This window comes from Sandaracinaceae bacterium, from assembly GCA_016706685.1.
Taxonomy (GTDB): domain Bacteria; phylum Myxococcota_A; class Polyangia; order Polyangiales; family Houyiibacteriaceae; genus JADJJE01.
Map to the genome: position 1 here is coordinate 223039 of JADJJE010000008.1, position 57047 is coordinate 280085.

The 57047-nt window shown below is 71.3% G+C and carries 54 protein-coding genes and 2 pseudogenes (2 of these 56 only partly in view); 15 read left to right on the top strand and 41 right to left on the bottom strand.

The window, feature by feature from the left end; genetic code table 11:
• Positions 1–354, bottom strand: the 5' portion of a protein-coding gene (locus IPI43_12515; GenBank protein ID MBK7774936.1) for an NAD(P)H-dependent oxidoreductase. The gene continues 279 nt to the left of window position 1, outside the view; only the first 354 of its 633 coding nucleotides appear in the window; the start codon lies at positions 352–354; its stop codon lies beyond the left edge, outside the window.
• Positions 355–451: 97 nt separating this feature from the next.
• On the opposite strand from IPI43_12515, the gene IPI43_12520 reads away from it, so the two are divergent.
• The 3 genes from IPI43_12520 (at position 452) to IPI43_12530 (ending at position 2324) form a co-directional block, all read left to right on the top strand.
• Positions 452–1330, top strand: a complete 879-nt coding sequence (locus IPI43_12520) for a LysR family transcriptional regulator (protein ID MBK7774937.1) — start codon at positions 452–454, stop codon at positions 1328–1330.
• Between the two features lie 346 nt (positions 1331–1676).
• Complete coding sequence (locus IPI43_12525) at positions 1677–1871, top strand: hypothetical protein (GenBank protein MBK7774938.1); 195 nt, start codon at positions 1677–1679, stop codon at positions 1869–1871.
• A gap of 30 nt (positions 1872–1901) precedes the next feature.
• Positions 1902–2324: a nuclear transport factor 2 family protein gene (locus tag IPI43_12530; protein ID MBK7774939.1), complete on the top strand. Its 423-nt coding sequence runs from the start codon at positions 1902–1904 to the stop codon at positions 2322–2324.
• Between the two features lie 10 nt (positions 2325–2334).
• On the opposite strand, the gene IPI43_12535 is transcribed toward IPI43_12530, so the two are convergent.
• Positions 2335–3501, bottom strand: coding sequence for a phosphodiester glycosidase family protein (locus IPI43_12535; GenBank protein MBK7774940.1), 1167 nt, complete (start codon positions 3499–3501; stop codon positions 2335–2337).
• 221 nt (positions 3502–3722) lie between these two features.
• On the opposite strand from IPI43_12535, the gene IPI43_12540 reads away from it, so the two are divergent.
• Positions 3723–4256, top strand: coding sequence for an AhpC/TSA family protein (locus tag IPI43_12540; GenBank protein MBK7774941.1), 534 nt, complete (start codon positions 3723–3725; stop codon positions 4254–4256).
• Positions 4257–4262: 6 nt separating this feature from the next.
• Here IPI43_12540 and IPI43_12545 read toward each other — a convergent pair whose 3' ends face one another.
• A complete protein-coding gene (locus IPI43_12545) occupies positions 4263–4856 on the bottom strand; it encodes a hypothetical protein (GenBank protein MBK7774942.1) in 594 nt (197 codons plus the stop codon).
• A 235-nt stretch (positions 4857–5091) separates the two neighbouring features.
• On the opposite strand from IPI43_12545, the gene IPI43_12550 reads away from it, so the two are divergent.
• Both IPI43_12550 and aguB read left to right on the top strand, forming a co-directional pair.
• Complete coding sequence (locus IPI43_12550; protein MBK7774943.1) at positions 5092–6114, top strand: agmatine deiminase family protein; 1023 nt, start codon at positions 5092–5094, stop codon at positions 6112–6114.
• A pseudogene (aguB, locus tag IPI43_12555) lies at positions 6111–6981 on the top strand (N-carbamoylputrescine amidase). Before IPI43_12550 ends, aguB begins: the two are co-directional and overlap by 4 nt.
• A gap of 31 nt (positions 6982–7012) precedes the next feature.
• On the opposite strand, the gene IPI43_12560 reads toward aguB, so the two are convergent.
• Together IPI43_12560 and dnaN are read right to left on the bottom strand one after the other, a co-directional pair.
• On the bottom strand, positions 7013–8791 hold the full coding sequence (locus tag IPI43_12560; protein MBK7774944.1) for a DUF2079 domain-containing protein: 1779 nt from the start codon (positions 8789–8791) through the stop codon (positions 7013–7015).
• A gap of 47 nt (positions 8792–8838) precedes the next feature.
• A complete protein-coding gene (gene dnaN, locus IPI43_12565; GenBank protein ID MBK7774945.1) occupies positions 8839–9966 on the bottom strand; it encodes a DNA polymerase III subunit beta in 1128 nt (375 codons plus the stop codon).
• Between the two features lie 332 nt (positions 9967–10298).
• On the opposite strand from dnaN, the gene IPI43_12570 reads away from it, so the two are divergent.
• The 3 genes from IPI43_12570 (at position 10299) to IPI43_12580 (ending at position 13547) form a co-directional block, all read left to right on the top strand.
• On the top strand, positions 10299–11087 hold the full coding sequence (locus tag IPI43_12570) for an SDR family NAD(P)-dependent oxidoreductase (GenBank protein MBK7774946.1): 789 nt from the start codon (positions 10299–10301) through the stop codon (positions 11085–11087).
• A gap of 194 nt (positions 11088–11281) precedes the next feature.
• Positions 11282–12601, top strand: coding sequence for a hypothetical protein (locus IPI43_12575; protein ID MBK7774947.1), 1320 nt, complete (start codon positions 11282–11284; stop codon positions 12599–12601).
• A 118-nt stretch (positions 12602–12719) separates the two neighbouring features.
• Complete coding sequence (locus tag IPI43_12580; protein ID MBK7774948.1) at positions 12720–13547, top strand: helix-turn-helix transcriptional regulator; 828 nt, start codon at positions 12720–12722, stop codon at positions 13545–13547.
• Between the two features lie 11 nt (positions 13548–13558).
• Here the strand turns inward: IPI43_12580 and IPI43_12585 are convergent, their stop codons facing one another.
• The 18 genes from IPI43_12585 to IPI43_12670 form a co-directional block, all read right to left on the bottom strand.
• A complete protein-coding gene (locus IPI43_12585; protein ID MBK7774949.1) occupies positions 13559–14518 on the bottom strand; it encodes an alpha/beta hydrolase in 960 nt (319 codons plus the stop codon).
• Between the two features lie 109 nt (positions 14519–14627).
• On the bottom strand, positions 14628–15458 hold the full coding sequence (locus IPI43_12590; GenBank protein MBK7774950.1) for a zf-HC2 domain-containing protein: 831 nt from the start codon (positions 15456–15458) through the stop codon (positions 14628–14630).
• Positions 15451–15939 (bottom strand): sigma-70 family RNA polymerase sigma factor, encoded by a 489-nt coding sequence (locus IPI43_12595; GenBank protein ID MBK7774951.1) that lies wholly within the window; start codon positions 15937–15939, stop codon positions 15451–15453. The genes IPI43_12590 and IPI43_12595 overlap by 8 nt, the downstream gene beginning before the upstream one ends.
• A 19-nt stretch (positions 15940–15958) precedes the next feature.
• Complete coding sequence (locus IPI43_12600; protein MBK7774952.1) at positions 15959–16765, bottom strand: hypothetical protein; 807 nt, start codon at positions 16763–16765, stop codon at positions 15959–15961.
• A 12-nt stretch (positions 16766–16777) separates the two neighbouring features.
• The gene (locus IPI43_12605) at positions 16778–17428 is read right to left on the bottom strand and encodes a hypothetical protein (protein ID MBK7774953.1); all 651 of its coding nucleotides are present in this window, start codon (positions 17426–17428) and stop codon (positions 16778–16780) included.
• A complete protein-coding gene (locus IPI43_12610; GenBank protein ID MBK7774954.1) occupies positions 17367–18494 on the bottom strand; it encodes a caspase family protein in 1128 nt (375 codons plus the stop codon). Before IPI43_12610 ends, IPI43_12605 begins: the two co-directional genes overlap by 62 nt.
• Positions 18495–18563: 69 nt before the next feature.
• The gene (locus tag IPI43_12615; GenBank protein MBK7774955.1) at positions 18564–20039 is read right to left on the bottom strand and encodes an AAA family ATPase; all 1476 of its coding nucleotides are present in this window, start codon (positions 20037–20039) and stop codon (positions 18564–18566) included.
• Positions 20039–21811, bottom strand: coding sequence for a type II/IV secretion system protein (locus IPI43_12620; GenBank protein MBK7774956.1), 1773 nt, complete (start codon positions 21809–21811; stop codon positions 20039–20041). The genes IPI43_12615 and IPI43_12620 overlap by 1 nt, the downstream gene beginning before the upstream one ends.
• Before the next feature lie 89 nt (positions 21812–21900).
• Entirely contained in the window at positions 21901–22950 is a 1050-nt protein-coding gene (locus IPI43_12625) for a PilT/PilU family type 4a pilus ATPase (protein MBK7774957.1), read from the bottom strand.
• Between the two features lie 151 nt (positions 22951–23101).
• A complete protein-coding gene (locus IPI43_12630) occupies positions 23102–24091 on the bottom strand; it encodes a hypothetical protein (GenBank protein MBK7774958.1) in 990 nt (329 codons plus the stop codon).
• Positions 24091–24891, bottom strand: a complete 801-nt coding sequence (locus tag IPI43_12635) for a tetratricopeptide repeat protein (GenBank protein ID MBK7774959.1) — start codon at positions 24889–24891, stop codon at positions 24091–24093. Before IPI43_12635 ends, IPI43_12630 begins: the two co-directional genes overlap by 1 nt.
• A gap of 31 nt (positions 24892–24922) precedes the next feature.
• Complete coding sequence (locus tag IPI43_12640) at positions 24923–26137, bottom strand: hypothetical protein (GenBank protein ID MBK7774960.1); 1215 nt, start codon at positions 26135–26137, stop codon at positions 24923–24925.
• A 112-nt stretch (positions 26138–26249) separates the two neighbouring features.
• Complete coding sequence (locus tag IPI43_12645; protein MBK7774961.1) at positions 26250–28646, bottom strand: hypothetical protein; 2397 nt, start codon at positions 28644–28646, stop codon at positions 26250–26252.
• An 84-nt stretch (positions 28647–28730) separates the two neighbouring features.
• Positions 28731–29918 carry a hypothetical protein gene (locus tag IPI43_12650; protein ID MBK7774962.1) on the bottom strand — a complete coding sequence of 396 codons (1188 nt, stop codon included), beginning with the start codon at positions 29916–29918 and terminating at the stop codon, positions 28731–28733.
• The gene (locus tag IPI43_12655; GenBank protein MBK7774963.1) at positions 29915–30817 is read right to left on the bottom strand and encodes a hypothetical protein; all 903 of its coding nucleotides are present in this window, start codon (positions 30815–30817) and stop codon (positions 29915–29917) included. Before IPI43_12655 ends, IPI43_12650 begins: the two co-directional genes overlap by 4 nt.
• Positions 30814–31374, bottom strand: coding sequence for a sigma-70 family RNA polymerase sigma factor (locus IPI43_12660; protein MBK7774964.1), 561 nt, complete (start codon positions 31372–31374; stop codon positions 30814–30816). The genes IPI43_12655 and IPI43_12660 overlap by 4 nt, the downstream gene beginning before the upstream one ends.
• A gap of 15 nt (positions 31375–31389) precedes the next feature.
• Positions 31390–32376: a hypothetical protein gene (locus tag IPI43_12665; protein MBK7774965.1), complete on the bottom strand. Its 987-nt coding sequence runs from the start codon at positions 32374–32376 to the stop codon at positions 31390–31392.
• Positions 32377–32446: 70 nt separating this feature from the next.
• Positions 32447–32944, bottom strand: coding sequence for a cupin domain-containing protein (locus tag IPI43_12670; protein ID MBK7774966.1), 498 nt, complete (start codon positions 32942–32944; stop codon positions 32447–32449).
• 70 nt (positions 32945–33014) lie between these two features.
• On the opposite strand from IPI43_12670, the gene IPI43_12675 reads away from it, so the two are divergent.
• Genes IPI43_12675 through IPI43_12685 form a run of 3 tightly spaced genes read left to right on the top strand, consistent with a single transcriptional unit; the run spans position 33015 to position 34424 of the window.
• Entirely contained in the window at positions 33015–33263 is a 249-nt protein-coding gene (locus IPI43_12675; protein MBK7774967.1) for an antitoxin, read from the top strand.
• Positions 33260–33676, top strand: a complete 417-nt coding sequence (locus IPI43_12680) for a PIN domain-containing protein (protein ID MBK7774968.1) — start codon at positions 33260–33262, stop codon at positions 33674–33676. The genes IPI43_12675 and IPI43_12680 overlap by 4 nt, the downstream gene beginning before the upstream one ends.
• A 49-nt stretch (positions 33677–33725) precedes the next feature.
• Entirely contained in the window at positions 33726–34424 is a 699-nt protein-coding gene (locus tag IPI43_12685) for a YebC/PmpR family DNA-binding transcriptional regulator (protein ID MBK7774969.1), read from the top strand.
• Between the two features lie 591 nt (positions 34425–35015).
• Here IPI43_12685 and tatC read toward each other — a convergent pair.
• The 6 genes from tatC to IPI43_12715 all read right to left on the bottom strand — a co-directional run bounded on the left by tatC (position 35016) and on the right by IPI43_12715 (position 39569).
• On the bottom strand, positions 35016–35873 hold the full coding sequence (gene tatC / locus IPI43_12690) for a twin-arginine translocase subunit TatC (protein ID MBK7774970.1): 858 nt from the start codon (positions 35871–35873) through the stop codon (positions 35016–35018).
• Positions 35870–36337 (bottom strand): twin-arginine translocase TatA/TatE family subunit, encoded by a 468-nt coding sequence (locus IPI43_12695; protein MBK7774971.1) that lies wholly within the window; start codon positions 36335–36337, stop codon positions 35870–35872. Before IPI43_12695 ends, tatC begins: the two co-directional genes overlap by 4 nt.
• A gap of 62 nt (positions 36338–36399) precedes the next feature.
• A complete protein-coding gene (locus tag IPI43_12700) occupies positions 36400–37170 on the bottom strand; it encodes a helix-turn-helix transcriptional regulator (GenBank protein MBK7774972.1) in 771 nt (256 codons plus the stop codon).
• A gap of 42 nt (positions 37171–37212) precedes the next feature.
• Complete coding sequence (locus IPI43_12705; protein MBK7774973.1) at positions 37213–38040, bottom strand: alpha/beta hydrolase; 828 nt, start codon at positions 38038–38040, stop codon at positions 37213–37215.
• A 102-nt stretch (positions 38041–38142) separates the two neighbouring features.
• Entirely contained in the window at positions 38143–38577 is a 435-nt protein-coding gene (locus IPI43_12710; GenBank protein ID MBK7774974.1) for a hypothetical protein, read from the bottom strand.
• Positions 38574–39569 (bottom strand): NAD(P)-dependent alcohol dehydrogenase, encoded by a 996-nt coding sequence (locus IPI43_12715; GenBank protein MBK7774975.1) that lies wholly within the window; start codon positions 39567–39569, stop codon positions 38574–38576. Before IPI43_12715 ends, IPI43_12710 begins: the two co-directional genes overlap by 4 nt.
• Before the next feature lie 111 nt (positions 39570–39680).
• On the opposite strand from IPI43_12715, the gene IPI43_12720 reads away from it, so the two are divergent.
• Positions 39681–39935: a type II toxin-antitoxin system RelE/ParE family toxin gene (locus IPI43_12720; GenBank protein ID MBK7774976.1), complete on the top strand. Its 255-nt coding sequence runs from the start codon at positions 39681–39683 to the stop codon at positions 39933–39935.
• Between the two features lie 51 nt (positions 39936–39986).
• On the opposite strand, the gene IPI43_12725 is transcribed toward IPI43_12720, so the two are convergent.
• The 11 genes from IPI43_12725 to IPI43_12775 all read right to left on the bottom strand — a co-directional run bounded on the left by IPI43_12725 (position 39987) and on the right by IPI43_12775 (position 51339).
• Positions 39987–41921: a chemotaxis protein gene (locus IPI43_12725; GenBank protein ID MBK7774977.1), complete on the bottom strand. Its 1935-nt coding sequence runs from the start codon at positions 41919–41921 to the stop codon at positions 39987–39989.
• 105 nt (positions 41922–42026) lie between these two features.
• Positions 42027–42911 carry a tetratricopeptide repeat protein gene (locus IPI43_12730; protein ID MBK7774978.1) on the bottom strand — a complete coding sequence of 295 codons (885 nt, stop codon included), beginning with the start codon at positions 42909–42911 and terminating at the stop codon, positions 42027–42029.
• A 73-nt stretch (positions 42912–42984) separates the two neighbouring features.
• Entirely contained in the window at positions 42985–43479 is a 495-nt protein-coding gene (locus tag IPI43_12735; GenBank protein ID MBK7774979.1) for a hypothetical protein, read from the bottom strand.
• Between the two features lie 97 nt (positions 43480–43576).
• Positions 43577–44161, bottom strand: a complete 585-nt coding sequence (locus tag IPI43_12740; protein MBK7774980.1) for a hypothetical protein — start codon at positions 44159–44161, stop codon at positions 43577–43579.
• On the bottom strand, positions 44158–44772 hold the full coding sequence (thiE, locus tag IPI43_12745) for a thiamine phosphate synthase (GenBank protein ID MBK7774981.1): 615 nt from the start codon (positions 44770–44772) through the stop codon (positions 44158–44160). Before thiE ends, IPI43_12740 begins: the two co-directional genes overlap by 4 nt.
• A gap of 3 nt (positions 44773–44775) precedes the next feature.
• A complete protein-coding gene (locus IPI43_12750; protein MBK7774982.1) occupies positions 44776–45534 on the bottom strand; it encodes a Fic family protein in 759 nt (252 codons plus the stop codon).
• Positions 45535–45647: 113 nt separating this feature from the next.
• The gene (locus IPI43_12755; protein ID MBK7774983.1) at positions 45648–46187 is read right to left on the bottom strand and encodes a TlpA family protein disulfide reductase; all 540 of its coding nucleotides are present in this window, start codon (positions 46185–46187) and stop codon (positions 45648–45650) included.
• Positions 46184–47758: a HAMP domain-containing protein gene (locus IPI43_12760; GenBank protein ID MBK7774984.1), complete on the bottom strand. Its 1575-nt coding sequence runs from the start codon at positions 47756–47758 to the stop codon at positions 46184–46186. Before IPI43_12760 ends, IPI43_12755 begins: the two co-directional genes overlap by 4 nt.
• Positions 47755–48351, bottom strand: coding sequence for a hypothetical protein (locus IPI43_12765; protein MBK7774985.1), 597 nt, complete (start codon positions 48349–48351; stop codon positions 47755–47757). The genes IPI43_12760 and IPI43_12765 overlap by 4 nt, the downstream gene beginning before the upstream one ends.
• 26 nt (positions 48352–48377) lie before the next feature.
• Positions 48378–49997, bottom strand: a complete 1620-nt coding sequence (locus IPI43_12770; protein ID MBK7774986.1) for a BamA/TamA family outer membrane protein — start codon at positions 49995–49997, stop codon at positions 48378–48380.
• Between the two features lie 10 nt (positions 49998–50007).
• On the bottom strand, positions 50008–51339 hold the full coding sequence (locus IPI43_12775) for a DUF4388 domain-containing protein (GenBank protein ID MBK7774987.1): 1332 nt from the start codon (positions 51337–51339) through the stop codon (positions 50008–50010).
• Between the two features lie 112 nt (positions 51340–51451).
• Between IPI43_12775 and IPI43_12780 the strand changes: the two genes are divergently transcribed.
• Together IPI43_12780 and IPI43_12785 are read left to right on the top strand one after the other, a co-directional pair.
• The gene (locus IPI43_12780; protein ID MBK7774988.1) at positions 51452–52573 is read left to right on the top strand and encodes an efflux RND transporter periplasmic adaptor subunit; all 1122 of its coding nucleotides are present in this window, start codon (positions 51452–51454) and stop codon (positions 52571–52573) included.
• A gap of 97 nt (positions 52574–52670) precedes the next feature.
• Positions 52671–55713, top strand: a pseudogene (locus IPI43_12785) (efflux RND transporter permease subunit).
• Between the two features lie 24 nt (positions 55714–55737).
• Here IPI43_12785 and IPI43_12790 read toward each other — a convergent pair.
• Positions 55738–57047, bottom strand: partial view of a type I restriction endonuclease subunit R gene (locus tag IPI43_12790; GenBank protein ID MBK7774989.1) — the end only. It continues 1792 nt past the right edge of the window; the window shows 1310 of its 3102 coding nt (coding positions 1793–3102); the start codon falls outside the window, past its right edge — the gene reads right to left on this strand; it ends in the stop codon at positions 55738–55740.

A 57047-nucleotide genomic window follows, 5' to 3' on the forward strand; every position in this document is an offset into this window, starting at 1 on the left:
CAGGAGCCCCTCGGGGTAGCCGCCTCCCGGCGGGTAGCGGAAGGCGAAGCCGGGGAGGAACACGCGGTCCACGAAGCCCTTCACGAGCGCGGGCGGGGCCACCCACCACATGGGGAAGAAGAACACCACGTGGGCGGCCTCCACCAGCTCGCGCTGCGCGCGCACCAGGTCGGGCTCGAGGGGTTGGTCGGCGTCGTGGCCGTGGCGCAGGTTCGGGTCGAAGGTGAGCTGGGCCAGGTCCAGCACACGCACGTGCGCGCCCGTCGCGAGCGCGCCGCGCTGGTAGTGCTCCGCGAGGGCGTGCAGGAAGCGGTTGGGAGCCGGGTGGCCGAGGACGAGCAGGATGTGGTTCATGCCCATGTTCATGCCGCACGCCGCGCAGCCGTGGCATCCGCGAATGCGCATGTGACCCATGCGTTCCTGCATGGCTCGGGTGTGGCACACTCGGCGCATGGACGAGCCTCGCTGGGACGACCTCCGTGTGTTTCTGGCCGTGTTCCGCGCCGAGTCGTTCAGCGCGGGGGCGAAGGCGCTGGGCGTGGAGCAGTCCACCGTGAGCCGGCGCGTGGCGGCGCTCGAGGAGCTGCTCGGGGGTGCCCTCTTCGATCGCACGGCGCGTGGCCCCACGCCCACCACTCTCGGGCGGGTGCTCGCGGAGCGCGCCGCCGACGTGGAGCGCGCCGCGTTTGCGTGCTGGGACGCGGTGCGTGCGCAGGGCAGCCACGTGACCGGGCGCGTGCGCCTGGCCACCACCGAGTCGTTCGCGGTGCACATCCTCATCCCGCGGCTGCTGGTGCCGCTGCGCGAGCGCCACCCGGGCCTCGAGATCGACCTGGTGCTGGGCGAGCAGGCCGCCGACCTCGGCCGGCGCGAGGCCGACCTGGCCGTGCGCTTCTTCCGCACGGCGGACGGCGACCTGGTGGAGAAGCGCATCGCGCGCCTGCCCACCGCCATCCTCGGGCCGCGCGGCATGGCCAAGCGACCGCTCGCGCTGCACGACCTCCGCTTCATCGCGCTCGAGCTCGCGGGCGGGGTGTCGCCCGACGCGGCGTACCTGCGCAAGCTGGGCATCGAGCCCGCGCTGCGCATCTCGAGCCACCTCGCGCAGATCGAGTCCGTGCGCGCTGGGCTCGGCGTGGCGGTGCTCACGCGGGCGCTCTGCGCGCTCTTCCCGGACCTCGCGCCGCTCCCGGTGGAGGCGCCGGCGTCACCTCCGGTGGACCTCTACCTCGTGGCGCCGCGCACGCTCCGCAAGGTGCCCGCGGTGGACGCCGTGTGGCGCGCGCTCGAGGCGCTGGCGAGGGAGCTCGAGCACGATCTCGCGGTGTGAGGGCACCCTCGACAGGTCATCACGGGCTGGCTAGCGTCGGTGGTGAACACACTTCATCGAGGGGTTGGCGGCGTCTTCGTCGCATTGGTCGCATTGGTCCTGGCGTCCACGCTCGGAGGGTGCGCCTCCGCGCGGCAGCGGCGCATCGTGAGCATCCGCTTCCAGGCGCTGCACTCGTGCGAGGCCGAGACGGTGCAGTCGTCGGAGAGCGGCTACGTGATCACGGGCTGCGGCATCGAAGCGCACTACGCGTGCCTCGATGCCGACCCCTTCCCGCTGCTGACGGGAAGCCGCGTGCACGGGCGACCTGTGGATCGACGGGGAGCGCGTCACCCCACACGAGAGCGTGATCGACCCCGTTCCCGGCGGCGCCCTCTACTCCATGCTGGTGGACCTCGGTGCGCTCGACCGCATGGGCACAGCCCAACGCATCGCCGCCCGCGTGTGCGGCGTGGACGAGGTCCTCGCGGGGCCCGCCGGGCGGCTCGCCCGTGACCTGGCCATCCGGGCCCACGAAGAGAGCAGCGCTTCGCAGCCCTGAGCGCGCGCGCAGAGTGGTACACCTGCGCCCATGACCGAGACCACCCACCCGGCCGTGCTGGCCAGCATCCACTCCGCCACGTTCGCCTCGGCGGGCGACAAGCAGTCCTGGCTGAGCCTCTTCGCCGACGACGCGTTCCTGTCCGACCCGGTCGGCCCCTCACCGCTCGATCCCACGGGCCAGGGGCACCGCGGCAAGGCCGCCATCGAGGGCTTCTGGGACAAGGTGATCGGGCGCGCCAAGATGAACATCGTCGCGTCGCAGCGCATCCCGTGCGCCAACACCTGCGCGGCCGTGCTCCAAGTCACCAACAACCTCGGCGGCGGCAAGCAGACCGTGGTGGACATGGTGGGCATCTACGAGGTGAACGACGCGGGCAAGCTCGTCTCGCTCAAGGTGCACTGGAGCTGGGACCAGCTGGTGGGTCAGCTCAAAGAGCTGGGGATGATGTAGCCGTTCGAGGTCAGCCCACCTGGCGCCGCAGCAGCCCCGTCCCACGTCGCTTGCGCCGGACCGCCCACACGGTGAAGCCGAACAAGACCGCGCTGAGCGGCAGCGCCCAGCGCAGGTTCTCCCGCAGGCGCCCAAAGCGAAACTGCGACTGGCGCGGCGGCAAGATGACCACGGCGCCCGCGGCCACCGGCACGTCCAGCACGCTGTGGCTGTCGTTGGCGATCGGTGGGGGCTCGGGGGCCACCACGCCCAGGTGGTTCATCACCTCGCGCTCCACGCCGCGCACGTAGACGCGGCGCTCGCCGTCGCTGTTGCGCTCGGCCACCTCCACTTCGTCGGCGCCGAAGCCCGCGCGGGCCTCCCAGCGGCCGCCGCTCGGCGCGTTGATCACGCCGCCCGCGCGCCGCAAGAACATGGCGCTCGAGCCGCCGCCGTCGAGGTTGATGGCGTCGTGCGCGCCGATGTCGGCCAGGAAGTCGGCCAGCTCGTAGAGGTTGAGGCCCCGGCTGCCGCCGCGCCGTCCGTCCACCACCACCAGGAACACGGTGCGCCCGTCGCGCGAGACGCCCACGGCCGTGCGCGGGTGCCGGCCCAGGGCCGCGCCGATGCGGTCGATCTCGCCGTTGGCCACGCTGCCCGCGCGCACCAGCGTGGGGATGCCGCTCACCGCCGCGCGGTAGTGGTTGTTGGGGTGGCTGCCGCCGATGCGGTGCGTGATGCGCGCGCGCCCGTCCGCGCGGATGGCGAAGAGGCTGCTCTCGCCGTCGTCCTCCATGCTGGGCCAGGCCTCGCCGCCGCCCACTTGGAGGCCGTATGGGTCGGCGAAGCTGGACCAGAAGCCGCCGTTGATGGCCGCCACGTAGCCGGGCCCCGTGTTGGCGAACTCGCTCACGGTGGACCAGCGGTCGTCGTGGCGGGTGGCCTCCACGCGCACGCCGGGTGTGCTCAGGTCCACCACCACGGCGTGGATCACCGCAGGGCGCGTGGTGGTGCGCCGCAGGTAACGCACACCCGGGTTGGGCTGGCTCCACTCGTCGGTGAAGGTCACGGGCCGGCCGCGGCGCGGGTCGGGCTCGCTGGGGTCGCTGGGCTCACCGTCAGCGCCGGCCTGGCTGGGCGTGGCGCCGTGAACGAGGGCGCCGGCCAGCACGAGGCCAGCCCACAGGGCGAAGGACATGGAGCGGAGGAGCATCGGGCAGGTGGCAGTGCAAGCCCGGATCCAACGGGGTCCGGCCGCGAGCGCCGCGAATTGAGGCGATTTCGTGGCGGCGCGCAACCCGGCCGCGGCCGCGGTGCCGCAGCGTCGTGGCTCACCGGCCACGCTCCCCCGGGCGCAGCCACGCCCAGCTCGGTCCGCGCACGACGAAACGCCCGCGCCCCTCACGCGTACGGAGCCCCATGCGCCTCGCCATCGGTCAGCCCGCCCCCGTGTTCCGCGCCACCACCTGGGACGGCAAGTCCGTCTCGCTCGCCGACTACCAGGGCCAGAAGCTCTGGCTCGCCTTCTTCCGTTACGCCTCCTGCCCGCTCTGCAACGTGCGCGTGCGGGCCATCTACCGCCGCGTGGACGTGCTCTCGAAGAGCGGCGTGGCCGTGGTGGCGGTGTTCCAGTCGCCTGGCCACAAGGTGCGCGAATACGTGCTCGAGGGCGACGAGCCGCCTCTGCCCATCCTCGCCGACCCCGAGATGAAGCTCTACGAGCAGTACGCCCTCGAGCGCTCGGTGCTGGGCTTCCTGCAGCCCCGCAACCTGAGCGGCATGCTGGATGCGGCCAAGCTCAAGGTGGGCGGCATGTCCCCGGACGGCCCCATGGACCGCATCCCGGGCGACTTCCTCATCGGCCCGGACGGCACGCTGGTGGACGTGTTCTACGGCTCGGCCATCTCGGACCACATCCCGTTCGAGCGCGTGGACGCGTTCGCGGCGCGGTGATGGCGGTCATCCCTTGCGCTCATCGCGCACCTCGCGGGTGACGGGTCGCAAGAGCTCATAGGCCAGGTGCCGGGCGAGTTGATCCATGCCCTCAGGGAGCGGAGCGTCGGGCGCGGAGTTCCTGCGGAACAGCACGTGGGTCGCCTGGCTGTTGAGGCGCACCGAGACGATCCACTCTGCCCAGTCAGTGGAGTCGTCCTTGAAGAGACGCTGGGTCACCAGGACATCTGCGATGTCCTCGCGCTTCGCCCGCCACGCCCAGACAGAGGAGAAAGGCCTCACTTCGCACTCCAGGTGCGAAGGGCTCACCACCAGCGTGAACTTGCTCCGGCCCCAGCGAAGCATCTCGTAGGCCATCGAGACGCCCGCGTACAAGTGGCCGGCGAGGAACAGCGCCAGCCAAGGACTGAGCGTCAAGAAGAACGCCGTCACACCGTTCCAGAAGAGGCAGCACGACCACCCCACCAGGTGCGTCCAGCGCCAGGGCTCGTCGTAGGCGATGACGGAGTGCTCTTCCTCGTACCGGACGACCCGTGCGGCCGACTCGCGGTAGGAGGCTGGATGCTCGTCAGCGGTGTCGTGGCCGCCCGCCGCGGTCACCTTTTGACGACCGCCCGTGGAAGCGCTCGACGCGCAGCCCAGGGACCAGGGTGAGCGAAGGGGGAGTGGATTCGATGTCGTCGTGTGAAGTGGGTTCGTTCATTGGGCGCCACTCTCGGTACGGATCGCGGCGAGCACGCAACGCCGGGGTGACGGATCCGCAACAGTGGCGGTCGATGTGCCGGAAGCGCCACGGGCATTGATGGCGCGGCCCGTCCATGGGATGCCTCGCCCCATGACCACCCCGACCATGCCCGCCGAGTGGGCTCCGCACGACGCCTGCTGGCTCGCCTTCCCGCACATCGCCGACGAGTGGCAGGGGCACCTCGAGAACGCGCAGAGTGACATCGCGGCCTTCGCGCGCGCGCTGGTGGCCGCCGGTGAGCGGGTGGAGCTGCTGGTGCGCAACGAGGCCGTGCAGCAGCGAGCGCAGGCGCTGATCGGCGAGCTGCCGGGCGTGCGCTACCACCAGGGGCCCTACGGCGACTGCTGGGTGCGCGACACGGGCTGCATCTTCGTGGAGGAGGCCACCGGCACCTTCGGGGCGCGCTCGTTCATCTTCGACAGCTGGGGCGGGAAGTTCGACATGCCCGGCGACCCGGGCGTGTCGCTGCGCATGGCTTCGCTCGCCGGGGTCCCCGCGCAGCGCGCCGAGTTCGTGCTCGAGGGCGGCGGCATCGAGACCGACGGCCAGGGCACGTTCCTGGTGACCGAGTGCGTGGTGGCGCGCAACGCCGGCTGGACGCGCGAGACCGCGGCCGAGGCGCTGAAGCAGCAGCTGGGCGCACAGGTGGTGCACTTCGCCGAGGGCCTCCTCCTGAACGACCACACCGACGGGCACATCGACACGCTGGCACGCTTCATCGCCCCCGGGAAGGTGGTGTGCATGGCCCCGCGCGACGCCGACGACCCGAACCGCGAGGGGCTGCAAGCGGTGATCGACTCGCTCACGGGCAAGCGTGATGCGCGCGGTGAGGTGCTCGAGGTGATCACGATCCCGTCGCCTGGCCCCGTGGTGATCGACGACTTCCTGACCCCCGCCAGCTACTGCAACTTCTACATCGCGAACCGCGCGGTGCTGCTGCCGGCCTACGGCGTGCCCGGCGACGAGCTGGCGCGCGCGGCCCTCGCGCCCCACTTCCCCGGCCGCGAGGTGGTGCTGGTGCCCACGCGGGGATTGATCGTGGGGGGCGGAGGGCTGCACTGTGCATCTCAGCAACAACCCACGCCTGCCGGCGCACTCGGAGCGAAGCCATGAGCACACAGACCCCCGGCTCCAACAGCCTCTTGCGCATTGGCGTGGTGCAGTGCGCGCTCGGTCGCGCCAGCCGCAGCGAGAACGTGGACGAGGTGGCGCGTTTGATCCGCCTGGCCGCCGAGCTGGGCGCGCAGATCATCCTGCCGCCCGAGCTGTTCGAGGGCCCGTACTTCTGCCAGCAGGAGCTGCCCGAGCACTTCGACCTGGCGCACCCGATGGACGCGCACCCCACGGTGGAGCGCATGCAGGCGCTGGCGGCGGAGCTGGGCGTGGTCATCCCCGTGAGTGTCTTCGAGCAGGACAAGCAGAGCTACTACAACACCGTGGCCATGGTGGACGCCGACGGCCGCGTGCTGGGCACGTACCGCAAGAGCCACATCCCCGACGGCCCGGGCTACGAGGAGAAGTTCTTCTTCCGGCCGGGCAACACGGGCATGAAGGTGTGGGACACGCGGCACGGGCGCGTGGGCGTGGGCATCTGCTGGGACCAGTGGTTCCCGGAGTGCGCGCGCGTCATGGCGCTCGCCGGGCGCCGAGCTCTTGCTGTACCCCACGGCCATCGGCAGCGAGCCGGAGGAGCCCGAGCTCGACAGCCGCGACCCGTGGCGGCGCGTGATGATCGGCCACGCCGTGGCCAACGCCATGCCCGTGGCGGCCGCCAACCGCGTGGGGCTCGAGGGGCAGCAACGCTTCTTCGGGTCGTCGTTCATCTGTGACCAGCGCGGCGAGCTGCACGCCGACATGGACCGCGACCAGGTGGGGGTGGCCATGGCCAGCTTCGACCGCGACGAGCTGCGCCGCTACCGGGCCAACTGGGGCTTCTTCCGCGACCGGCGGCCGGAGCTGTACGGCGCACTCGTCGAGTAGGCGCCGCCGTGAGCGGGACCCCCGCGATCGGCTACTGAGCGAGCACGGGGACCATCACGGACGTGGGATCGCCGGGATCGGGTCGTGCGCCGCTCGAACGCAGCGCACCCACGTGGAGGACGCCACCGCCCACTTCGCGATCCACCAACACAGCCTCGTAGTCCGTGAAAACCTGGTCCCCCGCGCGCAGGTGCACGGGCGACACGGCGCCTCCGAACAGCAGCTCCACGCGCCTCGGCCGCGGCTGGGTGCCCACGCGCAGCGCGAGGTCGGCCGGGCATGGGCCCGTGGCACGCAAGTGGAGCCGCACGGCGCCCGCCGGGAGCGCGGTCGCGTGCGTGATCGCGAGGCACGCCGTGAGCGCCACCGCGGGGTGCTCGCCAGCATCGGTGGTGTCTTCGAACGCCGCGAGCGCGGCGCGGGGATCACGCCCACGCTCGAGCACCACGAAGGGCGGTCGGTACAGCAGCACCCCGCGGTCGCTGCGCGCCATGAAGTCCCGCACGCGCGGCTCCTCCGAGGTGCGCAGGAGCGTGCCTTGCCCCGCGTAGCGATCGCGATGCGACACGTCCAGCACCCAGAAGTCCACGCGCCGCTCGGGAGGGGCTGCACGGTGCACCGTCTGCCGCTCGGCGAGGTGCGGCAAGAGCACGTCGGGCGCCTGCACGCTGGCGTCCGGCGGAATGACCGCGAGCACCGCGCGCCCGGCCTCGGTGCGCGCATCCTCGCGGTAGTAGGGTGCGAAGAAGCGCAGCGAGAGCGGCCCCACGCCCGCCAGCACGAAGGTCACGAGCGTCGCGCCGAGTACCACCACGCCCACCTGCCGCTGCCAGTGCGGCTTCACCTGTGCGAAGCCGTGCACGGCGGCCCACACCAGCGCGGGCACCGCCGGCGTGAGGTAGTGCGAGCGCAGCTGCGTGGTGGTCTCGAACTGGCTCAGCATGAGCATGCCCAGCACGGGCAGCGCGGGCAGCAGGAAGCGCGGCGCCAGCAGCGGCAGGAACAAGAGCGGCGCGAGCACCCGCGGCAGGTACGAGAGCTTGTCGGGCTGCGTGAGGTGCGCCAGCACGGCCGCAGGCTGCGTGAATACGGCTGCGAGCGCGGACCCGAAGCTGCCGCCCAGGTGACCGAAGTGCGCGTCGAGCGAGCCTCCCGCCGCGGGCGCAAAGCGCGGCGCGACCATGCCCACGAAGACCACCAGCCAGAGCAGCGACCCCATGAAGACGCCACGCCCCGCGGCGCGCATGGCTGGCGAGCGGGGCTGCAGCAACGCCACCAGCCCCGTCAGCGCCGTGATGGCCGCCAGGTCTTCTCGGCAGGCGAGCACACCCAGCGTGGCCCACACGAAGGCACGCGCGTCCCCACGGTCGAGCGCGAGCAGCGACCCCACCAGCGGCGCGAGCGCGAGCGTCCCCGGGTGGAACTCGTAGCTGAGCACGTGCCCCACGTTGGGGTGCAGCGCGAACACCAGCCCCGTGAGCGCCCCCCACGGACCGAGCCGCTGTGCCCCCAGCCGCGCCAGCCCTTGGGCCGCCAGCCCCGCGCTGAGCGTCTGCGCCAGCAGCAGCACCGGCACCTGCCCGAACAGCAGTCCGAGCAGCCCGAGCGGGAGCAGGATGGGCGAGAGATGCAGCCCCAGCACGTGCGCGCCCACGATCGGGTCGTACAGGTCGCCACGCGCCATCCCGTGCGCCATGCGCGCGTAGAACGCGAGGTCGAACGTCTGGTTGTGCAGCGTGCTGAAGCGCAGCGCGCCGAGGCTCCCGAAGATCAGCACGGGGATCCAGCCAGCCCACTCGAGGCGACGCATCCGGTCGGGCGTCGCACTCGCGCTCGAGCGACTTTTCACACCCTCTCTCAGATGCGCATGGGCATGACCACGCCCACGAAGTCGGCGCCGTCACCCACGGGCTTGAGCACGCCGGGGTCGACCTCGCCGTTCAGCTCGAGCGCCACTTCATCGTGCGAAAGGGCGTTGAGCGCCTCCAGCAGGTACTTGGCGTTGAAGCCGATGGAGAGCGGCTCGCCCGCGTAGTCCACCTCGAGCTCCTCCATGCCCTCGCCCACGTCCGGGTTCTGGCTCTGCACGCGCAGGAGGCCCGGGGTGAGGTGCAGCTGCACGCCGCCGCTCTTGTCGTTGGCCACCAGGTTGATGCGCCGCAGCGACTCCACCAGGCGGGCCCGCGAGGCCACCACGCGCTTGCTCTGCTGCTTGGGGATGACCTTGTTGTAGGGCGGGAACTGCTCGTCCGCGAGCTTCACGCTGAGGCTCAGGCCCTCGCGCACGAAGAACGCGTGTCCCTTGGTCTTGGCGACCGCCACGGTGGCCACGGCGTCGCCGCTCTTGATGTCCGAGCGCGCCTCTTCGATCATGCGCTTGAGCTCGGTGACGCCCTTGTGGGGCACCAGCATGGTGAATTCGATGGTGACGCCGGTGGCGTGCTCGGCCTTGGACAAGCGGTGGCCGTCGGTGGTGACCAGGCGCAGCTTGCCGCCGTCGATCTCGAGCAGGGTGCCCGACAGGTGCGGGCGCGTGTCGTCGTGCGACATGCTGTACTGCGTGAGGCCGATGAGCTCACCCAGGCGCGCGGCGTCGAGCTCCGCGAACGTGGCGTTCTCGGGCACGGGCAGCGGCGGGAAGTCATCGTCCGCCATGCCGGGGATCTTGTAGCGCACCTTGCCGCAGCGGATCTCGCAGGCGTGGTTGGGGCCCACGCTGAAGCTCACCTCGCCCTCGGGCAGGTTCTTCACGATCTCGAACAGCGTGCGCGCCGAGATGGCCACGCTGCCCGCGCGCTTGACGTCCGCGACGGAGAGCGAGGTGACCCCGAGGTAGAGGTCCGTGGCCGAGAGCCGAACGCGGTCCGTGCCCTCGGTCGCGAGCAGGATGTTCGACAGGATGGGCATCGAGCTCTTCCGGTCGGCCACCGCGTGTGTGCGGGCCAGACAGCGGAGGAAATCGCGTTTGCTGATGCTGAACTCCATGGGAGACGCTCTCTACTACGAAACGGGCCCGGCGGGAAAGGACTCGCGTGGGAACGCGAGCGAGGGGGTTGGGGCCTGAGTAGAGGAGATCATGAAAGGTAATTTAAAGATCTCGTCGTCTTAACAGGGCCTGTGGATAGTGCGATCAGTGGCGCAACTGCATGTAATAAAAAGACAAAACAAGGAAATGTGGCTGTGGACGGTTTCGGGGATGGACTGTGGAGTACGTCGTCCACCGGATACCCACAGGGGTTGTCCCTCGCAGCTCACAGGGGTTGTCCACAGGTTTTGGGGGCCGTTTTTTTTCGTCTCGGGCTGGTATACCTGCCGCCATGGCGAAGCGCTTTCAGGACAACGTCGTTTGGATCACGGGTGGCGGCACGGGCATCGGCAAGGCCCTGGCAGTCGAGTTTGCGGCCGAGGGGGCCAAGCTGGCTCTCTCCGGGCGCCGGCGTGACCGGCTGGACGAGGCCGCCGCCGAGCTGCGCGCGGGCGGTGCCGAGGTGCTGGTGGTGCCCTGCGACGTGACCGACGAGAACAGCATCGACGAGGCGGTGAGCGCCGTGGTCGGTCACTTCGGGAAGCTGGACGTGTGTGTGGCGAACGCGGGCTTCTCGGTGGCGGGGCGCATCAAGAAGCTGCGCGCGGCCGACTGGCGCCGGCAGTTCGACGTGAACGTGATCGGGCTCGCTTCCACGTGCCGCGCGGTGCTGCCGCACCTCGAGAAGACCAAGGGGCGCATCGCGCTGATCGGCAGCGTGTCGGCGCTGTTCCCGGCGCCGGGGCTCGCGCCCTACTCGGCCAGCAAGGCCGCGGTGCGGGTCATCGGGGCCTCGCTCAGCGCGGAGCTGCACGGCTCGGGGGTCAGCTGCACCACCATCCATCCAGGCTTCGTCGAGAGCGAGATCGCGCAGGTGGACAACCAGGGTCACTTCGACGCCGAGCGCGAAGACCGCCGCCCGGCGAAGCTCATGTGGCCGGCCGACAAGGCGGCGCGCGTGATGGTGCGGGGCATCTACAAGCGCAAGCGCGAGTTCGTATTCACGGGGCACGGCAAGGTGGGCGCCTTCTTCGGGCAGCACTTCCCGGGGCTGGGCTACCTGGCCACCCGAGGCCGCTGAGGCTGCGGCGCAGCCGTTTCCGTGGGCACGGAAACATGCAAAATATGTAGAAAATAGACCCGATCTGGACGCCGAGTGAGCGCGTTCCGGACTGCATATGCCCCGGGGTCCTGACGTCGTGCGTGCCAGTTTTCCCGAGACTGGGGTGCGGGCACGTCGCTCGCGCTCGGCTAATTCACAAGGACGATCACGACATGAACACGACGACACAGGGGTGGGCCCGCGCCACGGGGCGCATCGTGGGGCTCGCGCTGCTCGGCGCCGCGCTCGTAGCGCCGACCTCCTCCGCTCACGCACAGCCGCGCACCTTCGGCCTGGCGCCGGCGGCAGCGACCTCCGGCCCTCCGCCACGCTACCTCGATGAGGCCTCTCTGCGGGTGGACCTCGGCACGGGCGGCAGCAGCGATGGCTACAAGTTCCGGGTGACCGTGAGCGGTCAAGTGCACGGGCGTGCGCTCCAGCAGGCGGACGCCATCACCCTCGAGTACAAGGTCGGGACGCGCGTCGTGACCACGGCGCGCTGCTCGGTGGAGGGCTACGACGGCTTCCGCTGGCCGAGCCTCGGCGACTACTCGGTGGGGACGTTCAGCTGCATGACCGAGCAGGTCATCGACACCGCCGAGGACGCCACCATCCAGCTCACCTACCGGGATGACGCCGACGACCGCGTGATCCCGTTCCGCCCGCTCGCCGTGCGCGTGGGGGCTGCGCCCAACTGGAACTACGGCACCGACTACACCTACCAGAACTACGTGAACAACCACGAGCTGCTCGGGGCGTCCACGATCTGGCTGCGCCAGGCGCCGTTCGCCGAGGGCGACACGCGCGTGATGTTCACCTTCTGGGCCAACCCGGGCTCGGCGGGTCTGCGTCCGGACGACCTGAGCCTGCGCTGCTCGCTCAACGGCGAGCGCATCCGCGACAACATCCAGGTGGCCGGTGTGATGATGCACCAGCGCGGTGGTGACGCCGAGGTCTATCACGGGCAGGGCGCCACCGACGATTCCTTCGGCTACATCTACTACGAGCTCGCGACGGCGTTCTCGTACGGCGGCCGCGGCTTCAGCGGCGGCTACGACCTGGCCACCCATCCGGGCAACTACAGCTGCGAGGTGCGCATCGCCGGCACGGCCGTGCGCGAGTTCCTGTTCACCGTGAACGCCGACGGCAGCATCCCCGCGCACCCCGAGCAGCTGGGCCAGAACCCGCTCTACATCACGCCGCACCGGGTGCTGGTGGACACGCGCTTCCCTTCGCCCACCACGTGGGACCACGGCATCGACCCCGCGGCCATCCGCGCGGGCAGCTTCTTCGGGCGCGCATGGCGTGACGTGGCCTCGCTCGCGGCCATGTTCACCGCGCTGCCGGCGGCGGCGGTGGGCGTGCTCGACGCGCCTGCCGTGCCGGCGGGTGTCACGGGCAACGGCTTCATTCGCCCGGTGGCTTCGGCCGGCCGCGGTGGCAGCTCGCGCGGCGGTGGCAGCGCCAGCAGCATGAGCAGCCGCATGCGCTGAGTGTGACCACGTGTGCGGCGCCGGGGGGCGCCGCGCACGGGCCAGCAGCGGAGGGGGACACGCGTGGGTTGGGTCGCACCGGCTTCCGAGCGACGGCGCGAGACGCTACAACCGGAGAATGGAGCTGACACAGGCGGGCCTCTTCCCGGCGCTCTTGCGACACTGGCGGCGGCAGCGTGGGCGCAGCCAGCTGGACCTCGGCCTCGACGCGGGCGTGTCGGCGCGCCACCTGAGCTTCCTCGAGACGGGGCGTGCCACGCCGAGCCGTGAGATGGTGCTGCGCCTCGGTCACGCGCTCGCCGTGCCGCTGCGCGACCAGAACGCGCTGCTCAGCGCGGCGGGCTTCGGGCGGGAGTTCCCCGAGGCGCAGGGGCCCTTCACGCCGGCCATCGAGCAGGCCCTCACGCGCATGCTGGCGCAGCAGGAGCCGTATCCGCTGACCGTGCTGAACCCGCGCTACGACGTGGTGCGGGCCAACCAAGCTGCGCTGCGCATCCTGCCGCGCTTCGTTCTGGATCCGCTGGCGCTGGGAGGCGACGCCCCGTTGAATGCGCTGCGCATGGTGTTCGACCCGCGGCTGGCGCGGCCGTTCATCTTGGACTGGCCCAGCGTGGCGCGGGACCTGGCTGGGCGCGTGCACCGCGAGATCCTGGCCAACCCCGGCGACCGCGCGCTGCGCGAGCTGGTGGCCAGCGTGTTCGATGCGCCGCACGTGCCGCCCGAGCTGCGCGAGCCCGACCTCGGGGCCCCGAGCGCGCCCACCCTGGCCATCCGTCTGCGCCGCGACGACCTCGAGCTCGGCTTCTTCACCACCATCACCACGTTCAACGCGCCGCAGAACGTCACGCTCGAGGAGCTGCGCATCGAGAGCTACTTCCCGCTCGACGACGAGACCGCGCGGGTGTGCGCGGCGCTCGCGTCAGTGGGTGTCGAAGACGTCAGCTAGCGGGTGAGGGGTCAGCGCGGTGCGGGTGCGTGGCGGTGCAGGAAGGCGCGAGTGGCTTCTGCGAAGGCCTCGGCGTGGTCCTCTTGGGGGAAGAGGCGTGCGTGCGGGAGCTCGATCAGCTCGGCGCCCGCCGTGAACTGCGGAAGCATCGCGCGGGCCTTGTCGATGGGGAAGAAGCCGTCGTTCGCGCCCCACACGAGCAGGCTAGGGGCGTGCAGGTGCGCGTGCGCCTGGCGTAGCGCGTCGATGGCGGCGTGGTCGAAGTTCGCGAGCAGGCGCGTCTGGCCCTCGAGCACGCGCGCGTCGTGGATCAGTGGGGTCATGAACCAGCGGCCGAACTCGCCGTCCACATAGCGTGGGTCGGTGAAGCAGCCGCCGAAGCCGAGCGGGGAGCGTCGCAGCCAGCCGAAGCGCAGCGAGCGCACGACAGCGCGATACAGCGCGGGGGCCTTGCTGAGCCGGATGAACGCGGACACCTGCCAGGGCGTGTGGCCGGGGATCTCACTGTCCGCGATCACGTTCGCGAACACGCGTGGGTCGTTGGCTGCCGCGAGCCGCGCGATGGCGGCGCCGCTGTCGTGACCGACGTAGGCGAAGCGCTCGAGCCCCAGGAGCGCAATGGCCGCCCGCACGGACTCCGCGTGCTCGACGATGCCGATTCGCGAGCCCGCGTCCCACACGCTCTGCCCAGCCCCGGGGAGGTCGATCAGGTGCACGGTGAACTCACCGGCCAGGAGCGGCACGATGCGGCGCCAGGTGGCGGCATGCAGGGGCCAGCCGTGCACGCACACCACGTCGGGCCCCTGCCCGAAGCGCCAGTAGGCGAGCTGTGCGTGGCCCACGGAGAGCATGCGATCAGGCGCGCCGCGCAGGCGGGCGCTCACCTCGGCTTCGGTGAGCGCGGGCGCGTTGGCGGCAGCAGTCGTGGGAGTGGAGCGGGTCGGAGCGGAGTGGCCGTGGTGGTGAGACATGTCCACAGCCTGGAGCCGCACGCATCCGCCGGCGATTACGTGAGGAGGTAATGCACGCCGAGGCGAGGGCCCAACGCAGCGTCGGGGTGCACCTCCGGCGTGCGACGCGTCAGCGCAGGGTCGGGGGCACCACCGGCTCGACGCGCCGGCAGGACGCCTCGGTGAGCGCACTCGGGGCGGGCAGCTCGGCGCTCGCGGTCGATGCCTTCAGCGCCGTCTCGCCCCACAGCACACAGATCTCGGCGGGGCTCGCCTCGCTCAGGCGGAACGCGCCGGGGACGCGCACGCGGTTGCCGCAGCGCTCGCCTTCGTCGGTGAGCGGCAGGCTCCACTCGCCGTTCTGGTACACGGCCACGCGCTGCTGGCCTTCCTGGCCCGGGCGGCAGGTCAGCTGGATGGCAAAGCGGTCGGACACCAGGAAGTTCGGGGCGTCCTCGACCACGGCGCCGTTGCGCTCGCGCAGGAGCGTGAGGGTCGGGTCGTCACGGTGGGCGGCCGCGTCGGTGGCCCCCACGGTCTCGGCCGGCGGGTCACTCGGCACCACGCGCGTGACGCCTCGCACGGGGTCCTCCGCCGCGTCCGGCAAGAACGCGAGGGCCACCGCGGCAGCAGCCGCCAAACCGAGCGCGAGCGGCAGCACCCAGCGCGAGCGCGGCTGGAAGCGTGGGTGACGCACCACGGTGGCCAGCGGGCGCGGGTCCGCGGACAGCGCACCTGCGCCGCCTGGCCCACCGACGGTAGCGGGGGTCTGCGCCGCGCCGAGTGGGAGCGGCAAGAGCGCCACTGGCTCTCGGCACTCCGCGGCGCGGGCGCGGCACGCGGGGCACTCACGCAGGTGCGCCTCGACCTGCGGCTCTTCGTCGCCAGACAGCTCGCCCAAGGCCAGGCGCTCGAGGCGCAGCCACGACACGGGCGTGCCGGTGCAGGTGAGCTCACTCATGATCGAGCTCCTCCCCACCCGCGGCAAGCGCGCCCAGCGCTGTCAGCTCTTCGCGCAGCGTGGCCATGCGGCGCACCACGGTCTTGCGGCTCACGCCCATCACGCTCGCGATCTCGGTCTGATCGAGGTCGTCCCAGTAGCGGTAGACCAGCACCTCGAGTGTGGACTCGTCCAGCCGGTCCACCAGCTTGAGCAACAGGTCCTGGCCCAGCACGCACTCGTCGCTGCGGGTGCGCGCCACCGGATGCAGCGCGCGGGTCTCGCGCTGCAGCAGTCGGGCTCGGGTGGTGCGGTTGCGGAGCATGGTGAGGCAGCGGTTGGTCAGTGCGCGGTAGAGGTAGGGGAGCTCGACGTCCACGACGCCACGCTCGAAGAGGTCCGTGAACAGGCCCTGCACCACGTCGAGGGCATCATCCTGGCTGCCCAGGAGGCGCGTCGCCTTGCGCACGAGCGCGGGGCCATAGCGGCGGTAGATGTCCATCGAGGGGCTAGAGGTGCCACTACGGCGCCGTCCTGCAAGTGCGGTAGGCCCCATTGGGGTGCGCTTCTTCCAGGACCACCTGGCAGGTCTCGCCAGCGCCGCAGCCGAGATCGTCCGTGCACTCGCTGCAGGCCTGCCAGCTGGCGATGCTCGCACACACGCCTCCCGCGCACTGCGCACCCGTCTCGCAGGCCACGCCCAGCGGGCGCTCGTCCACGGTGACCGGGTCCACGCAGTCCGTGGCGAGGCGCACGCCGAAGTGCGCGATCACGGCGCGGCCCGTGCCTCGCTTGTGGATGCGATAGCGCACCAGTCCGGGCCACGTGGGCAGGCTCGTCAGGAACGACACCGGCTCCCAGTCGCTCGCGACCATCGGCTGCATGTGGTCCACGCTTCCGTCGGCGCCGTAGTCCACCTCGATCATGACCTGCGCGGTGTCCTCCACGTCGGCCGTGACCTCGAAGCGCATGCAGCTGCTGGCGGAGGTGCTCACCTGCCGGATGCAGTCGTTGGTGTCCGGCAGGTAGAGGCCCCCAAGATCACCGCAGTAGCGCTCCACGTCCAGCACCTCGACGTCCAGCAGCTCGCTGGTGGGGCTGCCGGTGACCTGCGAGAGGATGGTGGGCGTCTCCACCAGGTCCACGCCGTAGTCGCTCGGGTGCCAGGTGCCCACGCGCGCGATGCGGCCGGCTTCGAGGTCCCACGCGCACAGGGTGTCGCCACACCAGGCCTGGAACGAAGGGTCTTCGATTTCTTCGTCGCAGCCGGCCACCAAGAGTGAGGCCGCGAGCGCGACGGGGACGATGAGGTGATGTGCTCTGGTCATGGACGCCTCGCTTCAGAACTGAGCCCGGAGGCCGGTGACGATGGAGACCCCGCCGCTGTCGTGGCGGTCGCCCAGGTCGTTTTGGAGGATGGGCGCGAACGAGTAGCCGACCTGCAGGTGGAACCCCATGTGGTCCCACGGCATGAAGCGAAGCCCGAGCGCGCCGCTGAGCTGGACGCCATAGTCCACGCGGACGTTGGTGGGCTCCTGCTCGCGGCCCGGGTTGAAGCGGCTGCGGGCGATGCCGAGGCCGGCGCCGCCCTGCGCGTAGCCGTACAGCCAGTCGCCCGCGAGCCGGAAGGTCCCGCGCAGCTGGAGGCCCACGGCCCACGCTCGCCAGTGGAAGGTGTCGTGGGTGTCGTCGAAGAAGCCGCGGTTGAAGGAGCGGTCCTCGAGCCTGTCGAAGGTGAGCAGCAGGCTGAGGGGACCGCGCAGCTGGCGCTCGACCGCCGTGGACATCCGGACGTTCCAGTCCCAGTCGAAGAAGCCCGACTGATAGCCGAACGACGTGAGCCGCTCGGTGTAGTCGCTGCTGCGGCCCTCCTGGTTGAAGCCCAAGCCGAGCTCGAGGCCCCACGCCCTGCTGGGTCCCGCGTGGGCCTCACGGGCGGTGGCTTGCTCCTCGCTGATCTCCTGGCAGCCGCTCGCGCTGAGCACGTGCACGCCGCGCGCTGGGAGAGTGACGGGGCAGCTGCGGATGACGTCTTCGCCGCGCCACAGCACGTGGTAGCGACCCGCCGGCAGCGCGAGGCGCAGCGCGGCACCCGCGGCCTTGGTGAGCTCGGCCATCACGGCACCGCCGCGCGCGCGGGTGATCAGCAGCTGGCCCTCGAGCGCCGCCGGGAGCTCGAGGTGCGCCGAGGCGCGCGCCGGGTACGTGAGCGCCACCGCGCCGTGCCCCGTGAGGTTGGTGACCAGCGTGACGTGCTGGCCGCCCGACGGCCGTGCGCGAGGTGTCCAGCAGCGTCTGCGCGTAGGCGTACCGGTAGGCCTCGTCGAGGGCCACGCGGCCGTCGCGGTTCTCGTCGGCCACGCCGCGCAGGGCCACCAGCAGGTGGTGCGTGAAGTAGCCCGCCGAGAGCCGCTCGGACTCCTGGCTGAGCTCGTCGCCGCTGCTGCTGGCCATTACCGCCACGCCGCGCGTCTGCAGCTGCTGAATGGAGTTGTGCGAGAAGTCTGCGGCCGGGTCGGCGCCGCGCACACGGGAGTAGGCGCCGCTCTGGCAGGCATCGAGCACCACCAGCGTGAGGGTCGACGGCAGCGCGTCGATGGCTGCGCGCAGCTCGGTCAGCGGGAACTCTTCGCTGCCGAGGCGCAGCGCCTGGGACTGGGCGTGGCCCGAGTAGTAGAAGAAGACCACACTCTGCTCGCCGCGCGCGTCGTGCACCGACAGGCGCTGGCGCAGCCGCCGCAGCGCGCCGGCCAGCTGAGCGCGCGAGGGCGCCTGCAGGAGGTCCACGCGCGCGGCGGGGTAGTGGCCCAGCTCCGTCAGCACCTCGGCCATGCGCTGGGCGTCGCGCTCGGCGAAGGCCAACGGCTCTTGGCCCGGGCCACCCGGGTTGCTGCCCACCACCAGGGCGTAGGCGTGTGCGTCGGGGGCCAGGTCCACGCGCTCGGGGCGTGGCGTCTGGGGCGCTGGCGCTCGGTCTTGGGCCAGGGCCGGCGCCGCGCTGCACAGGGCGAGCAGCGCGACGCACAGCGGGCGGAGGGAAGTAAGCAGTCTAGGCATCTTGTCCGTGTTAACCCGCCGAGGGCGGGAGGTGGGACAGGGCCTCGCAAAATTGTTGGCCCAGCGCGCTCAGGCGTTGGCGGGCCGCTGCGTGGCCAGCAGCAGCTCCGCCACGCTCTCGGTCGAGCCCGCAGGGCGCGCGCGGTGCCGCGACCACGTGCGCAGCGCCTTGATGCGCTCCTCGTAGGTCCGGTACAGCGGGACCAGGTCGGAGGCGGCCCGCAGCAAGTCCGCCTGGATGACCTCACGCTGCTCGGTGAACGCGCGCAGCAGGCCGCTCAGCACCACCTGCTCGAGCTCGGCGCCCGAGAAGTGGGCGGTCAGGTGGCTGAGCGCGTCGAGGTCGAAGTCCCCCACGGGGCGCCCACGCCGGCGCAGGTGCACTCCCAGGATGTCCGCGCGCGCGCCCGGGTCCGGGAGGTCCAGGAAGAAGATCTCGTCGAAGCGCCCTCGGCGCAGCAGCTCCGGGGGCAGCGAGCGCACCTCGTTGGCAGTGGCCACCACGAAGACCGGCGCCTTCTTCTCCTGCATCCACGTCACGAAGGAGCCGAGGATGCGCGCCGAAGTGGTGGACACCACCTGGCCCTCGCTGTCCGCGCCGGCGAAGCCCTTCTCGATCTCGTCGATCCACAGCACCACCGGGGCGAAGCGCTCGGCGGCCGCGAGGGCGCGGCGCATGGCCGCCTCGGGGGCCACGTCACCGCCGAAGACGCTCGAGAGGTCGAGGCGCAGGAGCGGCACGCCGAACTCGTGGGCGATGACCTTGGCCGACATGCTCTTGCCGCAGCCCTGTACGCCCAGCAGCAGGACTCCGCGCGGCGCTGGCAGCCCGAACGCGCGCGCGCGCTCCCCGAACGCCTCACCCCGCTCGCGCAGCCAGCGCTTCAGGCTGTGCAGACCGCCCACGTCGGCCAGCGTGAACGACCCGTCGATCAGCTCGATGCTCGACCCCTCGCCCATGCGACGGCGCTTCTCGCGCAGCACGCGCGTGAGGGCCTCGGCGTCGTCATCGGTCTCTCCCGCGGCGCGCAGGGCACGCAGCGCGTGCGGCTCCGACAGCCCGAGGGCGGCCCCCGCCAGGCGCCGGGCGCGCTCCTCCGAGACGGGCCCGAGGCGTTCCACCAGCTCACGCAGCTCACGGATATCGGGCAGCGGAACGTCCACGGACACCACCACCTCACCAAGTCGGGCGGGCACGTCGGGCGTCGCGCGCAGCAGCACCACCACGCGCTTCTCGCGCTCGAGGCGCGGGGCGAGGTCCAACAGCACGCGCTGCGTCGTGTGCTCGTCGAGGGCGTCGTGGACGTCCAGCAGCAGCAGCATGGCCGCGCCCTCGCCCTCGGCGAAGGTGCGGAGCGCCATCAGCGCATCCGCCTCGGCCAGCTCGGAGCGCGTGCCTTGCGACCACAGCGTCAGCGGGATGCCCCACGCGTCCGTCGCGTCGCGCAGCAGCCGCACCACGCGCTCTTCGTCCACCGAGCAGAGCTGCACGTAGGGCCAGCCCGCGGACCACAGCTGACGCAGCTCGTCGATCACCGTGTCCATCAGGAGACGTCCTCCGAGGTGGCGCGCACGATCTCGTCGTACGACGTCACCCCCAGCGCCAGCTTGCGCAGCGCGTGTTCTCGCAGCGAGCGCATTCCGTCGCCTCGCGCCAGCTCCGAGATGGTGGCCGTGTCCGCGCCCGCCGTGACGGCCGCGGCGATGCGCGGCGTGATCTCCAGCATCTCGAAGATGCCCGACCGTCCGCGGTAGCCCGTGTTGCGGCACTGGCTGCAGCCCACGGGGCGGGCGGTCTCGATGCGCCCGCGGTAGTCCTCGGGGTGCGCCACCCCCAGCGTGGCCAGCTCGCGCTCGGTCAGCGGGGAGCGCGTGCTGCAGTGCTTGCACAGGCGCCGCACCAGGCGCTGGGCCATGGCGCCCAACAGCGTGGTCCCGATCAGGAAGGGCGGCACACCCAGGTCGCGCAGGCGCACCACGGCGGCCGCGGCGTCGTTGGTGTGCAGCGTGCTCAGCACCAGGTGACCGGTGAGCGCCGCTTGCACGGCGTGGCGGGCGGTGTCCGAGTCGCGGATCTCGCCCAGCATGATCACGTCCGGGTCCTGCCGCAGCACGTGGCGCAGCGCGGTCGAGAAGGTCAGGTCGATGGCGGGCTGGATGGCGATCTGGTTGAAGCGCTCGTGCACCAGCTCGATCGGGTCCTCCACGGTGACCACGTTCAGCTCGGGTCGCGCGATGGCCGCCAGCGCCGAGTAGAGCGTGGTGGTCTTGCCGCTGCCGGTGGGCCCGGTCACCAGCACGAGCCCCGTTGGCCGCGCCAACCAGCGGTCGAACTGCGCGCGCTCGTCGTCGAAGAAGCCCAGGTCGGACACGCTCTGCAGCAGCGAGCCCGGGTCGAAGATGCGCAGCACCACCTTCTCGCCGTGCGCCACGGGCACGGTGGACACGCGCAGCTCCACCTCACCGGTGGGGCTCTGTGTCCGGATGCGCCCGTCTTGGGGGCGCCGCTTCTCCGCCACGTCGAGGCGCGCCAACACCTTGATGCGCGACACGATGGCCGGGTGGATCACGCGCGGGAACGAGATCACTTCGTGCAGCACGCCGTCGATGCGCATCCGCACGATGGCGCGGTCACGCTTGGGCTCGAAGTGGATGTCCGACGCGCGCTGGTCGTACGCGTAGAACAGCAGCCGCTCGACCGCTTGCACCACGGGCTGGTCGCCCGCTTCGATGCTCTGCGTCTCGCCCAGCTTCACCAGCTGCTCGAGGTTGCCGATGTCCACGCGCAGCTCGCTGGTCTGCTGCACGGCCGCGCTCAGGCTGCGGTCGAAGCCGTAGACCGCGTCGATGGCCGTGAGCAGGGTGGAGCGTGGCACCAGCACGGGACGTACGGTGCGTCCGAGCGCACCGCGCAGCGTCTCCACCAGGTCGTGGTCGAGGGGGTTCGCTAGCGCGAGGTCGATGTGGTCGTCCTCCTCCACCAGCGGCAGGCAGCAGTGGTAGCGCGCGAACGAGCGCGTCATGGTGCGCTTCACCAGCTCGGGGTCGATGGCGAACGCGTCGATGGGCCGCGTCTCCACGTGCAGCTGGCGGGCCACCACCTCGACCAAGCGCGTCTCGTCCAGCCGCGCGTCACTGCGCTCGTCGCGCAGGCCGAGGCGAGCCACGAGGGCGACCGGATCGGGTGGCAGCACGACCTGCGGTCCGCCGTCTACCGGTGGCGCGGGGGTCTCGAGCGCCAGCTTGCGCACGCGCGCGCGCAGCTCGGGCAGTCGCTCAGCGCCGACGGCGCCGGCGGCCACCAACAGGTCGAGCAACTCTTCCGGGCCCCACGCCAGGACGCGCTGGTGCGGGTTCGTGGCGGGTGGCTCGGAGTGGGTCGGGGGGATGGAGCTCGCGCGTGCGTTCACGGGTGCCCGGGGGTTCGGCGGCCTTGGAACAGGCGCGGTCGAGCACGGTCGGCCTCGGCAGCGGCCAGCACCCCGCGCGCCACCAGCGCATCGAGCGAGCGCGAGAGCGTCAGCATGCCGCTCTCCGAGTCGAGCTCCATCGCGTTGTGCAGCTGGTCGGTGCGCCCTTCGCGGATCAAGTTGCCCACCGCGAAGGTGTTCAGCAGCATCTCGGCCGCCAGCACGCGCCCGCCGCCGAGCGACGGCAGCAGCCGCTGATTCACGATGCCCAGAAGGGACATGCTCAGCTGCATCCGCACGACCGCCTGCGAGTCGGCCGGGAACGCTCCCACGATGCGGTCGATGCCTTGGGCGGCGTCGTTGGTGTGCAGCGTGGACATCAGCAGGTGGCCGGTCTCCGCCAGCTGGAGGGCCGCCCGGATGGCGTCGATGTCGCGCATCTCCCCTAGCAGGATCACGTCGGGGTTCTCGCGCACCGTCTGCCGCAGCGCGTCGCCGAACGAGCCCACGTGCTCGCCCACCTCGCGCTGCTCGATCAGGCAGCTCCCGGCGTCGTGCAGGAACTCGATGGGGTCCTCCACGGTGATGATGTGCTTGTGGGTGTTCTGGTTGAGCCAGTGGATGAGCGCTGCCTGGGACGTGCTCTTGCCCTGGCCCGTGGCGCCGGTGAAGAGCAGCAGCCCTTGTGGGCGCTGCACCAGGTCCACCAGCGCCGGCGGGAGGCCCAGCTGCTCGGGGGTGCCCACCGCGGCGGGCAGCAGACGCAGCGCCAGCGCCACGCCGCGCAGGGTGCTGTAGGCCTGGCAACGATAGCGTCGGCCGTCGAACTCGAGCGCGAAGTCCACCGCGAAGCCGGTGCGCAGACGCTCGCGCTTGGCCGCTGGGATCATGCGGCGCACGATCTCTTCCGTCATCGCGGGGTCGAGGGGTGGCGTTGCCAGCTGCAGGGTCCCGTGGACGCGGATGGCTGCTGGCGCACCGGGCGTCAGCAGGATGTCGGACGCGTGCCGCTCGGCGGCCGCCGTCATGAGCTCTTCGAGTTTCATTCGCGTCTCCGGGGGGGTGCGCGCGTTGTAGTCGCAGCGCAAAGCAACACGCGTGCCACCCCGGATCGACGGTGAGTTATCGCCGATCGCGCCTACGCCACGCGCAATGGCTGCGAGGGGCGCGCAGGTTGCGCAGCCTCCGCGAGACTGCTCAGCAGCCGCCGCAGACGAAGGCGTCGTCGCCGAAGCAGTACTCGCAGCTGGCCTCGCCGGCGTAGGTGCACGCCTCGGTGCACCCGCCGCCCGAGCAGCGGGCCGGGCCGCACTGGCCGGTGCCGCAGCTGGTTCCGTCCGCGCTCGCCGCGCAGCCGCCGGTGCCGCTGCACAGGCCCGTGTTGCACGAGGCGGCGCTGCCCGCGCACGCGTTGTTGGGGTCCGTTCCGGCGGCCACCACGCGGCAGCCCCCGCTGCCGTTGCAGGATCCGTCGTTGCTGCAGCCCTGCGGCGTGCACGCGCCGGCGGGATCGGTCCCCGTCGCCACGGCTCGGCAGGCGCCCGCGCCGTCGCACGAGCCATCGCGCGTGCAGCCGGATGGCGCGCACAGGTCGTGTGGATCCATGCCGGCCGGCACGCTGGTGCAGGTCCCGAGGCTGCCTGAGACGTTGCAGGCACGGCAGCCGGTGCACGTGGTGGCATTGCAGCAGAAGCCGTCCACGCAGCCCACGTTGCCCACGCACATGCTGTCGCGCATGCAGGCGTTGGCCGACGCAGAGAGCAGGTCGGGCACGCACGTGCTCGCCGCCGAGCAGTGGCCGCTCGGTTTGCATGCGATGAGCTCGGTCGCGACCGCGCACGACGCATGGCACGTGTCCGTGTCCGGGTCACAGCGGTACTCGCCCGGGCATTCCGCGTCCGACACGCACCCCGAGTCGGCGTCGACCATGCCTTGATCGTTGGGTGTGCCCTGGTCGTCGTTGCCCATGTCGGGGTCACCGCCGGCGTCGTGCGTGCCGGTGTCAGCATCCACCTCCGCGTCCATGGCGGCGTCGTCGTGGCCGAGGTCGGGCTGGACGTCCGAGTCGACGCCCATGTCCTCGGTCCCCACCGAGAAGCCGTCGAAGTCGGTGCACGCTGCGGGCTGCGCCGCGGCCAGCAAGAGCAAGAGCAGCCAGAGCCGCGAGGCACGCGATGCCTTGTCCATCAGAAGCTCCCTCGAACGCTCAGCAGGGCATGGGTGGCCGCCACGTCCAGCTCGACGTGTGCTGCGTCCTCGTCTTCGTTCGGGGCTCGTCCCAGCAGGGTGAGCGTGAGCCCCACCACCACGCTCGCGCCCGCCGCGATGCCCAGCGCGCCAGCGCTGCGAGACAGACGCGGACCGCGCTCGATGTCGTCGGCGCGGCTCGGCGGGCAGGCGTCGCCGCTCGGCCCACACACCCGCGTGAGGTCACGGTGCACGGCGCGGGCACGCAGCCCGAGCGCTAGCGCGGCGGCGCCGAGGACCACGCCCCCCGCACCCGTGGCGAGGCCTGCTGCGCGCAGCGGCGCGGGACCCTCGTCCGCCTCGGTGGGGCTCTCGTCGGCCGGCGTGGAGGCGTCCGGGGGCGGCGCCGGTCCGGTCTCTGGCTCGGCGGCCGCTTGCTGCAGCTCCAGCGCGCGGCGGGCGCGCAGCCCCTCGAGGCGCTCCAGAGAGGTCATGTAGCCGCCCCCCACATCGCCTGCGTCGGCGGCGAAGAACGCCTCGAGGCGCTCGATGGCCACCGCCAGGTTCCCGGCGCGCTCGTAGGCGAGCGAGGCGTTGGCCAGCAGCATGGGGCGCTGCGAGAGGCGATACGCCTCGTCGAACTGCTCGGCGGACTCGGCGTAGCGGCCGTCCTCGAAGTACGACGTGCCGGCGCGGAAGTGGAACTGAGCCCGCTCGTCTGCGCTCGTCTGCGCCACCGCCACGCTGGCGAGGGCCACGTTCAAGCTCAGGACGAGCAAGCACCACTGGGGGGATGTCATGGGCTTGCTCTCCGGGAGTTGGGGACGAGGACTAGCGGCGACGGCCGCCGCCGCGCGCTGCGGGGGCGGCGCGCGGCGTGGTGAACGACGGGTTCACGGCGCGCGCCGGCAGCGGGCTGACGAGGGGCGCGGTGGCGCCGGTCAGCGCGCGGCCCGCGATGGTGGCGCGCACCAGGGCCGGGTCGAACACGGCAGGCATGTTGGACGCGTTTAGCCCGATGGAGACCATGGCGCTGTTGCGGCCCACGGGGAACTGCGACTCGACCGCGTGGTGCTGAATGTAGCCGTTCAGCACGTCGAAGCGGAACTCACGCGCCACCACGCGGTTGGCGGCCGAGCCGGTGCGCAGCTCGCAGGTCCACGCGCCGTCCATGCTGGTGCCGGCCGAGGGGCGCATGTTCGAACCCGCCACCGCGACGGGCATGGAGCGCGTGTCGAAGTTGTAGAAGCGCGTGATCAGGGTCTCGGCGCCGTCCTCGTGCACGGTCCCGTCGAGCCACACGCGGTTGCGCACGTTGTGCTCGAAGGGCGCCCACAGCGTGCCCTCGTAGACGCGCCACTCGCCGGCGCCGACCTTGCAGCGGAACGAGGTGTCCTGCGGGACGTCGCTCTGCACCGCGGTGTCCACGTAGGCGAAGCGCAGCTGGTCCGACATGTACTGGCGCACGAAGCCGGCACCGAAGAACGAGTCCGCGCGCAGCGCGCGGTGCTCGATGTGGATGGCCCGGTCGCCGTCGTTGCGGTCCCACCACCACACCGCGAACACGGGGAACTGGCCACGGTACACCTCGGTGCGCGCGTCGGTCGCCTCGTTCACCAGCGCGATCACCACGGAGATGGGCGCATTGGTGCGGATGTTCGCCGAGGGCACGTTGTCGGTGGAGCACTCGCGCAGGAAGCGCAGGTTCTCCTGGGCCTCACCCGAGTACACCACGGCGGTGGAGTCGCACGCGCCGGAGGCGACCACATTGCCGCCTTGCTCCACGAGCAGCAGATAGGGCCCGGCTGCGTCGCTGTCCACGTACGCGTTGACCATCAAGCGCGTCTGGCCCACGGGCTCGGCGCCGTCGTGGTTGGTGGAGTTCTCGAAGCGCATCCCGAACCCGAGTCCGAAGTTCATGGCGGCGCTCTGCGCGGACGCTTGGCTCGAGCCGGCGAGGCCGAGCAGGGCCGAGAGCCCGAGGGTGAGCGCCTGCCAGGCGCGGCGTTGCGAGGTGCGAGGTGCGATGGCGGTGAGGTGAGTCACGGTGCTGTTCCTTCTTGGCCGACGTGGCGTCGGGCTACGGGGTAGGTGGCCGGGCGACACCCGGTTCGTGATGCGACGTGACGAATTCCGCGCGCGCCCAGCCCGTTCCCCGTCAGCGGGGGCGCCGACGTCTTGCCAGAAGCGTGAAGACCACGCTGGACAGGATGAGCGAGACCCCTCTGGGCAGGCCCCGCGCAGCGCTCACGCGGCAGCCACAGCCGTCACCGCCACCACCACCCGGCGGGCGGCCAGGCCCCGGCGGGCCCGGGATCACCACGGGCGGCTGCGTGGAGTCCTCGGTCACGGCGCACGCGTCGCTCAGCGCGAACACCAGCGGCGCCGAGGCGAAGCCCCCCGCGTCGGCCGCCAGCGTGACCACACAGTCGTCTCCGCTCGCCGTGGCCGTCACGCGCACGCTCGCCCCCGCGGGCGGGTCCAGCACCACGTGCGTGCTCGCCGCGGCGGGGGTGATGTACTCGTCGACGCTCGAGCCGTCCTCCGTGAACACCACCACGTAGGGGCGCGTCTCGCGCGTGATCCGCAACGCGTGGACCACGTCGTTGGTGTCGACCGTGATCTCGGCCGGTGTGGTGGCGGTCGCGTCCGCGTCGAGGGCGTGCACGGCGAAGGGGTTCGGCCCGTCCACCTCCACGGACAGCTCGCTCGAGGCGAAGCGCCCCGCACGGCAGACGCCCCGATCACCGTCGCACTCGCCCACGGGGATGGCTTCCACGTCCATGTTTGCGTCGCCCAGCACGCGGCGGACGGTCAGCTGCGAGCCGCCCTCCTGCGTGGTGGCCTCGTCTCCGTCTTGCGCCCACGTGTTCAGCGCACGGAAGCGCAGCAGCAAGGGATGCGGCGTGTCGCCGTAGGCGGCGCTCGTGCGCACGCGGTCGACGATCAGCGTGGTGGATCCGTCTTCGCCTGGCAGCAGCAGCACGTCGCGCACGCTCGACGAAACGATGGGCGAGGGCACGTCGCGGAAGCGGAACTGCCCGCTGTAGTCGCAGCGCGTGGCGTGCACACCCGACTCGGTGGAGCGCGCGAAGAGGAAGCGCGTGGCTTCGTTCGCGGGCACCCGCTCGCCGCCCCACCACTCCCCGAAGGCTGCCTGGCTCGGCTGATAGTTCGCGTTGAAGTGCGGCTGCAGCATGGTGGGCGCGTTGCCCGTGAGCGTGGAGAGTGAGCCGTACGGGCCCGGATCCACCAGCAGGTCGTCGGCGCCGCGCGTGATCACCAGGTTGCCTGCGTTCTGGTGCTGGTGGTCCACCATGGTCCCGCGGCACTGGCTCACCAGCCAGGTCGCCGAGGGGTCGTGCGCGGTGCGCGCGTAGAGGTTGCCCGCGCCGGCCGCCAGGTAGCCGGTGGGCAGCGCGCCGCGGTCGATCGCGGCCGCGTCTCCCGGCTCGGCCGAGGCGAGCGCCTCGTAGAACAGCATGAAGTCGCGCGCTCCGGGCAGCGCGAGCCGCTGGAGCTCGCCGCGCGCCTCGGCCCGCACGCTGTCGGCCACATTCCCGGCGACGATGGCGTTCAGCACCAAGGCGCTCGGCGCGAGGGCCGGCGTGTCGTCGCCCGTGTCGCCGCCCACGAACCAGCGGTCGTCCGGGGTCAGCCCGTGCACGTAGCGCTGCAGCACCTCGGCCAGGTAGCCGTCCATGAAGGGCAGGCTCTCGCCCTGCTCGTGCATCGCGCGAGCGGCCAGCGAGTACGACGCCACGCTGAGCGGCCCGTACTGCCAGCCCTCGAGCCAGTCGCCGCCGCCGAGCGCGCCACGCGCAGCCACCCCGCTGGCCATCACCTCGCTCCACATCTCGTCCACCACGTAGTCGTAGAGCGCGGTGCCCGTGCCCGCCGCGGCGGCGTTCATCTCGTCGGCGTGCGCGATGGCGATGAGCGTCAGCGCCAGCAAGTGGCCCGCGTGGTAGTTCGCGCCGGGCTGCGCGCGCTGGTACGTGTCCGGCTCCTGGTGGAAGGCCACCCACTGGGCGAAGCGGGTGCGCGCCTTCTGACGCTCGGCCGCGGAGAGCGCGTCGTGCAGCCAGTCGTAGCCCAGCGCCGCGAACACGCCGTGCGTGCGCATGGAGTAGCCCGTGTCCTGCGACACGATGCCCACCCCGTCGTTGTAGTCGGGCCCGAGTCCATCGCCCAGCGCGCTGCGGTCGTCGAGCAGCGCGTTCAGATACAGCTTCGCAGCCGCCTCGTGGGCGGGCAGCTCCGTGGTCGCGCGCGCCACCAAGCACGCGGTCAGCGCCTCCACCCAGCGGAAGCCCTGGTACTGGCCGTCCACGTAGTCTTCCGGGTTGGCGACGGCGTCGTCGCAGCGCGCGATGGAGCGGGCCACGGGCGACGCTGGGTCGGCTTGCTGCGCGCGCCAGGCCAGCACCACGTCCTCGCGCAGCAGCACGCGTGGGTGGGGCCCGCTGGGCTGCGCTACGGCGGCGGTGAGCGGCAGCGCCAGCAGGGTGAGCGGCGCCAACAGCACCACGCGCCAAGCAGAGAGTACGGGCATGTTCACCGGCTTCCTGGGGAGGGGATAGCCATGGGTGGCCGGGTCACCGGCGCTTCGTGACCCGCCGCGCGTTTTTCCGAGCGCTCAGGGGTCGAGGCAGATGGGCGCGGCCGGGCTGCCGTCGCCTCCCGCGAGCTGCCCGGCCTCGTCGCTGCCGAAGCACACCACGGCGGAGTCCACGCTGCGGATGGCACACGTGAAGGCGAACGACGCACGCACGGCCCGGTACGCCACACCGGGTGTGACCTCGGTGGGCGTGTCCGTCGCCGTGGCCTCGAAGCCCAGCCGGCCGTCGCCCCCGTTGCCCCAGCAGAACAGCCGCCCGCCCGTGCGGATGGCGCAGACGTGCTCGAAGCCCACGCTCACGCTCTCGTAGTCGCTCTCGCTGCCCACGCGGGTGGGCTCGTCCACGTCGCCCACGTGGCCGGCGATCATGGTGGGCTCGTTGCGTCCCCAGCAGTAGAGGTCTCCGCCCGTGCCGATGGCGCAGCTCAGGCGTCGGCCCGCGCTCACGCTGCGAAAGGGGGTGGGGGCGGGGACCGCAGTGAAGTCGGCGGCACTCGCCAACAGCGGGATGCCCAGCTCGTTGGCCGTGTTGGTGCCCGTGCAGAACAGCGCGCCGGCCGCGTCCACGGCGCACGCGTGGGCGGTGGACGCTGCCACCTCCTCGAACGCCACGCCCGCCACGTCGGTGGGTGTGCGCACGGCCACGCTCACGCTTCCGGTGCCGAGCCCCAGCTGCCCGTCGCCGTTCGCACCCCACACCGTCAGCGTCCCAGCGGCGCGCGTGGCATAGACGCTCGAGAAGCCCATGGCGGCTTCTTCCACGCTGCCGATGACCTCCACCGGACGGCTGCTGCCCGCCGAGCCGCCGTCCCCCAGCGTGCCGTCGAAGTTGTTGCCGCAGCACACCAAGGTGCCATCGCTGCGGCGCAGGCACGTGTTCAGGCCACCGGCATACACCGCGCTGTAGGTGTCGAAGCCCGTGGGCGACGTGGGCCGTGGTGTGTTGGTGGTCGCCCCGTCGCAGCGCTGACCGGACTCGCCCCCGCCCCAGCACTGCACCGCGCCGTCGTGCACCACGCACACGTGGTCGGAGCCCACCGCCAGGTCGTCGGCCAGCAGCGGCATGAGACAGCCCGCGCCGCCGTCCGGGTCGCCATCGACGCGGCCCACGATGACGGTCTGATCACACGCGGCCCCGCTGAGCGCCGAGAGCACGACCACCAAGCCCAACGCGAGGCTCCGGTGAACGCGGGCGCGTGTGCTCACGGTGCCACCCCGCAGGCCTCGCGGATGCGTGGGGCGCTGGGCGAGCGCGGGTAGGCCGTGAGGAAGCGCGCGGCCTCGCGCTGTCCGGCCTCCGTGCGCCCGGCACGACACAGGGCCAGCGCCCGCCCTGCCAGTGCCTCCACCCGCAGCGTGCCGCGCGGATGACGGGCCAGCGCGCGCTCGAACAGCGTGAGCGCGTTGGCGGCGTGCCCCGCCCGCAGCTGCGCCTCGCCCGCTGCCACCAGCATGGACTCCTCGGACAGCGGATCGGGCGCGAGCTCGTCGGCCGCGTCGGCGGACTCGAGTGGCGGAGCCAGTGGGGGAGGCGGGGCGGTCACGCGGGCAGGGTCGACCACCACGGCGGGCGTGGTCGTAACGGCAGCCCGAGGAGCCTCTTCCACGTCGCCGCGCGCCGGTGCCCGCTCGGGGCGGAGCGCGGGGGGTGCGTCCGCGGGCTCGGGCGCAGGCTCCACCGTGGGTGCGTCACCCGCGACGAGGGCTTCGGGCGAGTCCCCCGAGGAGAGCGTCACCCCGCCCGCGTCAGCGCCCGCCGCGAGTGGAGTTCCTTCGGCGGAGTCCGACGGGCCTTGCTCGGCGTTGGGCGAGAGCAGCAGCGCACCCGCCCCCAGCACCAGGGCTGCTGCGATGGCCAGCGCCACCTTGGCGCCAGTGGGCCATGCGCTTCCGCCCATCGACGCTGGGCTTGCGGGTGCGGCGCTGCTGGCAGGGTCGGGTGCCGTCGGTGTGTCGGTGGTGGGCGTGGGCAGCGCGGCCGGCGGTGGGACACCCAGCGCTCGAAAGATGGCCTCCCGGCGCGCGTCGAGGTCCGCGCCGCTGGCTTCGTCCAGCGGGCCTTCGCGCCCCAGCAGCGCGCGCGACTCCGGCGAGAGGTCACTCATGAGCCTCCCTCCGTGAGCGCGACCCGCAGCTCCTCGAAGCGCGCCCGGGCGCTGCGCAGCCGGCTGTGCATGGTGTTGGGGTTGAGCTCCAGCAGCGCGGCCACCTCGGGCCCGGGCACCTGCTCGAGCTCCACCAGCACGAACACCTCGCGCAGCGGGTCCTCCATGGCGTCGAGGATGCGGTGCAGGAGGCGGCGCCCTTCCGAGAGGCGCGCGGCCTGCTCGGGCGTCTCGGGCGGCTCGGGGGCTGGCTCGTTCCCCGCAGCGGACATGCGCCGCTGGCGACGAGCGTGGGAGCGCCGGTGGTCGGCGGCCACGCGCAAGACGATGCCGTAGACCCAGGTGGAGAGCTTCGAGCGACCTTCGAACTCACCGAGCCGGCGCGCCACCACCAGGTAGACGTCTTGGAACGCGTCGTCGACGGCCTCGTCTGCCACGAGCCGCCGCAGCGAGCGCAGCACGAAGGCCGACGTCTCGCGGTACACGGCGTCGAAGCGCCGAGCGTCGAACTCGGGTGGCGGGGGGCGGGGGGCATCTCTCTCTTCGTCAGTGTCCATCTCGCGTGGAGTTCGTCACGACGCCCAGAAGAAAAATGCGCAGGTGCCACCAAAGCCTACGCCGCGAGCCCGGCCCACCTGCCCCACGTTCGTGATCTCGAAGCGCGGCCGTGTGATGCGCAGATCCACGTCCACGCTACAGCGCAAGCCTGCGCGCCGTCCGAGGACGATGGTGGGAGAGAGCCCCACCGCGGCGTACGGGGTGGCGCTGCGCGCGTTCTCGTCGAGCCCGAGCCCACGTGCGAGTGTCACGCCCACTTCCACGGACAAGCACCCACCCAGACGCACTCGGTCACTGGCGCCCCCGAGCGCGCAGGCTACCGGTGCGAGCGTGAGCGTGGCCGCCCGCGCCACCCGCTCACCCATGTGGCGCAGCGGCACGAAGGGGGCGGCCTGCGCGCGCAGCCCCAGCTGCAGCGCGGGGTGCAGCGCATGGAACACACCGAGCGACAGGCGAGGCACCACGGGCGCGTCACCCAGGCCGGAGATCACCCCAACGCCCCCATCGACGCCCCAGCGCACGGGCTGCGACACGGCGTCCGGCTCGACGGCGGCCGTGTCCTCTTGGGGTCGCGGGGCGGCGTCGGGGGCCACCGGCTCCGCTGTGGCCGTGGGATCGCTGAGCGCCACGCTCACCACGATGAGCGCCGAGCGCGCCACCTCGGCACAGCGCGTCCCCTCCACCACCCGCTCGCCCACGTGGCCCGCGCGCTCCACGCGGATGGTGGCCACGTACTGCGCCCCCGCCACGATCTCGATCACCACGCGCGTCTCCGCCAGGGTCTCGCGCAGCTCGAGCGGGATCACGGCGTCCAAGATGGGCCGCACCTCCTCGAGCGTGGGGCACTCGGGGGGCGCCTGCCAGACCAGGTCCAGCGACTGGGCGGCGCACGGCTGAGCGGCCAGCATCACCACGCTCAGCGCACACACGCATGGCACGACGCGCGCAGCCGTGGCGCGCATCCTGCTGCCGCCACGCCCTGCGACTGCCCTGAGAATCATGCGACGCGAACGATACTCGGCGGGTCGAGGGGCGTCCACACGGGCCTTCCGCCCTGGCTGGACTCGGGGGCTACCGGGTGAGCTCCCGGACCAGCGCGGCGTGCTGGGGGAAGTCCGCCAGCAGGGCCTCGCGCGCGCCCAGCTCGAAGTCACGGAAGTCGAAGCCCGGCGCCACCGTGCAGCCCACCAGCGCGAAGTCGTGGTCGCCCTCGAGCCGCGCCCCGAACCAGGCTCCCGCGGGCACCACGGCTTGCGGCCGCTCGCCCGCCGCGAGGTCGAGCCCGAGGCGCAGCACCTCGTGCCGCCCACTCGGGTGCAGCACATGCACCGTCAACGCGCCGCCGGCGTAGTGGTGCCAGACCTCGTCGCTCGCGATACGGTGCAGCGCGCTCATATCCCCGCGCTCCAGCAGGTAGTAGATGGCCGTGGACGCGCTGCGCGACCCCGCGAAGCGCTCGGGCAGCCCCGGGAGCGTGAGGGTGTCGCGGTACGTCTCGCGGTAGAAGCCCCCCTCCGGGTGCGGCAGGAGCCCCAGCTGGTCCACCAGCGTGCGAGCGGTGAGCGTCATGGGTGGGAGCCTTTCGGGCCATTGACGTGGCCTCTTCTGTACGTATAGATCATGAGCAGAGGATACGTACATGTCCAGCAAGCTCACTCTCAGCGTGGCGCCCGAGGTGGTGGCGGCGGCCAAGCGCTACGCCGCCGCGAGCGACACCTCGGTCTCGCAGCTGGTGGAGGACTACCTCAGCGTCATCACGCGGCGGTCGCCAGGCGGTGACACGCCCGCGCCGCGAAGCGCCCCCATCCTGACCAAGCTCAAGGGCGCGCTGCAGGGTGACGGGGACATCCAACACCACCGCGACCACCTCGCCGCGAAGTACAAGTGACCCGGCTGCTGATCGACCTGAACGTGGTGCTCGACGTGCTCTTCGACCGGCACCCTCACGTCGAGCCCGCCGCCGGCCTGTGGGCCGCCATCGAGCGCGGCGAGGCCGAGGGCCTGCTCGCCGCCCACGGGGTGACCACGCTGCACTACCTCGCGGCGCGTGCGGCCAGCCCCGCGTTCGCGAAGCGCTGTGTGGCGGACGTGCTCGCGGTCTTCTCGGTGGCCCCGGTGGACGCCGCCGTCCTCAGCGACGCGCTCTCCCTCGACTTCGCCGACTTCGAGGACGCCGTGTGTGCCGCAGCAGCCTCGGCCGCCCAGTGCAGCGCCATCGTCACGCGGGACCGGCGCGGCTTCAAGAAGGCCAGGCTCCCCGCCCTGACCCCCACCGAAGCGCTGGCCATCGTCCTCGGGTGAGCCCTCGCCGCCATGCGCCGCTCCAGGACTTCAGCTATGGGGTGGCCTCATGGGCGCACAATGGAAAGCCAAGGGTCGCGCGGCGGGTGCCGACGCCAAGGGTCGTCTCTTCACCAAGCTCTCGAAAGAGATCATGATCGCCGCGCGCGCGGGAGCGGACCCGGCGTCCAACCCGCGCCTGCGCATGGCGGTGGACGCGGCCAAGAAGGCGTCCATGACGAAGGACACGCTGGAGCGCGCCATCAAGAAGGGCGCGGGCCTGCTGGACGACGGCGCCCAGTACGAGACGGTCACCTACGAGGGCTACGCCCCGCACCAGGTGCCGGTCATCGTGGAGTGCCTGACCGACAACAAGAACCGCACGGCGCCCAACCTGCGCGTGCTCTTCCGCAAGGGGCAGCTGGGCTCGAGCGGCTCGGTGTCCTGGGACTTCGACCGCCGCGGCGCCATCGAGGCCTCGCCCCCAGCCAGCGGTGAAGACGCCGAAGAGGCCGCCATCGAGGCCGGCGCGCAGGACGTGGAGGCCGCCGAAGAGGGCTCGTTCCGCTTCATCACCGAGCCCACCGAGGTGGACGCCGTGGGCCGCGAGCTCACCGCGCGGGGCTGGACGGTGGAGAGCCAGAAGCTGGTCTGGATCGCCAAGAACCCGGTCACGTTGGACGACGACGCCCGCGCCGAGGTGGAGGCCTTCTTGGCGGCCATCGACGAAGACGACGACGTGCACGAGCTCTTCGTCGGCCTGGCCTGACCGAGACCGAGACCGAGTCCGAGTCGGAGACCGAGTCGGAGACCGAGTCGGAGACCGAGACCGAGACCGAGTCGGAGACCGAGTCGGAGACGGAGACCGAGTCGGAGACCGAGTCGGAGACCGAGTCGGAGACCGAGTCGGAGACGGAGACCGAGTCGGAGTCCGAGACCGAGTCCGAGACCAGCCCGACTTCGCGAGCGTGAGAAGCCCTCAGAGCGCATTAGACGGAAGGTGTCACTCCGGTTGAGTGGCGGACTTGGACACGACCAGAGTGAAGTGACTGAGTCCACAGGCTGCGCGCCCCGGCTGGCGGACAACACAGCGACGGGCGGGACCGAGGGGCTTGTCGGGGTCGCTGGATCCGACGATGCGGACTAGAGGTTGGAGGGGGGACCGGTCTCGGCCTCGGCCTCGGCCTCTGTCTCGGACTCGGCCTCTGTCTCGGACTCGGCCTCGGCCTCGGACTCGGCCTCTGTCTCGGCCTCGGCCTCTGTCTCGGCCTCGGCCTCTGTCTCGGCCTCGGACTCGGTCTCTGTCTCGGCCTCGGTCTCGGCCTCCGACTCGGTCTCCGACTCGGTCTCTGTCTCGGCCTCAGCGCTCGTAGCCCTCGTCCTTGGCGGCCTTCGCTTCGTCGGCGCGGCGCTTGCCGCGGCTCTTCTCGATCAGGTAGGCGACGACGACCGCCAGGTAGTAGAGCACCACCAGCGGGACCAACATCATCAGCTGAGAGACCACGTCGGGCGGCGTGAGGATGGCCGCGATGACGGAGGCGACCACCACCCACCAGCGTCCGAAGTTCAGGAGCCCACGCCAGTTCACGATCTCGACGGCCGCCAGGAACGAGACCACCACTGGCACCTCGAACACCACGCCGAAGCCCAGCAGCAGCTCGGCGATGAAGGTGGTGTACTCGGTGATCATGACCGTGGGCACGATCTGGACCTCGTCGTTCGGGAGCTGCTGGGCGTACTCGAGGAAGGTGCGGAACGCCTCCGGGAACACGACCACGTACCCGAACACCACGCCACCCACGAAGCACAGCGTGGAGGCCAGCACGAAGGGGACCGCCATGCGCCGCTCGCGGCGGTAGAGGCCCGGCGCGATGAAGCCCCAGATCTGCCAGAAGACCCACGGCGACGCGAGGATCAGCCCCGCGATGACGCTGTTCTTCAGGTAGATGACGATCATGTCCATCGGACCCGAGAAGTGGATGGTGGGACGGCCGAGTTCGAGCTTGGCCCACGCCGTGATCCACGGCTCCAGCAGGAACTCCAGCAGCTCTTCCTTCCACACCCAGGCGAACGCGATGGCCGGGATGGCGCCCAGGACGGCGCGCACCAGCCGCGTGCGCAGCTCGCCCACGTGCTCGAAGAAGCCCATCTCGAGGTCGTCTTCGGGGCGGTGCACGGTGCCGTCGGCGTTGAGGGCGGGCTTCTTCTCCTCGGTCACGCGCGCGGCTCCACCGTAACGGTCCGCGTGCTGGCGTGCGCCACGTCCACGCCGAGGGCGGGCTGCTCGGCGCCCAGCTCGGCTTCGCCCATGATGCGCACCGTCTCTGCGTTGACGTCGGCGTTGGCGCTCTGCACGCCCGGCTTCGGCGGCACGCCCGGCTTGGTCATGCTCGCGCCCACCGAGGCCACTTCGCTCTGCACGTTGCGTCCCACGTCGCGCAGGTCGCTGAGCGGCTTGGTCAGCTCGGTCTTCATCTTCTTCATGCCGAGCGGGTCGCGCACGTCTTCGTCCGCCAGGATGGCGTCGATGCCCACCTGCTTGCGGAGGTCGGCCGTGGTGGCGCGAAACTGCCGGATGCCCTTGGTGAGGGCGCGTGCGAACGTCGGCATCTTGTCGGGCCCCACCGCGAAGAGGAGCACGAGGAAGATGATCACCATCTCGCCGCCGCCAATACCGAACATCCTAGGGGGCCTGTATCGCACGCCGCGCGCGTCCGCGCGAGCGCAGCGTGTCGGCTCCGGGCTCAGGACACTTGGAGCGTGACTGCGGCGATCCCGAACATGCGCCGGAACGTCCGGCTCAGGTGGGCCGAGTCGGCGAAGCCGGCGGCGTGGGCCGCCTCGGTGAGGGAGGCACCGGACGCAAACCGCTCGACCGCGCGCTGGAGCCGCAGCCACAGCAGGTACGTGCGGAAGGGGAGCCCCGTCTGCTCGACGAAGAGGTGCCGGGTGCGACCCGGCGAGAGGGAGACGAACGCGGCCGCGTCCTCGAGCGTCACCGGCTGGTCCAGTCGCGGCGTGACCCAGGCGATCAGCTTCGCGACGCGGTGGTCCACGCGGCGAGGGGCCAGGCCACCCTGCGTCAGCTGCGCGGCCAGGGTACGGCCGAGCGCCATCAGCTGCTCGTCGGTGCGCTCGGGCGCCTGGAACGAGGCTCGCAGGCGCGCCGGCAGGTCTCCCAGCAGCGCAGCGGGGATGTGCGCGACCGGTCCGTTCGCGAAGAGCGTGCTCGTCAGCTGCCGCCCGGCCTTACCCTCCGGGGCGACGAAGAGGTGCGCCACCAGCCCGTTTCCCCAGAAGGAGTGCTCGGCGTCGGGTGCCACCGCGAGGGCCACGCCCGACACGGTCCCCGTGGGACTCGCGAGCTCGACCGTCCCCGTGAGGGCGAGCGTCACCTGGACGACGTGGTGGGAGTGCACGTCGGTCCGCGGGTACTGCTCACCAGGAGGTGCGCTCAGCACCCACAGGGTCGCTCCTTCCCAGAACAGAATCCGGCCCTGCGCCTTGGTACCCATGCCGCAGAGGGTACGGGGCGCGTCGGCGACGCGGCAAGGTGGTCAGTCCGACACCGGCGGGAGAACGCTGAGGATCACCTCGACGACGTCGTCGGTGCGGCTCAGCTGGGGATAGTGGCCGGTGCCTTGGTACACCACCTGCTCTCCGTCAGACGCTTCGTTGGCGAGCTCGCCGAGCATGGAAACCCAGAGGTCCTCGACGGTCCGCGTGAAGCCGTGGGAGGTCCCGGTCAGCACCCGCACCGGATAGGCACCAAAGTCGCCCGCGGCGGCGATCTGGTCGGACGCCAGCGCAAAGCCCGCGAACTCGGCGCGCTGTACGGCGGGGAGGGTGGCGACGGCGGACTCGGGGATCGTGCACCCGCTGAGCTCGGCCTCCGCGCAGGCGGCGGTGAAGTCGCGGTGGCGCGGATCGACGAGCACCAGCGCGGCGACCTCGTCGGGGTGCGCCTTGGCGAAGAGCTCCATGTACGTCCCGCCGAACGAGTGACCGACGAGCACGTACGGGGGCGCATAGCCGCGGGCCTCGAGCAGCGCGCGGAGGTCCTCGACGATGCGCGCGGGGTCGCGGGGCGCGCTCGTCGCGTCGCTCGCACCGTAGCCGGGGCGGGAATAGGCGAACACCCGCGCCTCGACGGCGACCGCGGCGGCGGTGGCGTCCCATCCCGACCAGTCGTCGCCGAAGCCTGCTTCGAACACGACGGTGGCATCTCCGCTCCCGGCCTCGACGACGACGATGTCGTGGCCGGCGATGTGGGCGGTGGTGGGGGTCAGCTGCGTGCTGCAGGCCGACAGGAGGACGGATGCCAGCAGCGTGGCGGCGCTGGCGATGGGGAGTGCATGGCGGAACGTAGTGCTCTGGATGGTCATGGTTGCCTCTTGGGTTTGGGGACAAGGGCACTCTAGGAACGGGGGGCGCGGCGCACTTGAACGAAGGGGCTGCGATGAACGGCCTCGTCCACGCGCCGCCCGCTACGAGCTGATCCCGACGGCGAGGACCGCCGCCACGACGAAGTCGACGGTGGCGCAGAACGGCGGCCACCACCGCGTGCCCGCGACGAACTGCGTGCGGTGCTGCCACACGTCTTTGGCGCCATGCCCCACGTAGCCGGCCACCAGCAGCCAGACCGATGCGGTGACGCCGATCAGACCGAGGACGAGGAAGGCCGCGGCGACGGCGGATTCGACGATGATGACGTTCCTGCGACCGTCGGCGACGGCGAAGCCGACGTAGACGGCAGCGATGAACGCGAGACACACCGCTTGGACGGCGGCGGGCTCGAGCCAGCGGATGGCGAGCGGTGCGGCGGATTGAATCACTCCGATCACCACGCCCCAGAGGATCGGTCGGAGCACCCGCCCGGTCTGCTGATCGCGATGGTGCTCGTGGTCGTGTGCGTCGGTCACGCGTGGGCTCCGACGAAGTCGCGCGCCCCGGCGATCGTGATCACGGACTTGCCCCGTGAGTGCCCGGCCGCCAGCGCGCGAACCGCGTCCGGAGTCTCGCTCAGGGGATAGCGGCTACCGACGACGGGCGTGAGCGTTCCCGCCTCCAGCATCGCCTTGAGGGTGGCGAGGTCCTTCTGGTTCACGAGCGCGACCGGCGAACGAAAGCTCTGTCGGGTCGTGAGTCCGATGACCTGGGACCAGAACTGCCGGCCCATGCCGAGCCACTTGCCCCCGCCCTCGCCGCCGAGGATCACGAGCGTCCCGGACGGCGCGAGCACGCGTCGCAGCGCGGACACCTCGCGGCTGCCTGCGAGATCGATGATGACGTCGTAGGTGCGCTCCCCCGCGGTGGGGTCGTCGCGCGTGTAGTCGATGACGTGCCGGGCGCCCAGGGAGCGCACGTAGTCCTGCTTCGCCGTGCTGCACACGCCCGTCACCTCGGCGCCCATCGCGTGCGCGAGCTGCACCGCGTAGGAGCCGACGCCGCCGCCCGCACCGGTGATGAGCACCGTCTGGCCGGCTTCGAGCCTCGCCGCGCGGAGCCCGGTGAGGGCAGTGGTGGCCGACACGGGCACGGCCGCGGCCTCCGCGAAGTCGAGGTTCGCAGGCTTGTGCAGGAGCTTGGATGCGGAGGCGCGCGCGTACTCGGCGAAGGATCCGTTGGCGACTCCGAAGACCTCGTCGCCCGGCGCGAAGGCGGTCACGTTCTTGCCCACCTCTTCGACGACCCCCGCGAGCTCGCTCCCGAGCACGGGGTTTCGCGGTCGGCGCAGGCCGGTCGCGAGTCGCACCGCATAGGGCACTCCCTCCATCAGGTGCCACACCCCGAAGTCGATGCCCGCAGCGTGCACGCGGACGACGACCTCGTCTGCGCGCGGTCGCGGACGGTCGATGTCCGCGAACTGCAGCACGTCGGCGGATCCGTAGCGGTCTTGAACGATGGCTTTCATGTCGGTCTCTCCAGCTGGCAGGGTGGGTGTCTGCGCAGACGGGCCTTGCTGCCCGCTGTGCTCATGGTCCCAACCTACCGACCGGCGCCGATCGACGATTGAACGAAGGGGCTGTCCTGTGTCCCCCCGGAGAGCTGGCCTGGGGGTCTGTTGCTGGCGGAGCAGGCCGTGGCCGCGATCCGCGCGGGCTTCGTGACGCTGCAAACATCGCCGTTCACGTGCCGCAAGGCCGGACAGAGCCCGTTCCTGCGCGAGGTGATCATCCCCTTTGGGCGAACGGGCTACGTGGCACTCGTCGAGATCGAGTCGGCGACGGACGTGGTGGTCGTTGCCGTCCGTCACCAGCTCGAAGACGACTACCACTGACGCAGCGGTCTGGGCCAGCACGACCACGTGCTGGCCCAAGCGCCTGCTAGCTCAGTTGCCTTCGCGCAGGCGCCGCAGCGACACCGCCGCCTGGCTCATGCCGCGCACGTGGCGGTCGTACTCGCGCGTGAGCTCGTGGATGCGCGTGGCCGCCTGCAGCGTCTGCTCGCTGCCCTTGGCCTGCGCCCGGTGGCTCTGGTGCAGGTGGTTCACCATGGTGGAGATGCTCTCGATGGCCTGGCTGATCTGGCGGCCGCCGCGCGCCTGCTCCTGCGAGCTGCGCTCCACGTGCTGCGTGATGAGGCGCATCTTCTCGGCGCTCTTCATGATGAGCTCCGACCCGCGCGCCTGCTCGGCCGTGGCGGCCGCGATCTGCTGCACCGTCTCGGCGATGCGCCCGATGGCGTCGGTGACCTGCTTGCTGCCCTTGGCCTGCTCCACCGTGGCGCGGGCGATGGCGCGCACCATGGCGGTGCTCTTCTGCGACGACTCGAGGATCTTCTTGAGCGCGCGCTCGGCCTCGGCGGACACCGTGACGCCGCGGTCCACCGTGTTGGCGCCGCGCTCCACGGCCACGATGGCGTTCTTGGACTCCTGCTGGATGGTCTTGATGAGCTCGGCGATCTCCTTGGTGGAGGCGCCGGCGCGCTCGGCCAGGTCCTTGATCTCGTCGGCCACCACGGCGAAGCCCTTGCCGTGCTCGCCCGACTGGGCGGCCAGGATGGCGGCGTTCAGGGCCAGCAGGTTGGTCTGCTCGGCCACGTCGTCGATGACGTTGAGGATGTTGCCGATGGCCTCGATGCGGCTGCCCAGGTTCGAGATGACCGACACGGCCTCCGACGAGGTCTCTTTGATGCGGTTGATCTCGGTGATGATCTTGATGATGGACTCGGCGCCCTTCTCGGCGTCGATGGCCACCTCTTCGGACAGGCGCGCCGTCTCGTTGGCGTTGCTCTGCACCTGGTCGATGGACACGTCCATCTCGTTCATGGACGAGGACGTCTCCTCGGCGGTCAGCGAGAGCGCGTCCACGTTGCGGGCGACCTCCTTGATGGAGTAGGCCATCTCCTCGATGGAGGAGACGGTCTCGCGCACGCTGGACGCGAGGTTGGCCATGTTCTCGGCCACTTCGTCGTTGGTGGCGGTCATCTCGAGGATGCTGGACGAGCTCTCCTCCGCGCTGGAGGCCAGCGTCTCCACGTGCTGGGCGATCTCGCCGAGCGAGATGGTCATCTCCTTCATGGAGCTGGTGGTCTGCTCGACGGCGGCCATCTGCTCGCCGAGGCCGCTCGAGAGCTCCTCCACGTTGTGCGAGATGACCTCTTCGGCGTCGCCCAGCTCGCGGATGGTCTTGGCCAGGCGCTCCTGCGCACCCGCCGCGTTCCCAGCGGCAGCGGCGGTGGCACCCATGGCGCGCTCGGTGTCCGCGCGGGCAGCAGAGGCCTCGGCGCGGGCGGCGGCGAGGTCGGCCTGGGCGGTGCGCAGCTCGTAGCGCGCGGCCTCGGCGTCGGACTGGGCGGTGCGCAGCTGGTTGCGGACGGCCTCGGTGTCGGCCTGGGCGCTGCGCACCTCGCCGCGAACGGACTCGGTGCTGGCCTGCACGTTGCGCAGCTCGTTGCGCAGCGACTCGGTGGCGGCCTGGGCCTGCGCCAGCTCGGCCTGCGACTCGGTGGCCTTGCGCTCGTGCGCGGTCAGGGCGGCCGCGATCTGCGCGAAGTTGTCGAACACCGGCTTCAGCTCGGCCGGCGAGCCCTTGGGGAGCTTGGGGCGCTCACCCTCGAGTAGCTGCTCAGAGGCGTCTTGGAACAGCTCCGGGTCGACGCCTGCGTCGGCCCCCTTGTGCAAGAAGATGAGCGCCACGAGGCCGCCCACGCCGGCGAGCAGCGCACCCATGATCTGGTCAGGAACGAACACGCCGCCCACGCCCGTCCCGAGGGCGAGCAGCACCGCGGGCACAAAGTTCTTGTTCTTGAAGAGGTCGTCCATGTGCGTCGGGGGCTCCTGGGCGAGATCGCGGCCCAACGCGCAGGGTATCCGCGCATGTGGAGTGGGATCAAGTTCAGGGGCAGCCCGTGCGCCAATAGGGTGAGATCAGTCGGGGTTCGCGGCCTGCCGGTGCACCTCGGCGGCCAGGAACAGCCCCACCCGCGAGCTCGGGTTGTGGCGCAGCAGCTCCGCCGTGAGCTCGGCCGCGCCGCTGGCGTCATGGGTCACCAACGCCATGGCCGCCAGCGTGGCCAGGGCCGCCTCGCGCGTGGGGCCGTGGTCCACCGCCTGCTGCGCGTGCGCCCGGGTGGCCTCCCAGTCCCCGCGGCCCAGCGCGTCCTGGGCAAACACCAGGTGCGCCACGGGTTGCACGGGATCACGCGTGAGCACCTTGTCCGCGCGGTCCAGCGCCTCGGCCAGCCGCCCCAGGCGCTGGTCGCAGTAGGCCAGCCAGGCGTGCGCCAGCAGGTCTTCGGGGGCCACCTGCACCAGGCGCAGCAGCTGCGCGCGGGCTTCGCGGTAGCGCTCTTGGGTGATCCACAGCTCCGCCAGGTTCAGCCGGGGCTCGCGCAGGCCCGGGTCGATGCCGAGGGCCGCTTCGAAGCTCCGCTCGGCGCGGACCGAGTCGCCCACCAGCAGGTAGTACACCCCCAGGTTCCCGTGCGCCTCGGCGTAGTCTTCGTCGAGCTCCACCGCGGTGCGCAGGTGCTCGCCCGCCTCGCCCTGCCGCCCGCGCGCCAGCAGCACCAGGCCGAGGTTCAGGTGGGCCTCCGCGAAGTGCGGGTGATACTCGAGCGCCAGCCGGAAGCGTGCCTCGGCGTCGTCCAGGTGGTTGCCCGCCAGCAGCTCGGTGCCCGCGTCGTTGTGGCGCTGGGCCGCCACCGCCACTGGGGGCAGGCCGCCGGCGCAGCCTGCGCAGAGAAGGGTGAAGGCGACACGCGAGAGCGGGGGAACCCACGAGACAGGTAGGGAGGCAACTCGGATGCGCATGCCCGGTTCTCGGCGCGGCGCGGCGCGAGTTGCGTGGTGCGCGCCAGGCGTAGGCCACGAATGACCCGATCCTTCAGACCACGCGCGCCCGAGGCACCGCGCTCTGCGTGTGGACGAGCCCCTCAGCCGACGCGGGTGGGTTCGCAGCCACTCGCTGGAGGGCCTCGGGGATCGCGCAGCCGGCGTCGCGGAGCTTCGCCATGCAGCGCTCGAGCGCCACCCCGAACGAGTCCACGACCACTTGCTCGTTGGGTGGCCGGAAGATCCAGTGCATCGCGGTCATGGCGCCGCGGACCACGGGTGAGCGAACCACGGTCGCCGTGAAGACGTTGTAGCGGCGGATGGAGTCGATGGAGTCGTTCTGCCAATCGGCGAGGCGACGGCGCTCGAGCGCTCCCGGCACCGTCGTGTTCTCGCTCGTCTGGACCAGCGTGGCGAAGCGCTCACGACGTTCGTAGAGCCGGTTCACGTCGGCGATGTACGCCTCCACGTCCTCGATCCCGAAGCGGGACGGCGTGATCGTGACGAACAGGGGCCAGTACTGGGTGCTGTGCTCGAAGCGTGACATCGTGGTTGGTGGTGATCGGACCGACTCGGGCGCTGAGATGTCGAGTGTACGCAGCCTGCCAAGGAGGGTCCATACGATGGCGTTTCGACCCGCGCGCTCAGCCCCCGCCTGGAAGCACGTCCAGCATGCCGCGAGGGACGCGCTCGCCCGACAGCGCCAAGCGCTCGCCGCCCACGAAGTCGATCACCAACAGCAGCCGGCCGCTCGGGTCCCCCAGCAGCACGTAGTCGGCTTGTGCCGTGTACGGCGGGAGCGACTCGCCGTCCGCGTGCACGCTCGCGCGGCCACGTTTCCGCAAGCGCAGGCGCGAGCCGTCCACGCTCAGCTCGTCCGGGACGCGCCCCGCCGACACCTTGGCGCCCGGGCTCAGGGTGGCCAGGTCCTCGCCCTCGCGGTCCAGCTGCGCCACATAGGCCGCGCGCTTGGCGCCCGGTGTGGCGAACAGGCGCAGCACGTCGGCGCCGTCGTCCAGGCAGATGCAGCCCGCCAGCCAGAGCTCCGTGTCGGCGTAGAGGATCACGTCCGACACGTGGAGGCCCGGCCGCCGGGGCGCCTTCTGCTCCGGCCCTCCCTTGGGGCCCGGCTCTCGGGTGCGCGCGGGGGCCTTGGGCTGCCGGCGGCGGCGGTACGCCCAGAGCGCCACGCCCGCCGCGCTGACGGCCAGGCCCAGCTCGATGATCACGGCCTGACCCCCGGCATGAACGCGCGGGCGCTCGCGGTGACGTCAGCGGCCGCCGAGACCGCCGAGATGGCCGCCACCCACGTGGCGCCAGCGTCGTATGCCAGCACCGCGCGCTCGGCCGTGAGGCCACCGATGGCCACCACCGGCACGCGCACCGTCCGGCACACCTCGGCCAGCGTGGCCAGGCCCACTGTGGGGTCTGGGCGCTCTTTGGTCTGCGTGTCGAACACGGGCCCGAAGCCGATCAGGTCGGCGCCCTCGCGCTCCGCGGCCAGCGCTTGCGGCAGGTCGTGCGTGCTCACGCCGAGCTGGCGCGCCCCCAGCAAGCGTCGCGCGTCGGCGATGCTGAGATCGTCCTGGCCCAGGTGCAGGCCGTCGGCGTCCACCAGCAACGCCAGGTCCGCGCGGTCGTTCATGACGAAGGGCACCCGCGCCGCCCGGGTCAGCTCCCGCAGGGCCCGCGCTAGCTCCACGCGGTCGCGGTCGGTCCCCGTCTTCATGCGCAGCTGCAGCATGGCCGCGCCACCGCTCAGCACCTGCTGGGCGACGTCCACGGGGGAGCGTCCACCGCAGTGGGCCGGGTCGATGATGGCGTAGAAGCCGCCCTCCACGGGCTACTCCGAGAGCCGCTCGTAGAAGGAGATGGTGCTCTCCACGCTGGCCACCAGCGCCTCGCTCACCAGCGCGGCCGTGCGGTCTTCACCCTGCTTGAGGGCTTCGTAGTACCGCTGCCGCTCGGTGGCGTGGATGATCACGGGCGGGTACCCGACATCCATCAGCATCACGTTCAGGATCAAACGCGCCACCTTCCCGCTGTGCTTGGGGAAGGGGTAGGTCTGCAAGAGCGAGTAGTGCGTCTTGGCGGCCAGGCGCACGATGTGCGTGCTGCGCTTGGTGTCCGCGTCGTTCACCCACTGGACCAGCGCCTTCATCTGCCCGGGGATCTTGTCGGGCGTGGCGATGTCGTGGAAGTACAGCCGGTGGAGCGGCATGTCCTTGCGGTACTTGGGCGGCGCCTTGCCCTCGATCTCCTCGGGCGCGAGCTGCGCGAAGAGGCCCTTGATGAGGTCCAGATCGACGGTGAGCTTCTTCTTCTGCGCCAGCTGACGGATGGTCTGGATGGCGGCGCGGTGGTGGCGGATCTCGTCGTACACGGGGATCAGCGACGAGTCGCTCATGACCTGGTCGAGGATCGCGGACTTGAGCTCGTCCTGGGTGTACACGACGCCCTCGAGGGCGCTGTCGTGGTAGATCCAGAGCATGTCGAGGTTGCGCTCGAAGTCGCTGTTGATGCTCTCGGGGGCGGCCTTACGGAGCTCCTCGAGGTACGCGACTCGCTCTTCCAGGCTCGTTCCCTGCAGGGTCTGGACCAAGGTGTAATCTCTCCAATGCGAGCGGACGTGCCACGCGGGAGGCGCATCCTACTCGCTCCGGCCATTTGGGTCAACGAGCACCGGCACACTGGCCTCAACCATCCGAGATTGAATCAGCTTTCGGGGATGAGCTCGCGGAGCGTGGCGCGCAGGGAGGCCGCGTTGGGCACACCCGTGCCTACATGTCGGACTACACCCTGGGTGTCCAGCACCACCAGCGTGGGGAGCACCGTCACGCCGTAGCGCAGCTTCACCTCGCCGGTGAGGTCTTGCAGGGTGGGGAAGGTGGCCCCGAGGTCCGCGTGCACCTGCTGGAGGCGCCGTGGGCCCAGCTGCTCCACGTTGACGCCCAGGAAGGTCACCGGCTGGTCCGCGAGCTCGGCTTCGAGCGCGTTCAGGATCGGGATGCTGCGGCGGCAGGGCTCGCACCAGCTGGCCCAGAAGTCGAGCACGACCACGCGGCCACGCAGGCCCGTGAGGGACACGCGGTCGCCCTCGCGTGCGCCCTCTCCTGCGGCGATGGGCAGGTCCAGTGCAGGCGCCTCGTTGCCGGTGAGGCTGGAGCCGAAGAGCCCGCGGCCCAGCATGCCCAGCAGCGCCATGGCCAGGATGCCGGCCAGCCAGGGGGCCATCTTGCGGAGGTCGTCGTTCATCGGGCTCCCTCGGCTATAGCGCGTTCTCGCGGCAGCGTGATGACGAAGCACGTGCCGCGGCCGCTGCCGGGCTGGTCGGGCGCGCGGCAGACGATGCGGCCCTGGTGCTCGAGGATGACCTTCTTGACGATGGCGAGGCCGAGGCCGGTGCCCGTGGACTTGGTGGTGACGTAGGGGTCGAAGACGCGCTCGCGCTCGCTCGCCGGGATGCCGGGGCCGTCGTCGCAGACGGCCAGCTCCACGCTGTCGGGGCTCGGCCGGAGCGTGATGGTGATGTGACCACGCCCCGTGCGCGCCTCCCCTGCGATGGCCTCCATGGCGTTGCGCACCAGGTTGTCCACGCAGCGCTTGAGCATCATGGCGTCCACTAGGCCCATCACTGGGGTGCTCGGCAGCTCGAGGCGCAGCGTGACCGGGGGGTCGCCCTGCACCTCGCCGTAGACGTCGTGTGCGATGCTGGCGAGCCCGCGCTCGAGGTCGCGCAGCAGCTCGGCCAGGTCGGCCTCGGCCAGGTCCGCCGTGGGCAGCCGCGCGAAGCTCGAGAACTCGCCCACCAGGCGGCGGAGCGTGGCCACCTCTTCTTCGATGATGGCGCGGGCGTCGTTCAGCATGGCGGCGAAGCGCGCGTCATCGCCGCGGTAGGCCTGGGCCACCTCTTGGGCGGCCAGCTGGATGGGCGTGAGCGGGTTCTTGATCTCGTGCGCCAGCCGCCGCGCGAACTCCTGCCAGGCCGAGATACGCGAGAGGTAGTCGATGCGCTCGCGCGACTCGCGCAGGTCGCTGACCATGCGGTTGAACGCGCGCGTCAGCTCGCCGATCTCGTCGGTGTCGTCGTCCGGCACGGTCACCGCGAGGTCGCCCTGACCCACGCGCACGGTGGCGTCCGCCAGCGCCAGCACGCGCTTCGACACGCGCCGCGCCAGCACGATGGACACCGTCAGCGCCAGCGCGATGACGAACCCGAGGTAGCCCACCAGCACCCAGACGTAGACGTCGGAGACGTAGTCGGTCTGCTGCAAGAGCCGGGAGTAGAGCTCGGTGACCTCGCCCGCGCGCTGCAGGTCGGTGAACACGCCGAGCGGGCTGGTGACCACCACCTCCACGTCCACCGGGGGGTCCAGCATGCCCAGGTGGCGAACGCGCTCGAGGGTGCGCACCTGCTCGGGATCGAGGCGCCCGTCGTCGTGGGCCTCCGCCAGCACCGTCTGGGGCACGTCCAGCCGCAGCTCCGCGTCGGCGGCCAGGATGCGCACGACGCCCACGTGCGGGTAGCTCTCGAGGGTGGACGCCACATAGGCGTCGAGCGCCGGGCGGTCCCCTGCGCGGAGGGCGTCGTGCAGGCGCCAGTGCTGAGCGATGGCGTCCGCCGTGCGGTCGGCGGCCTGGCGCAGCGCCACGATGTGGTCACCGTGCGATTCCACGGCGGCGGCCAGCTGCTCTTGCACCTCGGGGTTCACGCCGCGCGCGTAGGCGTCGCGTAGCGCCGCCCTGCCGAAGAAGGCGGCCGCCGCGAGCGGCACCAGGGCCGCCACCAAGAGGGCCACGAGCAGGCGTCGCTCGAGGCGGGTCACTGCGCAGTGACCTCCTGCGAGCGGAAGTCCACGGCGCGCTCGGCCGCACAGATCTCACGGCGCACGATGTTGACCACGATCGGGCCGATGGGGCCGTCGGAGGAGCTGGGACGCAGCAGCTGTGTGCAGCGTGAGGCGCTGATGGGGTTGAACTCGGCACGCACCGCGAAGTACACCTGCCGGCCCCGGCGCGAGCGCCAGTCTTCGGCGCGGCCCACCGCGAGGTCCCGTGCCACCAGGCAGCGCTGCAGCACCGCGTCGATGCTGGCGTGCCGCTCGGTGCGCCGGCCGATGCGCACGATGTACGACTCCTCCCAGAGGTCGAAGGTGGCCGCGCACGTGACCGTGGTGGTGGCGAACGGCCGCGAGCCGCCGGCTTCGTAGGCCTGCACCGTCATGATCAGGCGCTTCTGCAGGCCGCTGTCGAGGGCGCGACGGGCGCGGCTGTCCACCAGGTCGCTGACGGAGACGCTGACGCGCGGCACGCCCTGCTGCCACTCTATGCCGATGCGCCGGGTGGCCAGCCGCTGCGCGGCGACGCTCGTGGCCAACAACAGGGCGACCGCCGCAACGACCAGCGCCGCGCGGTTCACCCGTGGCTCACTTCGCGCCCGGCGGTTCACAGGTCGATGAACCCCAGCAGGTTGGAGAAGCCGAACTGGAACACGCCGATGGACGTGTCGAGCCGGATGCCCAGGTCGAACGTGAGGTCGATGGGGATGCGCGATGCACCCTCGAAGCCGGGCACCGCGAACTCGAGGTCCTGGATGTCCGCGAGCAGGTAGGTGCCCACGTTGAAGTAGGCGTGGGCGCCGCGCAGCCCACCCCGCCGCCCGTGGCGCAGCAGCGAGACGTCGTATTCGATGTCCGCGCGCAGGGCGACCTCTTCGTTGCGCATGAATACGACGGACGTCCCGAGGAGGTTCGGCGGTGGACGCCGGTCGAGCTCCATCTCCAGCAGGCGTGCCGGGATGAGGTCGGTCATGTCGCTCGCGTGGAACTTGTAGAAGAAGGGCGCATCTCCCAGCACCACGCCACCGAACAGCCCGAAGCGCAGCGTGTGGTGCGAGGCGACCGGCACCCACTGCCGGAACTGCGCCTGCAGCCGCACGAAGTCGTAGGCGCTGCCGATCAGGCGCGTGCCCGCGTCGGCCTGCACGCGCAGGTGGGTGCCGCGCGTGGGCAGCCCGGGGTCGTCGCGCCGGTCGTAGGTCAGCCCAACGCGCAGCACCGACGCGAAGCTTCGCCCGGGAAGGATGGAGAAGTCGATCGGGCGGACCTCGCTCCCACGGACCTCACTCGCGGCCTCGGGGCGCGAGGTGACGTAGATCCACTCGAGCTGCGCCCCGAGGTCGATGGAGAGCGTTCCGCCGATGGCGCGCCGCGTGCCGAAGTAGAACCCCCCGCGGCGATAGAAGACCACGGCGTTCCGGGCCAGCATCTCGGCCACGCAGTCGCGGGGGGCCGGCTCGACGCAGCGCGTGGTGACCGTGGGGTTGAGCCCGAAGTACTGCCGCGAGTTGTTGAAGAAAGGGGCGAAGCGCAAGCCGTAGTCGCCACCGAGGAAGCGCGGGTAGGCGAAGTCGATGCGGCCGCCCTGATGATGCCGGGAGAGCAGGCCGCTGACCGACAGGCGCATGCCGCGACCCAGCAGGTTGGTCTCGGTCAGGGTCAAGCCCACGTAGGGGAACACGCGCGCGTTGGTGCCGCTGCTGAGCCCCTCGGCCAGCCCCAGCGCGATCTGCTCCACCACGACGGTGTTGCGCTCCACCACCTCCACGACGACCACCACCCACCCGCGCTCGGCGCCGCGCCGCAAGCGCACGTGCACCTCGTCGAACCAGCCGGTGCCCATCAGGGCGAACTGCAGCGTCTCGAGCTCGCTCTCCTCGGGATCGAACGGCTCCCCCGGCTCGAGCGGCACGTATGCGCGGATCACGGACGCGTGGGTGCGAGTGTTCCCCTCCACCTGCACGGATTCGAGGAAGTAGCGGAGGTTCTGAGCGCGGTTCTCGGACTCGGACTCGGGCTCGGCCTCGGACTCGGCCTCGGACTCGGACTCGGACTCGGCCTCCGACTCGGCCTCGGCCTCGGACTCGGACTCGGCCTCGGACTCGGACTCGGCCTCGGCCTCGGCCTCCGACTCGGCCTCGGCCTCGGCCTGCGCCCGCACGCCTCCCGGGCCCCAGGCGCAGGCAAGACCGCCGAGCAGCGCGAGCGTGACGAGGGCGGGGCGCACCACCAGTGCTCTACTCGATGGGCGGCAGCTGGGCCAGCACGGCCAGGCACGCGACAAGCACCAGGCACGTGAGCGCCACCCACTTGGCCGTGGTGAGGGCATCCGCTGGCGGGGCAGCAGCGGTGCTGGCGCCCGGGCCACCGACGGCGGGTGGAGCGTGGTCCTGTTTGGCGGTGTCTGTCATGGTGGGCGCCCTTCCCGGCGGTGCAAAGGTCAGGAGATCGTTCTCCAATTCGGACGAGTCGGCAAGCATGGTGGGCAGCCGGCCCAGGTCTACCGCGGCGTGGCTGGCGGTGTCGAACTGGGTGGTGACCTCGTCTTCGCGGGATCCGCGCTGCAGCGCCTCCGGCCACTTGCTCTGGCGCAGCCGGCCCGCGTCATCGAGCGCGCTGATGGCCGTGTTGCGCGGCAGATCGGGCTTGGCGGAGCCGCGCCCCTCGCCGGGCAGCGGCACGTTCAGGTCCATGGCAGGCCGCCGGTCTTCATCCGAAGGGGCGCGCTCGGCGGCCAAGTAGATGACCCGCACCGTGCTCTCGCCCCGCACGGGCTCCGATGCGATGCCCAGCGGCAGCGCCCCCGGCGGCCGCTGAGTCACCCGGACGGCCGGCAGCTGCGGGATGACCGGCCCCGTGCGTGCGGCGGGCGAGCGCTCGCTGCGCTCCCGCAGCAGGTCTTCGAGCGACATCTCCACCACGCGCAGGAAGCTGGCCTCGCTCGACCCGCCCAGGTCCTGGGTGGTGCTGCGCACGTCCCGCTCGAGCGGCTTGCCGATGGCCGTCCGCGCCGACACGTCCACCGGCGACATGGAGCTGGGCGGCGCCAAGGCCGGTGAGTGGTTGCGGTGCGCCTCGATGGTGAAGCGACCGTCCTCCCAGCCGAACACCTCTTGGAACTCGATGCCGCCCGCGCCCCCCACGCGCACCTCGGCCAGCTCGCCGCGCTCGTAGAAGAGCTCCACCGACTGCGGCGGGCGCGTGAGGCGCAGCACCCCGGTCAGGCCCGCCAGCTCGCAGTACCGCATCAGCTCCGACGACACGTGCACCGCTAGCGAGCCTGTCTTGACCAGGTGGTCACCACTCGACACGGGCAGGGGCGGCAGCTGCTGCTGCAGGAAGAACCGCCCCTCACGCAGCTTGAGGAGCACCTCCACCGGGTCGCGCTGCTTGCGATCGGGCTCCTGCTCCTCCGCAAACTGCCCACGAACCAGCGCGATGGTGCCCTTGCCCTCGGTGGCGCTCTCGTAGCGCAGCACGCCCGTGGCGCACGTGGCCTCGATGTCTGCCAGCAGCTCGACGATGCCACCCGGCGGGATCGCTCCTTCGAGGACGATGTCGTCGCGCATGGGTTTCATTGGCACCCGGCGCCGTGCGCGTGTCAAGCGCCGCGATGTGCCAACTTTCTCGTAGCGCCCGGCGGGTTGGGCCGACAGCGCGAAGTATGTCAAAGGGAGTTCCATGCGCTTGACGCCCCCCACCGTCGCATGGGTCCTGGCGCTCGCTGCCGGCTGCGGACTCGTGGGCTGCGGTGGTGAGGCCGAGGCTCCTGCTGCCCCTCCTGCGCGTCCTCCTTCGCGGGTAGCGACCGCCCCCGTGGAGGACGGGCCGCTGCTCGTGCGTCACCGCCTGACCGGGCGCACCGTGGCCGCTCAAGAGGCCACCCTCGCGGCCGGCGCAGACGGCGCCATGCGCCGCATCCTAGTGCGCGTGGGCGACCGGGTGGAGGCGGGTGACCTGCTGTTCGAGGTGGACCCCGGCATCTTGCGCGCCGACCTGGCCGCGGTTCAGGCCACCGCCGCCACCGCCGCCGAGGAAGAGGCCCAGGCCGCACGCGACGCCGCACGCTTCCGTGGCGCCGGACCCGAGGCCGTGGCGGCCAGCGAGATCGAGCAGGCCGAGAGCCGCGCCGAGCAGCTGGCCCGCCGGCGCGCCGAGCTGAGCGCGCGCGTGCGCCAGACCCGCTCGCGCCTGGCCCAGCAGCTGGTGCGGGCGCCCTTCGCCGGGCAGGTGGTGCAGCGCATGGCCGACGCGGGGGACTGGGTGTCGGCCGGCACCCCCGTGCTGCGGCTGGTCAGCATGGAGGACGTGGAGGTCCACGCCGCTGCGGACCCGGTGCTGGTGGCGCGCATCGCCGAGGGCACGCCCGCCACGCTGCGCTTCGCCGGAGAGACGTTGGCCGGGAGCGTGGCCGGCGTAGTGCGCGCCATCGACAGCGCCACCGGGACCGCGCCGCTGCGCATCGTCCCCACGGGCAGCGAGCGCCCCGCGTGGCTCTTGCCCGGCCGCTTCCTCGACGTGGAGGTCGAGCTGCCCGAGGAGGGCGGTGTGGTGGTGCCGCGCGACGCCGTCACCTACGGGGTGCGCGGCGCCCGCGTCGTGCGCGTGGTGGACGGGGCGGCCCAGATCGTGGCGGTGGAGGTGGTGGTCCAGGCGGGTGACCGCGCGCTCGTGCGTGGCGAGGGCCTCACCGCCGGCCAGCGCGTGGTGACGCGCGGCAACGAGCGCCTGCGCCCGGGTGAGGCCGTCACCGAGGGCACGGAGGCCGCGGCCGCGCCGGCTGCGGCGGGCGGGGGCGCGTGACGGGAGCCCGCACGTCGTGAAGCAGCGCGCCCAGGGCCTGCTCGCGCTCGCCATCGAGCGTCCGGTCACGGTCACGGTCGGCGTGATCCTCGTGGTCATGTTCGGCCTGCTCTCGCTGGTGGGCCTGCCCATCCAGCTCACGCCGGACATCTCGCGGCCCACCATCGACATCAGCACGCGCTGGCCGGGTGCCGCCCCGAGCGAGGTGGAGACCGAGATCCTCGAGGCGCAGGAGCAGACCCTCAAGGGCCTGGCCGGTCTCGTGAAGATGACCAGCAACGCCAGCCCGGACCTCGGCCGCATCACGCTCGAGTTCGACGTCGGCACCAACATCGACGACGCGCTGGTGCGCGTGAACAACCGCCTCGGCGAGGTCAGCTCGTATCCCGAGGCGGCGGACCGTCCCGTGCTGAGCACGTCGGATCTCTCCGGGCCGGCCATCGCGGTGGTGGCCATCCGCGACCTCGAGGGCGGCTCGGTCTCGGCCTACCGCACGTGGGTGGCCGAGGAGATCATCCCGGAGCTCGAGCGCATCCCCGGGGTGGCCGGCATGCGTCACGTGGGCGGGCAGGACTCCGAGGTGCACATCGACTTCGACCCACGCGCCCTGGCCGAGCGTGGGCTGCGCATCAACGACCTCGCGGACCGCGTGCGGGCGGAGCTGCGCAACGTGTCGGCGGGCGAGCTCAGCATCGGCAAGCGCAGCTTCTTGGTGCGCACCCCGCTCGCCCCTGAAGAGGTGGAGGATCTCGAGCAGGTGGTGCTGGGCACCGGGCCCGACGGCACCCCCCGTGCGCCTGGCCGACGTGGCCACCGTGAGCATGGGCCTGCGCAACCCGCGCGGCGTGGCCATGACCAACGGGCGCCCGTCCATGATCCTGCTGCTCCAGCGCGAGTCGGGCAGCAACGTCCTGGCGGTCACGGAGGCCGTGCGGGCCACGGTGGAAGACCTGGACGAGCGCGTGTTCGCTCCCGAGGGACTCACCATCGAGGTCATCTCGGACCAGGTGGGCTACATCAACGACGCCCTCGATCTGGTGCAGTCCAACCTGCTCATGGGCGCGGTGCTGGCCATCCTCGCGCTCTTCTTCTTCCTGCGCTCGGCGGGGGCCTCGGCCATCATCAGCGTGTCCATCCCGGTGTGCGTCTTCGGCACTGCGCTCGGCATGAACTGGATGGGGCGCTCCATCAACGTCATCTCGCTGGCCGGCGTCACGTTCGCGGTCGGCATGGTGCTCGACAACTCCATCGTGGTGCTCGAGAGCATCGACATCGAGCGCAAAACCGCCAAGACGGCCGCCGAGGCTGCGCTCGAGGGCGTGCGCAAGGTGTGGGGCGCCGTGCTCGCGTCCACGCTCACCACCGTGGCCGTGTTCGCGCCCATCATCGCGTGGGAGTCCGAGGTGGGTCAGCTGCTGCGCGACGTGGCCGTGGCCATCACGCTCGCCGTGCTCTGGTCGCTGGTGGTGTCCGTGTGGGTGGTGCCCAGCCTGGCCGCGCGCTTGCTGCATCCGCGCCCGGCCGACGCCCCCGTGCCCACGCCCGGGCCGCTCGCGCGCCTGGGTGACCGGCTGCGCGAGAAGCTGGTCCACACCTCCAGCTGGATCGCGCGCGACCTGCGGCGCGGCTTCGTGCTGGTGGCCTTGGTGGTGGCAGCCTCCGCCGGCGTCACCTTCGTGCTGGCCCCGCCCCTCGAGTACCTGCCCACCGGCAACCGCAACCTCATCTTCGGCGTGCTGGTGCCGCCGCCGGGCTACTCGTCCGCCGAGTTCGAGCGCATGGGCCGGCAGATGGACACCCAGATCAGCCCGCACATCGACGCCGAGGTGGGCGGCGTGCCCTCCATCGAGCGCTCGTTCTTCGTGGGCGATGGCAGCTCCGTGTTCGCCGGCGCCGTGGCCACGGACCCCAACGAGGTCGGCGCGCTGCTCACCTTCCTGCGCGGCGTGCAGGCCGACGTGCCGGGGACCTTCGGCTTCACCAACCAGTCCAGCCTCTTCGGCCGCGGCGTGGGCGCCGGGCGCACCATCGACGTGAACCTGGTGGGCTCCGACATCCCCACCCTGACGGAGCTGGGCGGCCGCATCATGGGGGCGCTGCGCACCGCCATCCCCGAGGCCCAGGTGCGCCCCGTGCCAGGCCTCGATCCGGGTGCGCCCGAGGTGCAGATCCACCCGCGCCGGCGCCAGGCCGCGCAGCTGGGCATCCGCAGCGACCAGCTGGGGCTCATGGTGGACGCGCTGGTGGACGGCGCCATCGTGGGCGAGCTGACCCCCAGCAACGGCTACGAGGTGGACGTGGTGCTGCGCGCGGTCACGCCGGGACGCGGGCTCATCACGGACCCGCTCGAGCTGCTGGACGCCCCGCTGGTGGCGGGCGGCGGCGAGATCGTCCCGCTGAGCGCCGTGGCCGACGCCGTCACGGACCTCGGGCCGGCCATGATCCAGCGCCTCGAGCGCCGCCGCGCCATCACGCTGCAGGTCTCGCCCCCCGAGTCGCTGCCGCTCGAGACCGCGGTGGCCATCGTGCGCGACCAGGTCATCGAGCCGATGGTGCGCGCGGGCGACGTGCCCCCCGGCGTCACGGTGGAGCTCAGCGGCGCGGCCGGCGACCTCGACGTGGCGGCCGAGCAGTTCGGCGAGGCGCTGCTGCTGGCCATCGTCATCTGCTTCCTGTTGCTCGCCGCGCTGTTCGAGGACTTCCTCGCGCCGCTGATCGTGCTGGTGAGCCTGCCTCTCGCCGCGGCGGGCGGCATGGCCTGCCTGGTGGCGGTGGACCACTACCTGGGGCCCGTGCCGCTGGACCTGCTGACGGCGCTCGGGTTCTTGATCCTGATCGGCGTCGTGGTGAACAACGCCATCCTCGTGGTGGAGGGCGCCATCGCGCGGCTCGACGAGGGCGCCGAGCTCAACGTGGCCGTGGCCGACGCGGTTCGCTCGCGCCTGCGCCCCATCTTCATGACCACCGTCACGTCGCTGGCCGGCCTGCTGCCCATGGTGCTCTCGTCGGGCGCCGGCGCCGAACTCTACCGCGGGGTGGGCGCCATCGTGCTGGGCGGCCTCACGCTGTCCACCGTGCTGGTGGTGTTCGTGATCCCCGCGCTGTTCACCATGCTCTACCGCCTGCGCGGCGTGCGCTGAGCTCAGCCTCGAGGGAAGCCGCCCTCAGGGCGTCGTGAGGCCCCAAAACCGGTCGAAGAACGCCACGAGCCTCTCTAGAACGCGGCGCTTCTTCTCGCCGTGCCCGCCATCGCCGGAGAACCTCGATGCTGGCGGCAGGATCTGAGTGATGGCGGTGCCGCTCTGCTGGATGGACCCGTCGCGGAAGGCACGCTCGACGAACGCGCGCGTCGCGGCGGCTCGCAGGCCCTCTTCCTCGATGATGCTGTCCAGCTCCGCCTCACGGCGGGCCTCCACGAACGCCTTCCATTGTTCGTCCACGGCGTCGCTCGCGGAGATCTTGTCCACGAATGCCTCGATGAGGTCTTTCTTGTTTCGGAGGCCAGGACTGCTGTCCACCGCGCGTCGGATTTCGGCCAGGATTTCCTTGTCTTGCCCGTGCCCGTGCTCTTCCACGTACCGCGCCACCAGGAGGAGGATGTAGTCGACGGTGATCTCGACCTGCTTGATCAGCTCGATCTCGAAGACGATGTCATCGTTGATCGCCTCCTTCTCGACCTCGCCCGAGTTGCGGAACTCGGCATGGAGGTTGAGGTACTGGCTGATGTAGTCTTGGAGCTGGCCCGCGTTGAGCGGGTCGTCTCTCTCGAACTCGTCGAAAGACGTGAGGATGTTCCGCAGACGAAGGATGGCGCCGAAGAGCTGGACGAATGCCTTCTGTCGTGCCTCACCCACCAAGGGGAACGCGCTCAACGGGAACTGGGCGAGCAGCTCGACAACCTTCTGCTTGTAGGTGCCGAAGTACTCTGCATAGGGCTTGAGCAGTACAATGCCCTTCGCGTCTTTGTTGCCGAACAGCGCGATGGCGTCGTTCGTGGCCTTCTCCAAGTCGCGGAAACTGACGATGTTCCCGTAGGTCTTGACGGAGTTCAGGATCCGGTTGGTGCGGGAATACGCTTGGATAAGGCCGTGCGCCTTGAGGTTCTTGTCCACCCACAGCGTGTTCAGCGTGGTGGCGTCGAAGCCCGTGAGGAACATGTTGACCACGATGACCAGGTCCAACTCGCGGTTCTTGAGCCGCAGCGACAAGTCCTTGTAGTAGTTCTGGAACTTGTCCGACGAGGTGTCGTAGCTCGTGCCGAACAGTGCGTTGTAGTCGGCGATCGCATCTTCGAGGAAGTCGCGCGAGGTCTGGTCCAGGCCCTCGGTCTCGAACCCCTCCTCCGCAAGCACACCGTCCTCCTCACTCTCGTTGGGAGCGAAGCTGTAGACTAGAGCGACCTTCAGTCGTTGAGCCTCGGGGAGCTCCCTCTGCTGATCCCTGAACTCCGCGTAGTAGCGCTTGGCGGCGTCGA

Coding starts and splice junctions, on each gene's coding strand:
- IPI43_12715 (MBK7774975.1), bottom strand. CDS start 39,569: ATGAAAGCCATCGTTCAAGACCGCTACGGATCCGCCGACGTGCTGCAG.
- IPI43_12730 (MBK7774978.1), bottom strand. CDS start 42,911: ATGCGCATCCGAGTTGCCTCCCTACCTGTCTCGTGGGTTCCCCCGCTC.
- IPI43_12600 (MBK7774952.1), bottom strand. CDS start 16,765: ATGACCAGAGCACATCACCTCATCGTCCCCGTCGCGCTCGCGGCCTCA.
- IPI43_12670 (MBK7774966.1), bottom strand. CDS start 32,944: ATGACGCTCACCGCTCGCACGCTGGTGGACCAGCTGGGGCTCCTGCCG.
- IPI43_12595 (MBK7774951.1), bottom strand. CDS start 15,939: ATGGACATCTACCGCCGCTATGGCCCCGCGCTCGTGCGCAAGGCGACG.
- IPI43_12540 (MBK7774941.1), top strand. CDS start 3,723: ATGCGCCTCGCCATCGGTCAGCCCGCCCCCGTGTTCCGCGCCACCACC.
- IPI43_12635 (MBK7774959.1), bottom strand. CDS start 24,891: ATGACATCCCCCCAGTGGTGCTTGCTCGTCCTGAGCTTGAACGTGGCC.
- IPI43_12530 (MBK7774939.1), top strand. CDS start 1,902: ATGACCGAGACCACCCACCCGGCCGTGCTGGCCAGCATCCACTCCGCC.
- IPI43_12675 (MBK7774967.1), top strand. CDS start 33,015: ATGTCCAGCAAGCTCACTCTCAGCGTGGCGCCCGAGGTGGTGGCGGCG.
- IPI43_12590 (MBK7774950.1), bottom strand. CDS start 15,458: ATGAGTGAGCTCACCTGCACCGGCACGCCCGTGTCGTGGCTGCGCCTC.
- IPI43_12660 (MBK7774964.1), bottom strand. CDS start 31,374: ATGGACACTGACGAAGAGAGAGATGCCCCCCGCCCCCCGCCACCCGAG.
- IPI43_12570 (MBK7774946.1), top strand. CDS start 10,299: ATGGCGAAGCGCTTTCAGGACAACGTCGTTTGGATCACGGGTGGCGGC.
- IPI43_12585 (MBK7774949.1), bottom strand. CDS start 14,518: ATGTCTCACCACCACGGCCACTCCGCTCCGACCCGCTCCACTCCCACG.
- IPI43_12695 (MBK7774971.1), bottom strand. CDS start 36,337: ATGTTCGGTATTGGCGGCGGCGAGATGGTGATCATCTTCCTCGTGCTC.
- IPI43_12775 (MBK7774987.1), bottom strand. CDS start 51,339: ATGCGCGACGACATCGTCCTCGAAGGAGCGATCCCGCCGGGTGGCATC.
- IPI43_12625 (MBK7774957.1), bottom strand. CDS start 22,950: ATGAAACTCGAAGAGCTCATGACGGCGGCCGCCGAGCGGCACGCGTCC.
- IPI43_12575 (MBK7774947.1), top strand. CDS start 11,282: ATGAACACGACGACACAGGGGTGGGCCCGCGCCACGGGGCGCATCGTG.
- IPI43_12580 (MBK7774948.1), top strand. CDS start 12,720: ATGGAGCTGACACAGGCGGGCCTCTTCCCGGCGCTCTTGCGACACTGG.
- IPI43_12645 (MBK7774961.1), bottom strand. CDS start 28,646: ATGCCCGTACTCTCTGCTTGGCGCGTGGTGCTGTTGGCGCCGCTCACC.
- IPI43_12520 (MBK7774937.1), top strand. CDS start 452: ATGGACGAGCCTCGCTGGGACGACCTCCGTGTGTTTCTGGCCGTGTTC.
- IPI43_12705 (MBK7774973.1), bottom strand. CDS start 38,040: ATGACCATCCAGAGCACTACGTTCCGCCATGCACTCCCCATCGCCAGC.
- IPI43_12655 (MBK7774963.1), bottom strand. CDS start 30,817: ATGAGTGACCTCTCGCCGGAGTCGCGCGCGCTGCTGGGGCGCGAAGGC.
- IPI43_12550 (MBK7774943.1), top strand. CDS start 5,092: ATGACCACCCCGACCATGCCCGCCGAGTGGGCTCCGCACGACGCCTGC.
- IPI43_12685 (MBK7774969.1), top strand. CDS start 33,726: ATGGGCGCACAATGGAAAGCCAAGGGTCGCGCGGCGGGTGCCGACGCC.
- IPI43_12610 (MBK7774954.1), bottom strand. CDS start 18,494: ATGCCTAGACTGCTTACTTCCCTCCGCCCGCTGTGCGTCGCGCTGCTC.
- IPI43_12735 (MBK7774979.1), bottom strand. CDS start 43,479: ATGTCACGCTTCGAGCACAGCACCCAGTACTGGCCCCTGTTCGTCACG.
- IPI43_12615 (MBK7774955.1), bottom strand. CDS start 20,039: ATGGACACGGTGATCGACGAGCTGCGTCAGCTGTGGTCCGCGGGCTGG.
- IPI43_12755 (MBK7774983.1), bottom strand. CDS start 46,187: ATGAACGACGACCTCCGCAAGATGGCCCCCTGGCTGGCCGGCATCCTG.
- IPI43_12665 (MBK7774965.1), bottom strand. CDS start 32,376: ATGATTCTCAGGGCAGTCGCAGGGCGTGGCGGCAGCAGGATGCGCGCC.
- IPI43_12535 (MBK7774940.1), bottom strand. CDS start 3,501: ATGTCCTTCGCCCTGTGGGCTGGCCTCGTGCTGGCCGGCGCCCTCGTT.
- dnaN (MBK7774945.1), bottom strand. CDS start 9,966: ATGGAGTTCAGCATCAGCAAACGCGATTTCCTCCGCTGTCTGGCCCGC.
- IPI43_12700 (MBK7774972.1), bottom strand. CDS start 37,170: ATGGGTACCAAGGCGCAGGGCCGGATTCTGTTCTGGGAAGGAGCGACC.
- IPI43_12630 (MBK7774958.1), bottom strand. CDS start 24,091: ATGGACAAGGCATCGCGTGCCTCGCGGCTCTGGCTGCTCTTGCTCTTG.
- IPI43_12780 (MBK7774988.1), top strand. CDS start 51,452: ATGCGCTTGACGCCCCCCACCGTCGCATGGGTCCTGGCGCTCGCTGCC.
- IPI43_12560 (MBK7774944.1), bottom strand. CDS start 8,791: ATGCGTCGCCTCGAGTGGGCTGGCTGGATCCCCGTGCTGATCTTCGGG.
- IPI43_12725 (MBK7774977.1), bottom strand. CDS start 41,921: ATGGACGACCTCTTCAAGAACAAGAACTTTGTGCCCGCGGTGCTGCTC.